General features: G+C 71.9%; 52 protein-coding genes and 1 tRNA gene (1 of these 53 only partly in view). 34 read left to right on the forward strand and 19 right to left on the reverse strand.

Going from position 1 to position 56,112, the window contains the following annotated elements; all coding sequences use genetic code 11:
• Positions 1-1,107, reverse strand: the start of a protein-coding gene (locus KGS77_RS15970) for an AMP-binding protein (RefSeq protein ID WP_242582018.1). 2,139 nt of this gene lie to the left of the window's left edge; only the first 1,107 of its 3,246 coding nucleotides appear in the window; it begins with the start codon at positions 1,105-1,107; the stop codon falls past the left edge of the window.
• Positions 1,108-1,327: 220 nt separating this feature from the next.
• Between KGS77_RS15970 and KGS77_RS15975 the strand changes: the two genes are divergently transcribed.
• Genes KGS77_RS15975 through rfbB form a run of 5 tightly spaced genes read left to right on the forward strand, consistent with a single transcriptional unit; the run spans position 1,328 to position 6,506 of the window.
• A complete protein-coding gene (locus tag KGS77_RS15975) occupies positions 1,328-2,497 on the forward strand; it encodes a nucleotide disphospho-sugar-binding domain-containing protein (RefSeq protein WP_242582020.1) in 1,170 nt (389 codons plus the stop codon).
• Positions 2,494-3,678, forward strand: coding sequence for a glycosyltransferase (locus KGS77_RS15980; RefSeq protein WP_242582022.1), 1,185 nt, complete (start codon positions 2,494-2,496; stop codon positions 3,676-3,678). Before KGS77_RS15975 ends, KGS77_RS15980 begins: the two co-directional genes overlap by 4 nt.
• On the forward strand, positions 3,675-4,424 hold the full coding sequence (locus tag KGS77_RS15985; RefSeq protein ID WP_242582024.1) for a 4'-phosphopantetheinyl transferase superfamily protein: 750 nt from the start codon (positions 3,675-3,677) through the stop codon (positions 4,422-4,424). The genes KGS77_RS15980 and KGS77_RS15985 overlap by 4 nt, the downstream gene beginning before the upstream one ends.
• Positions 4,425-4,479: 55 nt before the next feature.
• Positions 4,480-5,538 carry a glucose-1-phosphate thymidylyltransferase gene (locus KGS77_RS15990; protein ID WP_242582026.1) on the forward strand — a complete coding sequence of 353 codons (1,059 nt, stop codon included), beginning with the start codon at positions 4,480-4,482 and terminating at the stop codon, positions 5,536-5,538.
• Positions 5,535-6,506, forward strand: a complete 972-nt coding sequence (gene rfbB / locus KGS77_RS15995) for a dTDP-glucose 4,6-dehydratase (RefSeq protein WP_242582028.1) — start codon at positions 5,535-5,537, stop codon at positions 6,504-6,506. Before KGS77_RS15990 ends, rfbB begins: the two co-directional genes overlap by 4 nt.
• A 15-nt stretch (positions 6,507-6,521) precedes the next feature.
• Here the strand turns inward: rfbB and KGS77_RS16000 are convergent, their stop codons facing one another.
• The 4 genes from KGS77_RS16000 to KGS77_RS16015 form a co-directional block, all read right to left on the reverse strand.
• Entirely contained in the window at positions 6,522-7,178 is a 657-nt protein-coding gene (locus tag KGS77_RS16000) for a response regulator transcription factor (RefSeq protein ID WP_242582030.1), read from the reverse strand.
• Entirely contained in the window at positions 7,175-8,320 is a 1,146-nt protein-coding gene (locus KGS77_RS16005) for an ATP-binding protein (protein ID WP_242582032.1), read from the reverse strand. The genes KGS77_RS16000 and KGS77_RS16005 overlap by 4 nt, the downstream gene beginning before the upstream one ends.
• A 139-nt stretch (positions 8,321-8,459) precedes the next feature.
• Positions 8,460-9,401, reverse strand: coding sequence for an IS630 family transposase (locus KGS77_RS16010; protein WP_242582034.1), 942 nt, complete (start codon positions 9,399-9,401; stop codon positions 8,460-8,462).
• Positions 9,398-10,366, reverse strand: a complete 969-nt coding sequence (locus tag KGS77_RS16015; protein WP_242582035.1) for a UbiA family prenyltransferase — start codon at positions 10,364-10,366, stop codon at positions 9,398-9,400. Before KGS77_RS16015 ends, KGS77_RS16010 begins: the two co-directional genes overlap by 4 nt.
• A gap of 349 nt (positions 10,367-10,715) precedes the next feature.
• Here KGS77_RS16015 and KGS77_RS16020 point away from each other — a divergent pair, with 349 nt between their 5' ends.
• From KGS77_RS16020 to KGS77_RS16055, 8 genes are all read left to right on the forward strand, one after another.
• Positions 10,716-11,483, forward strand: a complete 768-nt coding sequence (locus tag KGS77_RS16020) for an AfsR/SARP family transcriptional regulator (protein ID WP_242582037.1) — start codon at positions 10,716-10,718, stop codon at positions 11,481-11,483.
• Between the two features lie 188 nt (positions 11,484-11,671).
• Positions 11,672-14,062 carry a PEP/pyruvate-binding domain-containing protein gene (locus tag KGS77_RS16025; protein WP_242582040.1) on the forward strand — a complete coding sequence of 797 codons (2,391 nt, stop codon included), beginning with the start codon at positions 11,672-11,674 and terminating at the stop codon, positions 14,060-14,062.
• A 67-nt stretch (positions 14,063-14,129) separates the two neighbouring features.
• A complete protein-coding gene (locus KGS77_RS16030; RefSeq protein WP_242582042.1) occupies positions 14,130-15,425 on the forward strand; it encodes an FAD-dependent monooxygenase in 1,296 nt (431 codons plus the stop codon).
• A gap of 23 nt (positions 15,426-15,448) precedes the next feature.
• Entirely contained in the window at positions 15,449-16,150 is a 702-nt protein-coding gene (locus KGS77_RS16035) for a VC0807 family protein (RefSeq protein ID WP_242582045.1), read from the forward strand.
• Between the two features lie 78 nt (positions 16,151-16,228).
• On the forward strand, positions 16,229-16,846 hold the full coding sequence (locus KGS77_RS16040; RefSeq protein WP_242582048.1) for a malonic semialdehyde reductase: 618 nt from the start codon (positions 16,229-16,231) through the stop codon (positions 16,844-16,846).
• A gap of 70 nt (positions 16,847-16,916) precedes the next feature.
• Positions 16,917-17,927: a zinc-binding dehydrogenase gene (locus KGS77_RS16045; RefSeq protein WP_242582051.1), complete on the forward strand. Its 1,011-nt coding sequence runs from the start codon at positions 16,917-16,919 to the stop codon at positions 17,925-17,927.
• 107 nt (positions 17,928-18,034) lie between these two features.
• Positions 18,035-18,259, forward strand: a complete 225-nt coding sequence (locus KGS77_RS16050; RefSeq protein WP_242582054.1) for a hypothetical protein — start codon at positions 18,035-18,037, stop codon at positions 18,257-18,259.
• A gap of 37 nt (positions 18,260-18,296) precedes the next feature.
• The gene (locus KGS77_RS16055; RefSeq protein ID WP_242582056.1) at positions 18,297-19,535 is read left to right on the forward strand and encodes a flotillin family protein; all 1,239 of its coding nucleotides are present in this window, start codon (positions 18,297-18,299) and stop codon (positions 19,533-19,535) included.
• A gap of 18 nt (positions 19,536-19,553) precedes the next feature.
• On the opposite strand, the gene guaD is transcribed toward KGS77_RS16055, so the two are convergent.
• A complete protein-coding gene (guaD, locus tag KGS77_RS16060) occupies positions 19,554-21,008 on the reverse strand; it encodes a guanine deaminase (RefSeq protein ID WP_242582058.1) in 1,455 nt (484 codons plus the stop codon).
• Positions 21,009-21,120: 112 nt separating this feature from the next.
• Here guaD and KGS77_RS16065 point away from each other — a divergent pair, with 112 nt between their 5' ends.
• On the forward strand, positions 21,121-22,020 hold the full coding sequence (locus tag KGS77_RS16065) for an AraC family transcriptional regulator (protein ID WP_242582060.1): 900 nt from the start codon (positions 21,121-21,123) through the stop codon (positions 22,018-22,020).
• A gap of 174 nt (positions 22,021-22,194) precedes the next feature.
• Positions 22,195-23,619, forward strand: coding sequence for an L-lactate permease (locus KGS77_RS16070; RefSeq protein ID WP_242582062.1), 1,425 nt, complete (start codon positions 22,195-22,197; stop codon positions 23,617-23,619).
• A gap of 138 nt (positions 23,620-23,757) precedes the next feature.
• Here the strand turns inward: KGS77_RS16070 and KGS77_RS16075 are convergent, their stop codons facing one another.
• Positions 23,758-24,144 (reverse strand): hypothetical protein, encoded by a 387-nt coding sequence (locus KGS77_RS16075; RefSeq protein WP_242582064.1) that lies wholly within the window; start codon positions 24,142-24,144, stop codon positions 23,758-23,760.
• Between the two features lie 260 nt (positions 24,145-24,404).
• Between KGS77_RS16075 and KGS77_RS16080 the strand changes: the two genes are divergently transcribed.
• Positions 24,405-25,370 (forward strand): TetR/AcrR family transcriptional regulator, encoded by a 966-nt coding sequence (locus KGS77_RS16080; protein WP_242582066.1) that lies wholly within the window; start codon positions 24,405-24,407, stop codon positions 25,368-25,370.
• Here KGS77_RS16080 and KGS77_RS16085 read toward each other — a convergent pair.
• Both KGS77_RS16085 and ctaD read right to left on the reverse strand, forming a co-directional pair.
• Positions 25,264-25,974 (reverse strand): hypothetical protein, encoded by a 711-nt coding sequence (locus KGS77_RS16085; RefSeq protein ID WP_242582069.1) that lies wholly within the window; start codon positions 25,972-25,974, stop codon positions 25,264-25,266. The genes KGS77_RS16080 and KGS77_RS16085 overlap by 107 nt on opposite strands.
• A gap of 60 nt (positions 25,975-26,034) precedes the next feature.
• Entirely contained in the window at positions 26,035-27,720 is a 1,686-nt protein-coding gene (ctaD, locus tag KGS77_RS16090; protein ID WP_242587494.1) for a cytochrome c oxidase subunit I, read from the reverse strand.
• A gap of 692 nt (positions 27,721-28,412) precedes the next feature.
• Here ctaD and KGS77_RS16095 point away from each other — a divergent pair.
• On the forward strand, positions 28,413-28,931 hold the full coding sequence (locus KGS77_RS16095; protein WP_242582072.1) for a GNAT family N-acetyltransferase: 519 nt from the start codon (positions 28,413-28,415) through the stop codon (positions 28,929-28,931).
• A 560-nt stretch (positions 28,932-29,491) separates the two neighbouring features.
• Here KGS77_RS16095 and KGS77_RS16100 read toward each other — a convergent pair.
• Positions 29,492-30,226: a response regulator transcription factor gene (locus tag KGS77_RS16100; protein ID WP_242582075.1), complete on the reverse strand. Its 735-nt coding sequence runs from the start codon at positions 30,224-30,226 to the stop codon at positions 29,492-29,494.
• 721 nt (positions 30,227-30,947) lie between these two features.
• On the opposite strand from KGS77_RS16100, the gene KGS77_RS16105 reads away from it, so the two are divergent.
• Together KGS77_RS16105 and KGS77_RS16110 are read left to right on the forward strand one after the other, a co-directional pair.
• Positions 30,948-32,324, forward strand: coding sequence for a globin domain-containing protein (locus KGS77_RS16105; protein WP_242582078.1), 1,377 nt, complete (start codon positions 30,948-30,950; stop codon positions 32,322-32,324).
• Positions 32,325-32,429: 105 nt separating this feature from the next.
• Positions 32,430-33,191, forward strand: a complete 762-nt coding sequence (locus KGS77_RS16110) for a class I SAM-dependent methyltransferase (protein ID WP_242582083.1) — start codon at positions 32,430-32,432, stop codon at positions 33,189-33,191.
• 93 nt (positions 33,192-33,284) lie between these two features.
• On the opposite strand, the gene KGS77_RS16115 is transcribed toward KGS77_RS16110, so the two are convergent.
• The 3 genes from KGS77_RS16115 to KGS77_RS16125 all read right to left on the reverse strand — a co-directional run bounded on the left by KGS77_RS16115 (position 33,285) and on the right by KGS77_RS16125 (position 38,913).
• Positions 33,285-33,803, reverse strand: a complete 519-nt coding sequence (locus KGS77_RS16115; RefSeq protein ID WP_242582086.1) for a nitroreductase family deazaflavin-dependent oxidoreductase — start codon at positions 33,801-33,803, stop codon at positions 33,285-33,287.
• Between the two features lie 68 nt (positions 33,804-33,871).
• Entirely contained in the window at positions 33,872-36,394 is a 2,523-nt protein-coding gene (locus tag KGS77_RS16120; RefSeq protein ID WP_242582089.1) for a terpene synthase family protein, read from the reverse strand.
• A gap of 110 nt (positions 36,395-36,504) precedes the next feature.
• Entirely contained in the window at positions 36,505-38,913 is a 2,409-nt protein-coding gene (locus KGS77_RS16125; RefSeq protein WP_242582093.1) for an MMPL family transporter, read from the reverse strand.
• 268 nt (positions 38,914-39,181) lie between these two features.
• On the opposite strand from KGS77_RS16125, the gene KGS77_RS16130 reads away from it, so the two are divergent.
• From KGS77_RS16130 to KGS77_RS16155, 6 genes are all read left to right on the forward strand, one after another.
• On the forward strand, positions 39,182-39,676 hold the full coding sequence (locus tag KGS77_RS16130; protein WP_242582096.1) for a winged helix-turn-helix domain-containing protein: 495 nt from the start codon (positions 39,182-39,184) through the stop codon (positions 39,674-39,676).
• A complete protein-coding gene (locus KGS77_RS16135; protein WP_242582098.1) occupies positions 39,676-39,912 on the forward strand; it encodes a hypothetical protein in 237 nt (78 codons plus the stop codon). The genes KGS77_RS16130 and KGS77_RS16135 overlap by 1 nt, the downstream gene beginning before the upstream one ends.
• Before the next feature lie 962 nt (positions 39,913-40,874).
• Positions 40,875-41,600 (forward strand): sigma-70 family RNA polymerase sigma factor, encoded by a 726-nt coding sequence (locus KGS77_RS16140; RefSeq protein ID WP_242582100.1) that lies wholly within the window; start codon positions 40,875-40,877, stop codon positions 41,598-41,600.
• On the forward strand, positions 41,597-42,217 hold the full coding sequence (locus KGS77_RS16145) for a hypothetical protein (protein WP_242582103.1): 621 nt from the start codon (positions 41,597-41,599) through the stop codon (positions 42,215-42,217). Before KGS77_RS16140 ends, KGS77_RS16145 begins: the two co-directional genes overlap by 4 nt.
• 325 nt (positions 42,218-42,542) lie before the next feature.
• Entirely contained in the window at positions 42,543-42,839 is a 297-nt protein-coding gene (locus tag KGS77_RS16150) for a type II toxin-antitoxin system VapB family antitoxin (RefSeq protein ID WP_003986294.1), read from the forward strand.
• 235 nt (positions 42,840-43,074) lie between these two features.
• A complete protein-coding gene (locus tag KGS77_RS16155) occupies positions 43,075-43,737 on the forward strand; it encodes a LytR C-terminal domain-containing protein (protein ID WP_242582105.1) in 663 nt (220 codons plus the stop codon).
• A 131-nt stretch (positions 43,738-43,868) separates the two neighbouring features.
• Here KGS77_RS16155 and upp read toward each other — a convergent pair whose 3' ends face one another.
• The gene (upp, locus tag KGS77_RS16160; protein WP_242582109.1) at positions 43,869-44,507 is read right to left on the reverse strand and encodes a uracil phosphoribosyltransferase; all 639 of its coding nucleotides are present in this window, start codon (positions 44,505-44,507) and stop codon (positions 43,869-43,871) included.
• A gap of 753 nt (positions 44,508-45,260) precedes the next feature.
• Here upp and KGS77_RS16165 point away from each other — a divergent pair.
• From KGS77_RS16165 to KGS77_RS16175, 3 genes are all read left to right on the forward strand, one after another.
• Positions 45,261-45,800, forward strand: a complete 540-nt coding sequence (locus tag KGS77_RS16165; protein ID WP_242587495.1) for a hypothetical protein — start codon at positions 45,261-45,263, stop codon at positions 45,798-45,800.
• 25 nt (positions 45,801-45,825) lie between these two features.
• Positions 45,826-46,380, forward strand: coding sequence for a nucleoside deaminase (locus KGS77_RS16170; protein WP_347404497.1), 555 nt, complete (start codon positions 45,826-45,828; stop codon positions 46,378-46,380).
• Between the two features lie 81 nt (positions 46,381-46,461).
• Positions 46,462-46,548 (forward strand) — tRNA-Ser (locus KGS77_RS16175).
• Between the two features lie 319 nt (positions 46,549-46,867).
• Here the strand turns inward: KGS77_RS16175 and KGS77_RS16180 are convergent.
• Positions 46,868-47,674 (reverse strand): SDR family oxidoreductase, encoded by an 807-nt coding sequence (locus KGS77_RS16180; protein WP_242582112.1) that lies wholly within the window; start codon positions 47,672-47,674, stop codon positions 46,868-46,870.
• A gap of 63 nt (positions 47,675-47,737) precedes the next feature.
• Here KGS77_RS16180 and KGS77_RS16185 point away from each other — a divergent pair, with 63 nt between their 5' ends.
• Positions 47,738-48,523 carry a helix-turn-helix transcriptional regulator gene (locus KGS77_RS16185; protein ID WP_242582115.1) on the forward strand — a complete coding sequence of 262 codons (786 nt, stop codon included), beginning with the start codon at positions 47,738-47,740 and terminating at the stop codon, positions 48,521-48,523.
• A 165-nt stretch (positions 48,524-48,688) separates the two neighbouring features.
• On the opposite strand, the gene KGS77_RS16190 is transcribed toward KGS77_RS16185, so the two are convergent.
• Positions 48,689-49,276 (reverse strand): TetR/AcrR family transcriptional regulator, encoded by a 588-nt coding sequence (locus tag KGS77_RS16190; protein ID WP_242582118.1) that lies wholly within the window; start codon positions 49,274-49,276, stop codon positions 48,689-48,691.
• A gap of 82 nt (positions 49,277-49,358) precedes the next feature.
• Here KGS77_RS16190 and KGS77_RS16195 point away from each other — a divergent pair, with 82 nt between their 5' ends.
• A complete protein-coding gene (locus KGS77_RS16195) occupies positions 49,359-50,279 on the forward strand; it encodes an NADP-dependent oxidoreductase (protein WP_242582120.1) in 921 nt (306 codons plus the stop codon).
• Between the two features lie 254 nt (positions 50,280-50,533).
• Here KGS77_RS16195 and KGS77_RS16200 read toward each other — a convergent pair whose 3' ends face one another.
• Positions 50,534-50,959, reverse strand: a complete 426-nt coding sequence (locus KGS77_RS16200; protein WP_242582122.1) for a hypothetical protein — start codon at positions 50,957-50,959, stop codon at positions 50,534-50,536.
• Between the two features lie 86 nt (positions 50,960-51,045).
• Positions 51,046-51,834, reverse strand: a complete 789-nt coding sequence (locus tag KGS77_RS16205; protein WP_242582124.1) for a DUF4232 domain-containing protein — start codon at positions 51,832-51,834, stop codon at positions 51,046-51,048.
• Between the two features lie 169 nt (positions 51,835-52,003).
• On the opposite strand from KGS77_RS16205, the gene KGS77_RS16210 reads away from it, so the two are divergent.
• The 4 genes from KGS77_RS16210 to KGS77_RS16225 all read left to right on the forward strand — a co-directional run bounded on the left by KGS77_RS16210 (position 52,004) and on the right by KGS77_RS16225 (position 55,658).
• Positions 52,004-52,180 carry a hypothetical protein gene (locus tag KGS77_RS16210; RefSeq protein WP_242582126.1) on the forward strand — a complete coding sequence of 59 codons (177 nt, stop codon included), beginning with the start codon at positions 52,004-52,006 and terminating at the stop codon, positions 52,178-52,180.
• A complete protein-coding gene (locus KGS77_RS16215) occupies positions 52,161-52,925 on the forward strand; it encodes a YoaK family protein (RefSeq protein WP_242582128.1) in 765 nt (254 codons plus the stop codon). Before KGS77_RS16210 ends, KGS77_RS16215 begins: the two co-directional genes overlap by 20 nt.
• 157 nt (positions 52,926-53,082) lie before the next feature.
• Positions 53,083-54,066: a pirin family protein gene (locus tag KGS77_RS16220; RefSeq protein WP_242582130.1), complete on the forward strand. Its 984-nt coding sequence runs from the start codon at positions 53,083-53,085 to the stop codon at positions 54,064-54,066.
• A 422-nt stretch (positions 54,067-54,488) separates the two neighbouring features.
• Positions 54,489-55,658, forward strand: coding sequence for a GDSL-type esterase/lipase family protein (locus KGS77_RS16225; protein ID WP_242582131.1), 1,170 nt, complete (start codon positions 54,489-54,491; stop codon positions 55,656-55,658).
• Between the two features lie 86 nt (positions 55,659-55,744).
• Here KGS77_RS16225 and KGS77_RS16230 read toward each other — a convergent pair whose 3' ends face one another.
• Positions 55,745-56,086: a hypothetical protein gene (locus tag KGS77_RS16230; RefSeq protein WP_242582132.1), complete on the reverse strand. Its 342-nt coding sequence runs from the start codon at positions 56,084-56,086 to the stop codon at positions 55,745-55,747.
• Positions 56,087-56,112: the final 26 nt, after the last annotated feature.

A 56,112-nucleotide genomic window follows, 5' to 3' on the forward strand; every position in this document is an offset into this window, starting at 1 on the left:
CCGCCGGGCGATGTGCACGCCGACCAGGAACCGGTTCAGCGCGGCCCGCCGCGCGATGACCACCTGCCAGGCGGCCAGCAGGACGGAATGCGGGGTGATGCAGGCCCGCGCGGCGAGGCGCTCGGCCGCCTCGCGGGCGCGCGGTGTGAGCCCGAAGGGGATACGGGCGCCCTGGAAGTCGAACCGGGCCGGGCGGGGCACGTCGGAGGGCAGCTCCACGACCGTGGGGCAGTCGCCCAGTTCGGCGATCCGCCGCCGTCCCAGCTCCTCCAGCCGCCCGGCGTCCCGGTCGTGCCGCTCCTGGAGCACGTCGGGGGTGGGCGCGGGCGGCAGGCCGGCCGCGGTCCCGGCGCGCTCGGCGGCGTAGCAGGCGGCCAGTTCCTCCCAGAGCACGCCCGCCGAGCGCAGGTCGGCGACCGCGGAGTGGCAGATCAGCGTCAGCAGGTGGTGCGTGGCGCCGAAGCGGGTCAGTACGAAGGCGTGGGCGGGGCGGCCGAGGGCGGACACCAGGTGGGCGGCGTCCTTGACCAGCGCGCTCTGTACGGTACGGACCGGGTCGGCGCCGGGGGCGGGGCGCAGCTCCTGGCGGACCAGGCCGGGCCGCCAGGTGGGCAGCACCCGGCGGCGGTACCCCTCGGGGGTCTCCTCGAATACCGTACGCAGCGCCTCGTGCCGGTCGGTCAGCCGCTCCACGGCCGCCGTGAGCGCCTGCTCGTCCAGGGGGCCGTGCAGCTCGCCGCCGACGATCTGGTGCTGGGCGGTGCCGCCGGTCAGCCGGGCCGCGTTGAGGTAGCCGTCCTGTTCGGGGACCACCGGGCGGCTCGGCTCCAGCAGCGGCCCGTCGCCCGCCGGGGCGGGGTCCGCGGCGCCGGGGAGGGCGTCGGCCAGCACGTTGGCCAGCGGCGCCAGGCCGATGAGCCGGCCCACGTCGATGATCTGCCCGAACTCCTCCTCCATGGTGGCGGAGAAGTCCATGGCGGACACCGAGTCACCGCCCAGGCCCAGGAACGATTCCTCGGCGGCCCGCTCGGCGATCTCCTCCGGCGGGAGACCGAGTACGGACGCCAGCACCTCCCAGACCGGCCCGGTGGTGGTGTCAACGTTCATCGTTTGCCTCCCCATCCCTGGTCACCCCCGCAGGGTGCGGGCCGTGCTTCGAATGCGGCTCAAGGCGCCGTCGGCGGGCGGCGGGCCCGGGACGGGGCGCGGCACGGGGGCTTGGCGGGGCGCGGTACGGGGACTTGGCGGGGTCCTGTCCGGGCGAACCGTTCTGGATCGCGGCTCGATGGGGCGGCCCGACGGTGACGCAGAAGATTGGGAGGTCGCGATGCGTGTCTTGTTCGTCACGTGGGCCTGGCCGTCGCACTTCTTCCCGTGCGTTCAGCTCGGCTGGGCGCTGCGGGCAGGCGGGCACGAGGTCCTGGTCGCCAGTCAGCCGTCGCTCACCGACGGCATCACCCGGGCGGGGCTGCCCGCCGCCGCCGTGGGCGAGGACGTGGACGTGGGCGCCCTGGCCGGCCGGTACTTCTCCTGGCTGGTACGGCAGGAGCGGCCGGTGGAGTGGGAGGAGATGCGGGCCTGGGGCGCCGGCAACGTCATCACCTACAAGCGGATCGCCGAGGCGATGTTGGAGGACACCCTGTCCCTGGCCCGGGACTGGCGGCCCGACCTGGTCGTCTTCGACCCGACGACGTACGCGGGTCCGCTGGTCGCGGCCCGGCTGGGGGTACCGGCGGTCCGCCACATCTGGGGCATGGACTACACCCTGCGCACCCGCGAGTTCGAGCCGGAGGCACTGGCCGACCTGTGCGGGCGTCTGGGGATACCCGGGGTGGAGACCCTCGGTGACCTCACCGTGGACCCCTGCCCGCCGTCCTTGCAGGTCCAGGCGCCCGTCGACCGGCTCACCATGCGCTTCGTGCCGTACAACGGCCCGGCGGTGGTGCCGGACTGGCTGGTACGGCCCCCCGAGCGGCCCCGGATCTGTGTGGTGGAGAGCAGTGCGGTCACGCAGTGGGGCGGGCCCGAGGCCGCCCTGTCGCCCGTCGCGCTGGAGGCGCTCGCCGGCACCGACGCCGAGGTCGTCGTGGTGGGCGCCACGGCTCTGCCGGACGGGCCGCTGCCGCCCCGTACCCGCGTGGCCGGCCGGATCGCGCTGCACCTGCTGCTGCCCACCTGTGACCTGCTCGTCCACCAGGGCGGGGGCGGCGCGGTGATGACGGCGTTGGCGGCCGGGGTGCCGCAGCTCGTCCTGCCGCGCTTCGCCGACCACCTCTTCAACGGGCGCCGGATAGCGCAGGCGGGCGCCGGCCGCGAGGTGTTCGCGGGCCGGGCCACCGCCGAGCTGGTCCGCGCCGAGGCCGAGCTGCTCCGGAAGGACGACAAGTACCGCGTGCGCGCACAGGAGTTGAGGGACGAGATGGCGCAGCAGCCGTCGGCGGCCGAGGTGACCGGCCGACTGGCCGGGCTCGTGGCGGAGCGGGGGCGGCGGTCATGAGCCGGATCCTGTTCACCACCCAGCCCGCCGGCGGGCATCTGCGCCCGCTGGTGCCGATCGCGCAGGCAGCCCTGCTGCGCGGCCACACCGTGGCCGTCTCGGCCCCCGCCTGCATGGCCGAGGAGCTGGCCGGGTACCGGCTGCCGCACCTGGTCGGCGGCTACGACTGGCGCTACGACGTCTACCGCATGCTGCCCAAGGGGTACGACCGGCAGGACTTCGCGGCGGCGGCCGACACCTTCCGCGCGCTGGGCGAGCCCCTGACCCGGGCCTTCGCCGGCCATGTCGCCCGGCGCACCGCCGCCGACATCCTGGGCCACGACTGGCGGCCCGACCTGGTCGTACGGGAACTGGACGAGTTCGGCGGCTACCTGGCCGCCGAGGCGCTCGGTGTCCCGCACGCGGCGGTCATCTCCTTCGGCGGGCTCGACGGCGTCACCGGCCCCGTACTGGGCCCGGTCCTGGACGAGGGCCGCCGGGAGCTGGGCCTGCCCGCCGACCCCCGGGGCGAACGGCTCTACCGGCATCTGACGGCCGGGTTCCTGCCGCCCGAGCTGGGCGCCTCGGAGCTGATGCTGCCCGCCACCCGCTGCTACCGGCACATCAACGCCGAGCGGGCCGCCGACCGGCTGCCGTCCTGGCTGGCCGGCCTGGACCTGTCCCGGCCGCTGGTCTTCGCCGCCTTCGGCACGGTGGTCTACGGGCTGCCCGGCTCGTCCCGGTTCGTCGAGGAGGCCATCGCCGCGCTCGGGGACGTGGACTGCACCGCCGTACTGGCCCTGGGCGCCGGCGCCGACACCCACGACGCCGCCCGGAAGGTCCCCGGCAACGTCCGCCTCGTCGACTTCGTCGACCAGGCGCTGATGCTGGAGGGCTGCGATCTCTTCGTCACCCATGGAGGACTCAACAGCATGAAGGAAGCCCTGCGCCTGGGGGTGCCCATGGTGACGGTCCCGGTGCTGGACGACCACCGGCACAACGCCGGCCTGTTCGCCGCGGCCGGCCTCTCCCGTACGGTCCCGCTCGCCACCGCCAACCGGCGGACGATGGCGCACGAGATCGGGCGGGCGCTCGCGGACCCGGCCTTGCGGACCGCCGCCCGCCGGGCGCAGCGGCACCTCCACGCGCTGCCCGCCCTGGACACGCTCGTCGATGACCTGGAAGCGCTGATCACACGATGACCACCTCGGCCGTGCCGGCCCCGGCCCCCGTGCGCTGTGAGGTGTGGTGGGCGCGCCTGGACCACCAGCACGAACGGCTGCTGTCCCTGCTGGACGCCGTGGAGCTGTGGCGGCGCGCCAACTACCGGCGCAGCCAGGACCGGGCGCGCTTCACCGTGGGCGCCGCCCTGCTGCGGCTGGCGTCCGCGCGGATGCTGGGCCGGGCCCCGCACCTGCTCACGTTCGGCCGTGAGTGCCCCGACTGCAAGCTCCCGCACGGCCGCCCGCGGCTGCGCGACGGGCACCTGCACGTGTCGGTGTCGCACTCGGGGGACCTGATCGCGGTCGCGGTGTCCACCGGCGCCGAGATGGGCGTGGACGTGGAGACGGTGGACGAGTCCAAGCCCGCGCGGCTGGCCAGGCGGGTGCTGGACCCGGCGGAACTGGCCCGGTTCCAGGAGCTGCCCGAAAGCGAGCGGGCCCAGGACTTCTTCCGCGTGTGGACCCGTAAGGAAGCGGTGCTCAAGGCCACCGGTGAGGGCCTGCGGCTGCCGATGAACGCGGTCGGCTTCGACCGCGGGGGCCGGCTGACCGCCTACCCCGGGCGGCCCGACCTGCCGGGCGCCACCCACATGTTCGACCTCCATCCCCGCCCGTGCCTGGACGACGTCCCGGACGGCGAGTACCGGGCCGCGCTCGCCGTCCTGTCGCCGTCCGAGGTACGGGTCGAGCAGTTCAACGCCCGCGGGCTCCTGCACACCTGGTAGGCCCCCGGAGCACCCCGGGCCCAAGGACACATCCGACGACATGGAAGGTAGGACCATGAAAGCTCTGGTTCTGGCAGGCGGTTCCGGAACGCGCCTGCGCCCGCTGAGCCACACCATGGCCAAGCAGCTCATCCCGGTGGCCGGGCGCCCGGTGCTCATGCACTGCCTGGCCGACCTCGCGGAGATCGGCGTCACCGAGGTCGGCATGATCATCGGTGCCCGGGGCGAGGAGACGAAGAAGGCGGTCGGCGACGGCGCCGACTTCGGCCTGAAGGTCACCTACATACCGCAGCCCGCCCCGCTCGGCCTGGCCCACTGCGTGAAGCTGGCCCGCGGCTTCCTGGGCGAGGACGACTTCGTGATGTACCTCGGCGACAACATCCTCGCCGACGGCATCGCCGACGCCGCCGCCGAGTTCGCCCGGAACCGGCCCGACGCGCAGATCGTGCTCACCCGGGTCGCCAACCCGCGCGAGTTCGGCGTCGCCGAACTCGACGCCGACGGCAGGATCGTCGCACTGGCCGAGAAGCCCGACCGGCCGCGCAGCGACCTGGCCATGACCGGCGTCTACTTCTTCACCCCGGCCGTCCACGAGGCGGTCGAGGCCATCCGGCCCAGCGCCCGCGGCGAGCTGGAGATCACCGACGCGCTGTCGTGGATGCTCGACCACGGCCGGGACGTGCGGGCCACGGAGTTCCTGGGCTACTGGAAGGACACCGGGCGCGTCGATGACGTACTGGAGGTCAACCGGGTCCTGATGGAACGGCTCAAGGGCAGCGTCCGGGGCGAGGTCGACGCGGCCAGCACCCTGCGCGGCGAGGTGGTGGTGGAACCCGGCGCGCGCATCACCGCCTCCACCGTGGTCGGCCCGGCGGTGATCGGCGCGGGCACCCAGGTCAGCGGCAGCCACATCGGCCCGTACACCACGCTCGGCCGCGACTGCACCCTGCTCGGCGCCGGCATCGAGTACTCGATCGTGCTGGACGGGGTGTCGGTACGGCACGTCGAGGGCCTGCACGGATCGATGATCGGCCGGGAGGCGGACATCACCGCCGCCACGGCCCGTACCCGCCGGCTCGTCATCGGCGACCACGCCAAGGTGGAGGTGCTGTGAAACTCCTGGTGACCGGGGGAGCCGGCTTCATCGGATCGCACTACGTACGGACCCTGCTGGAGGACGGGTACCCCGGCTGGGAGGGCGCCCACGTCACCGTGCTGGACGCCCTCACCTACGCGGGCAACCGCGCCAACCTGCCGGCGAGCCATCCGAGGCTGGAGTTCGTCCACGGTGACATCCGCGACCGGGCGCTGCTGGCGGAGCTGCTGCCGGGGCACGACGCCGTGGTGCACTTCGCCGCCGAGTCGCACGTGGACCGCTCGGTGTGCGGCGGTCCGGAGTTCGTGGAGACCAACGTGGTCGGCACCCACGCCCTGCTGGAGGCCGTACGGCAGGCGAAGGTGGAGCGGATCGTGTGCGTGTCGACCGACGAGGTGTACGGCACCATCGACGAGGGCTCGTGGACCGAGGACTTCCCGCTGCTGCCCAACTCGCCCTACGCCGCCGCCAAGGCCGGCTCCGACCTGATCGCCCGGGCGTACTGGCGCACCCACGGTCTGGACGTCGTCATCACCCGCTGCTGCAACAACTACGGGCCCTACCAGCACACGGAGAAGCTCATCCCGCGCTTCGTGACCACGTTGCTGTCGGGCGGCAGGGTCCCGCTCTACGGTGACGGCGGCAACGTACGCGAATGGCTGCACGTCGAGGACCACTGCCGGGCCGTGCACAGCGCCCTGGCGCACGGGCGCTCCGGGGAGATCTACAACATCGGCAGCACGGAGGAGCTGACCAACCTCGAACTGACCCGCCGCCTGCTGGAGTTGTGCGGCGCGGACGAGCGCAGCGTGGAGCGGGTCGCCGACCGGCCCGGCCACGACCGCCGCTACTCCCTGGACGCCGGCAAGATCCGTACGGAACTGGGCTGGCAGCCCCGCGTCTCCCTGGAACAGGGGCTGGCCGACACCGTCGACTGGTACCGGAAGGAGACCTGGTGGTGGCAGCGGCCGACGAACCGGGACTAGGACCCCGCACCGCCGTCAGTGGCGCGGTACGGACGGGCCGGACGGGATCAGCCGCAGCTCCTTGGCCCGGTTGACGGCGTCGAGCCGGGAGGAGGCGCCGAGCTTGCCGAAGACGTTGTGCAGATGGCGCTTGACCGTCGCCTCCGTCAGCCCCAGCTTGTTGCCGATCTGGATGTTGCTCAGCCCGACCGCCGTCAGCATGAGGATCTCGGTCTCCCGCTTGGAGAGCGCGCCGCTCTTCGGGGCGGCGGCCAGCTCGGCGTACTCCATCAGGCTGCGGCGGGAGATGGACAGCATCAGCCGGTCGTCGTGGCCGCGCGGCATCCGTACGGCGGTCAGCAGCTCCTCCCAGCTCGCGCTCTTCAGCAGATAGCCGGAGATGCCCAGCGCGATCAGCTCGGTGACCAGCCGGGCGTCGTCCTGCATGCTCAGCACCACGATCCGGGTCTGCGGCGAGATCCTGCGGACCGCCGCCACGGTCTCGGTGACCGGCGCGCCGACGATGGAGACGTCCAGCAGCAGGACGTTGGGCCGGGTCTCGCCCACGATAGCCAGCGCCGACGTGCTGTCCCCGGCGGTGCCGACGACCTCGATGTCCTTCTGGGCCTCGAACATGCCCCGCAGGCCGTCCAGCAGCAGGACGTGGTCGTCGACGAGCACCAGGCGGATCACCGCTGTGCCCCCGCGGCCAGCGGGAGACGCAGCGTCACCCGCGTGCCTTCGCCGGGGCGGGAGACGAGGGACAGGCTGCCGCCCAGCAGGGCCGCGCGCTCGTGCATCCCGGTGATCCCGTAACCGCCGGGCCCGGCCCGGCCGTTGTGCGGACCGCGCCGGTCCTGGCGGCCGATCCGGCCCCGCCGGCGGGACGCACCGATGCCGCGCCCGTCGTCGTCGACCGTCGCGGTGAGCCAGTGCGGACCCACGTCGACCAGCACGTCGATCGAGGTGGCCGCGGCGTGCCGTACGGCGTTGAGCACGGCCTCGCGCAGGATCAGGAACACCTCGGTGCGCTCCTCTTCCGGCAGCAGGCTCTGGTCGCCGCCGACCTCGACGCCGACCGCGATCTCCTCCGGCACCCAGTCGGCGGCCAGCGCGTGCAGCGCCTGGCGCAGGTCGGGCACCTGCGACCGCAGGTCCGCGATCAGGTCCCGGATCACCGCGAGCGAGGTGTCCAGCATCTCCCCGACCCGGGCGATCTCGCCTTCCGCCCGGCCGGGGTCGCTCTCGCGCAGCGCCAGGTAGGAGCCGAGCCGCAGCTTGCTTTCGAGCACGCCGTGGCTGACCCGGTCGTGCAGGTCACCGGCCAGCCGCGCCCGTTCGTTGCGCTGGGCGTGGGTGATCTCGTTGCGCAGATAGCCCGCGTACCAGGTCTGCGCCTCGGTCACCCGGGTGATGACCGAGGTGTTCAGTTCGGTGAAGAACCCGCTCAGGGAGTGGCCGTGCAGCCGCTCGTCCTCGGCGGCCTGCCGCATCGCCCAGTCGGTCACGGTACGGAACAGCAGCCGGGCGGCGGCCAGCGACTCGGCCTGCGGGATCTGCTGCCGGGCCCGGTCCAGGCCGATCTCCCAGCTCAGCTCGATCCCGGGCGGCTGCGTGCGAAGCCGTCCCTCCAGTACGTCGGCGGTGTCGCCGACGGCCTGTATGAGCTGTCCCTGTGCCTGTCGCCGGGCTTCTTCGGAGGAGGCGAACACGCCTCCCAGGCCATGGATCGCCCGCCCGAACTCCTCGGACAGTTCCCCGGTCGCCTCGCGCAGCAGGGAAGCGAGCAGCGCGTCCCGGTGATCCGGCCCCGGGCCGAAGTGCTCTAACGTCATACGTCCGGTCGCCACCGATTAGCCCCCCGTTTCGGCTAAGGCGTCAAATGCTACTCCCGTTCGGATCGTAGATCACCAGTTGGCGGCTGTCGAAAGGTCATGCTTTTCCCAAGCGGAAACCAAGGGTTTTCCTGCCGGGTCATCCATCGGCGCCCCCGGACCCGGAAATAACGGCGGGAGCCGCGGAATTGGCACCACCCGGCGAATCGGCCCGGCCCCGGCCGCTGCCGGGCACCCCGTGCACCTCGGCCCGGTCCTCGTTACCGGCGAGCCAGGTACGCACCGCCTGGGAACGGTGGACGGGGTGCCGGCCGGTGATCACATGCACCTTCCGCCCGGCCTGACGGGCGAGCCGGTCCAGGAAGGTGGTGAACACCTCCGCGGTGAGACGGCCTTCGTAGACCATGAACCACAGGGCTCCGCGCGGGGCGACGGCGCAAAGGACGTTCAGACGTGCCGGCCTGCCCTCCTGCCCCGCCTTCAAGGCGCGGTCTCCCGGCTCCCCGGTGCGTACGTACGCGGACCGGTCCGCGCGCAGCCCGTACCGGTCCGTCCACACCACCACGGCCCGCTCCGCCTTCGCCCGGGCGGCCAGGGCCGGGTACTCCCGCCGGAACCACACGGCCGCCTCGCCGCCCTCCCGCTCATGCGTCCGGCGGTCGGCACGCGGCGTGATCACCCCGTGCCGGTGCAGCCACTTGCCCACCCCCTGCTCGGTCATGACCACCCCGAGGACCACCCGGAACAGCTCGGCGACCTGGCCCCGGGTCCACAGCGGAGTGCCGTTGAGCAGTTCCTCGGGGGTGTGGTCGGCCATGATCCGGCACAGCAGCGCCCGGTCCGCCGCGCCGATCGCCTCCCGGGCACCGGTCCGGGAACCGGCCGGCGCCGCCAGGGCCGCGCGCCCCAGCGCCCGGTGTTTGCGCCACCAGGTGCCCACCGACCGCTCCGATACCCCGAACATCCCGGCCGCCTGCCGGTAGGTCCGGGCCCGCCCCGACTCCAGCGCGGCCACCACCCGCAGCCGCACCGCCTCTTGGGCCGCGGGCGGCAGCCGCCGCGCGTCCGCCGGCCGGTTCACCCGGCCTCGATGACGGTCGCGGGCACCCAGACCACAAGGAGCAGACAGAGGTGTACGGCGTACTGGGTCACCATGAAGACCCGGTACGGAAGGCGGCGCAGCGTACGCGGGTCCAGGTGCGGCAGCCGCCCGGCGGTCCAGCGGGTCAGGCCGGGCACCAGGCAGTACAGGGCGACCACCACGCCCCCGGCGCAGGCCAGGGCGGCGGCCGGCCACACCTCGGGGGCCAGGGCGAGGGCGGCGGCCAGGAAGCCGGCGCCCACCGCCGTCGCGCCCACCGCGCCGGCCCGGCGGGCCGAACGTCCCGAACCGCGCGCGTACATGGTGCGGCGCCCGTCGGCCAGGTCGCCGGCCAGGTCACCGAAGTCCTTGACCACCGCTCCGACCAGACCCATCCACAGCGACATCGACACCGCCACGATCACCAGCGGCCACGACACGTGCCCGTCCGCGACGCAGAAGCAGCCGTCGGTGTAGGCCAGCAGGCCCATGAGGAAGACGCAGGTTCCGGCGCCGCGGGTGGTGTTCTTCCACGCGATGCCCCGGGCCGAGTAGAGCCAGCCGAGCAGCAGCATCCCGGCGGTCGCCAACGTGCAGACCGGCCCGTCGAACGCCGCCAGGACGAGCGCCGCGCCACCGTAGGCGGCGACGAGCCGGCGGGCGGTACCCACCGCCAGAAGCCCCCGGGCGATGGGCCGGGGCGAGCCGTTGACCCGGTCGCCGTCGACGTCGCAGACGCCGTTGTAGACGTAGGCGCTGACCGTCGCCAGGTGCCAGGACAGGGCACCGGCCATGATCCGGAGCACTCCGCCCGCCCCGCCCGCCAGGAGCACGCCCGTCGAGAAGCGCAGCATGAAGATCAGTTGGACCAGGGGCCGCGACTCGGTGTGGGCCAGCAGGACCGGACGCAGACCGGCACCGAAGGCGGAACGGGCACGTATGGCGGTGGGCTGAGCTGTGGACATGTCCGAGAACCCAAGCAGTCGGGCGGACCCCTGGGAACAGAACTACATCTAAAGTGCGCCTCGGCTACATCCAACGGCCGGTCCGTTGATCCATCAACCGTGACATCCCACGGGTACGACGGCCCGCCGCGCGCCGCGCCCGGTACCCGCCAACACCGCGGCTCGCAGGGGCCGCTGCTCAACGGCGTACGGGAGTACGCGGCGCCCTACAACCTTCGGTGCACCCGGCATATCGATGGAATTATTCATCTGGAAACAGCCGGAGTTCCGCGCATAGTTTTATGGCCGGTTCCCGACCCAGGAACAACCGGCCGGGAGGGAAAAGCCGGAAATAAAACTTGGAGAGACAATGCCGGAATACAAGGTGCTCGGGACCACTCAGGTCCGCTCTGCTGGCCGCGACCGCACCCCGACGCCCGCCAAGGTGCGCCAGGTACTCGCCCTGCTCCTGCTCCGCGGCAATCAGGTCGTGCACATCGACGCGTTCATCGACGAGCTGTGGGGGGACGACTCGCCGCGCACCGCGGTCACCACCGCTCAGACGTACATCTACCAACTGCGCAAGTCCTTCGCCCGGGACGGGGTGATGAAGCCGGGACAGCGCTGGCTGCTCACCCGCCCGCCGGGCTACATGCTCCTGCTGGAGCCCGGCGAACTGGACGCCGAGGTCTTCGAGTCGACCGTCCACAGCGCCCGGAAGCTGATGGACGACGGCCGGGCGGCCCAGGCCGAGCCGATGCTCCGCCGGGCGCTGGAGATGTGGACCGGCCCGGCCCTGGCCGATGTCACCAAGGGCCGGCAGCTCAGCGCCCACGCCGTCCACCTGGAGGAACAGCGGATGCGCGCGCTGGAGCTGTGCGTCCAGGCCGGCTTCGCGCTCGGCCGTACCAGGGAACTGGTCGGCGAGCTGCGGTCGCTGACGGTCCGCTACCCGCTCAACGAGTGGTTCCACGGACAGCTCATGGCGGCGCTGGCCGACTGTGGACGGCGCAGCGAGGCCCTGGGCGTCTACCACAACCTGCGCATGATGCTGGACGAGGAACTCGGCCTGACCCCCTCGGAAGAGATCAAGCGCATGCAGCACCGCATCCTCAACGAGCAGCCAGTGCTGGCCTGAGCGGCCCCGCGCGGACACGGGCGAGCCGGAACGGCCCGATCAGGCCGGCCGGGCTTGAACGAGACTCCAAGTGGAACCCAACGTACGGATGTGGGCTGAATCCCCACACAAGACACACGACACACAGCACACGACACACAGCACACGACACACAGCACACGTCACCGCTGCGGAGGAGCGAGCGATCCATGGGTGTTCCGGATCTGTCACAGATCGGCCTGGCGGACGCACCGGCCGCCGGACGCAAGGCCGCCGTACTGGGCGAGCTGGCCCGGGCCGGGTTCGACGTCCCGGCCGGCTGGGTCCTGAGCACGGACCTGATGGCCGGGGCGTTCGGCCCGGGCGGTGACCTCACCAGGCTGCGGGAGAGCGTCGCCGCGATCCTCGCCGAGGCGGGCGACGTCCCGCTCGCGGTGCGCTCCTCCGGCGTCGCCGAGGACCTGGAGGGCATGTCCTACGCGGGCCAGTACGAGTCGGTGCTCAACTGCCGCGGCGCGCAGGAGGTGCTCGACGCGGTCCGTACGTGCTGGGAGTCCGGGTCCAGCGAACGGCTGGCCGCCTACCAGGGCGACGCCCCGGCCGGCGGGGTGGCGGTCCTGGTCCAGGAGATGGTGGACGCCGATGTCGCCGGGGTCGCCTTCAGCGTCAACGCGCTGACCGCCGACCCCGACGAGGTCGTGGTCAGCGCCGTGCGCGGGCTCGGCGATCGGCTGATGTCCGGTGAGGCGACGGCCGAGGAATGGGCCGTACGCGACGGTGCCGCGCGCCGCACCTCCGGCGAGGAGCAGGTGGCCGACGAGGCGCTGGTCCTGCGGGTGGCCGAGCTGGCCCGCGCGGTCGCCGACCGGTTCGGCGCGCCCCAGGACGTCGAGTGGGCCGTGTCCGGCGGCCGGCTGCGGCTGCTCCAGGCCCGTCCGGTCACCGGGCTCCCGGACGAGCTGGTGCCGCATGTACCCGTCCCGGTGGATGTGCCGCCGGGCACCTCGATGCGCGACCCGAACTTCGACCGGCCTTGGACCCCGTTCGTACGGTCGGTGTTCCTGCCGGTCTTCACCCGGGCCGCACCGCACGTGTTCGCCTTCACCACCGGCGCCACCCCGCGCCCCACGGTCATCGGCGGCTGGCCGTACGTCAACGTCCTGCCCGACACCATGCCCGAGCTGGTCGCCAGGCTGGAGAAGATCGCCGAGCGGTTCGCCGCGGGCGACCCCCTGGAGCTGGTGCGCCGCTGGGAGGGCGGCTGGAAGGCCGAGACCGCCGCGGCCGTCGCCGAGCTGCGCGCGGTCGACCCGGCGGCCCTGGACGACTCCGCGCTGACCGCCCACCTCGAACGTCTCCTGGACGCCTTCGCCACCCTGCACGACCGCTATTTCCAGCTCAGCGGCGCCTCGGCGGGCCTGCTGGGGCGGCTCGGCGCGACCTGCGCCGAACTCCTCGGCTGGGACGCCGCCAAGACGCTGCTGCTGCGCGGCGGCCTGGTCGGCGACCACGTACCGGCCACCGCCGGGGTCGGGGACATGGCGCGCTACGCCGCCGGCCGCCCGGAGGTACGGGCCGCGCTGGAGGCGGGCGAGCGCCCCGCCGACCCGGGCTTCACGGCCCTGCTGACCGCCTATCTCGCCGACTACGGCCACCGCACCGCCGGGTTCACCCTGACCGAACCGACCCTGGCCGAGCAGCCCGAGGTGGTGCTCGGGATGGTCCGCGCCCAGCTCGACGCGCCCTACGACCTGGACGCCGAACGGGCCAGGCTGGAGGAGCGCCGCGCCGCCACGGCCGCCGAGGCCCGCGCCGCGCTCGCCGACCGCCCCGAGGCCGACCGGGAGCGCTTCGAGCGCGCCCTGCTCGGCTCCGACCTCAGCGCACCGATCCGCGACGAGAAGTCCTTCTACGCCGTGTCGCTGTGGGCACTGCTGCGCTACGCCGCGCTGGAGGCCGGGGCCCGGCTGGCCGCCGCCGGAACGCTCACCGCCCGCGAGGACGTGCTGTTCCTGGAGTACGAGGAGGTGACCGCCGCCCTCGCCGGACGGACCCCCGCCGAGGGCCTGGTGCGCCACCGCCGTGGCGAGCACGCCTGGGCGCTGGCCCACCCCGGCCCGCCGGTGCTCGGCGAGCCGCCCGCACCGCCGCGGCCCGTACCGGACATGACACCGCCGTCCCCGGCCGCCCAGGAGGTCATGCGGGGCGCCGAGTGGTCGATGGGCGTCTTCGGCGCGGGCGCCGCCGCGGCCCGCCAGGAGGAGGACACCCTGCACGGCGTCGCCGCCTCCCCCGGCCGCCGCACCGGCACCGTACGCGTCATCAACGGCGTCGCCGAGTTCGGGCGGCTGCGCGCCGGCGAGGTGCTGGTCTGCCCGGAGACGACCGCGCAGTGGGCGATCCTCTTCCCGGCGGTCGGCGCCCTGGTCACCGACCGCGGCAGCCTGCTCTCGCACCCGGCGATCATCGCCCGCGAGTACGGCGTCCCGGCGGTCGTCGCCACCCGTACCGCCACCGCGTTCCTGCGCGACGGCGACCTGGTCACCGTGGACGGCAGCACCGGCACCGTACGCCGTGAACGCGCGGGCGGCCCGACGTGACCAGCCGTCCCGGCGCGGCACTCCTCCAGCCTGGCCCGTTCGGCGTCCAGGTCGTAGGGAGCGGCGCATGAGCGCGCTGCGTGTCGCGGTGTCCGGCGCCGGCATCGGCGGTCTGGCCCTGGCCCAGGGCCTGCGCCGGCGCGGCGTGGAGGTGACGGTCTATGAGAGCGACGGCTCCGCCCTCTCCCGGGATCAGGGGTTCCGGCTGCGGATCGACGCGCAGGGCCGCGCCGCCCTGGCCGACTGCCTGCCCGCCCGGCTCCACCGGCTGGCCGAGGACACCGCCGGCCGGCCCTACACCTCGCGCGGCCTGTGCTTCGACCACCGGCTGACCCGGCTCGGCGCGCACCGGCCGGCCGCGGCGCCGGATGGCACCGACGGCCGGGACAACCGGGACAACCTGGACGACCGGAAGGGCCGGACCGACCCGAACGACCCGAACGACCGGGCCGGCCTGGACGATCCGGGCGCCGCCAGCATGGTCGCCGACCGCCGGGTCCTGCGGCAGATCCTGCTGACCGGGCTCGGCGACGCGGTGCGGTTCGGCCACCGGGTCACCGGCTACCGGCCCGCCGGCGAGGGCGTGTTCCTCGACTTCGCCGACGGCACCGCCGCCGCGGCGGACGTCCTGGTCCTCGCCGACGGCATCAACTCCCGGGCCCGGCGCCACCTCCTGCCCCGCGCCCAGGTCCTGGACACCGGCCTGCGCGCCGTCCAAGGGCACATGCCGCTGGACGCCGAGGCTTTGGACTGGGTACCGCCGGAGCTGCTCGGCGGGTCACGCCCGGTGCTCGGCCCCCACCGGACGACCCTGGTGGTCGGGGCGTACCAGCCGCGCCGGCCGGTGGCCGAGGCCGTCGCCGAGCACGCTCCCGGCGCGGACATCGAGGCGGTCCGCGCCTACTTCAAGTGGACCCTGGTCGCCCCGGCCGGCCAATTCCCGTACGCCGGAGCAGGCTTGAGCGCTGCCGGTCCGCTCGGCCTGCATGCCGCCGCCACGCGTATGACGAAGGGCTGGCACCCGCTGCTGCGCCGCGTACTCGCACGCTCCGACCGCGCCGCCACCTTCGCGCTGTCCATCAGGGCCGTACCCGTGCCGGACGCCTGGCCGCCCGGCCGGGTCACGGCGCTGGGCGACTGCGTGCACGCCCCCACCCCGGTCGGCGGCCTCGGCGCCAACACGGCGCTGCGCGACGCAGCCCTGCTGTCCGGGCGGCTGGCCGACGCCCGCGCCGGACGCCTGGACGTGACCGGGGCCATCGGCCTCTACGAGGAGGAGATGCGCGGGTACGCCCGCGCGGCGGTGGACGGCTCGTTACGGGGTGCCGAGACCGTCTTCCGCGCCGACCCCCTCCCCGTCTGATCCCCCCATACAAAGGAGTGACCATGCAGAAGACCGGCCCCCTCACCCGTGTGCGGCCGTTTGTTCCCATCCTGCTCGACATCGTCGTCCCGGCGGTGCTGTACCTGGGCCTCAAACGGCTGGGGGTGTCGGACTTCTGGGCGCTGACCGTCGCCGGTGTCTCCACCGGCGTCACCACCCTGATCAACACGATCCGCCGGCGCCGGATGGACTTCGTCGGCATCCTGGTCGTGCTGGAGATCGCCCTGACGGTGGCCCTGCTGTTCGTCACCGACGACCCGCGGGTGGTGGCGGTCAAGCCGTCCTTCTACACCGCCTTCACCGGTGTCTTCCTGTGGGTCACCTGCTTCGTCGGCCGGCCCGTCGTCTACCAGGCCGCCGCCCCGATGGCGACCAAGGGCGACCCGGCTCGCGAGATCGCATACGACCGCGCGTGGGTGGAGTCCAGGGAATTCCGCTCCCGGGAACGGGTGATGACCGCCGCGTTCGGCGCGATGCTGATCGCCGAGGCCGCGCTGCGCGTGTTCGTGGTCTACCGCTACTCGGTGCAGGACCTGGAGAAGTCCTTCCTGCTGTCCCAGCTCCCCGGCATCGTGCTGCTCGTGGCGGTGCTCGGCTTCTTCCGTATGAACGTGCCCGCCCTGACCCGCATCGTCGACGGCATCCAGGAGCGGGTCACCGCCTCGGAGCTGAGCGAGTACCGGACCGCGGGGAAGGGCCGGTGACGCGGTGCCGTCCGGCGGGCCGCACCCCGCGGCCCGCCGTACCGCCGTCCCCGCGCCCCGCGCCATAAGGGGCGGCCGATGGCCCACCTGACCACCACCGGCACGGGCCGGCCGCGGCTGTCCTCCCAGGCGCTGGACCTGCTGTTCCGGCAGGCCCGTACCCCCGGCGGATTCACCGACGAGCCCGTCGGCCCCGAGGACCTGCGCGCCCTGTACGAGCTGATCCGCCACGGCCCGACGTCCTTCAACCAGCAGCCGCTGCGCGTCCTGGAGATCCGCAGCACCGGGGCCCGGCAGCGGCTGCTGCGCCATCTGACCGACCGCAACCGCGACAAGGCCCGCGGCGCGCCGCTGACCCTGCTGCTGGCGGTGGACCTGAACTACCACGAGCATCTGCCCGTGGTCTTCCCGCACGCCCCGCACCTGTACGAGTGGCTGGCAAACGCCCCGGAGGTACGCCGGGAGCGGGGCCGCTTCGACGCCCTGCTCCAGACCGGCTACCTCATCGTGGCGGCCCGCGCCCTGGGCCTGGCCGCCCTGCCCATGCTCGGCTTCGACGAGGCGGGCCTGAACGCCGAGTTCTTCCCCGCCGGGGACCGGGAGGCGCTGCTGGTGCTGAACCTGGGGCGGCCGGCGCCCGTACGGCGGGAACGGCTGCCCCGCCTGACGTACGACCAGGTCGTCACCACCCTGTGAGTCGGCGACTCCCCGATCCACCCCCTGTCCTGGCCCCCCTTGATGAGTCACCACCCTCCGAGGAGCACCCGTGTTCGCCGTCTACGCCGCCGCCCCCGACTTCGACGATCCGCTGTCGGGGCTGGTGACCGGGGAGCGGCCCGAGCCGCAGGTACCGCCCGGGTGGGCGGCGGTCTCGGTGCGCGCCGCCAGCCTGAACATGCACGACATCTCCACCCTGCGCGGCTGGGGCATGCCACCCGAGCGCTATCCGATGATCCTGGGCTGTGACGGGGCGGGCGTGCTGGCCGACGGCACGGAGGTGGTGGTGCACGCCCTGATCGGCTCGCCCGGCTGGACCGGCCCCGAGACCCTCGATCCGGGCCGCACCGTGCTCAGCGAGCAGCACCAGGGCAGCTTCGCCGACACCGTCGTGGTGCCGGCGCGCAACCTGGTGCCCAAACCGGCCGGGATCTCCTTCAGTGAGGCCGCCTGTCTGCCGACCGCCTGGCTGACCGCCTACCGCATGCTGTTCAACGGTGCGGGGGTGCGGCCCGGCCAGACCGTACTGGTGCAGGGCCGCGAGCGGATCGGCAGCATCGCGACCGCCGCGATCGCGCTGGCGGTGACCGCCGGGCTGGAGGTGTGGGTCACCGCCGAGGGCCGTGGCCGCGACCTGGCCGCCGAACTCGGCGCACACCGGGTCCTGGGCCCCGGGGAGAAGGCGCCCGGCCTGGTCGACGCGGTCCTGGACGGCGGCGTGGATGAGACCGGCTGGGCCCGCTCGCTGGAACTGCTGCGGCCGGGCGGCGCGGTCGTGTGCGCCGGCTACCGGGCGGGCCGCCCCGCAGAACCGGCCCCGGCGCACGCCCTGCACCGACTGATCTTCGGCGAGCGGCGACTGGTCGGCTCGGCCATGGGCACCGCCGGGGAGCTGGCCGATCTGCTGGCCTTCCTCGACCGCACCGGTCTGCGCCCGCGTATCGCCCGCGAACTGCCGCTGCGCGAGGCGGCGGAGGGCTTCCGGGCGATGCTCACCGGCGAGACCGACGGCAAGATCGTCTTCAGCCATGGTCCGGCGGCCGGTGACGGCTGCGGGTAACGGGTCGGGATACGGCCGTTCGGGTTTCGTATCCAGGGTGGTGAGGGACAGAAGGGGTGAGGTTAAAGTCAGGGGCAACGGGTGGAGTCGCGAGGGGAGCGGGGCCGGTGGTGCCGGATGAAGCGGTGATCGGCTGTGTGGGAGAGCTGGTCATCGGCACCCGCGGTACCGGCGGTCCCGGGGAGGTACTGGTCCGGGTCCGAGGGGGTTCGGAGACCTTCCTCGCCTGGTCGGAGGAGCCCTTGCCGCACCGGGCGACCGTGCTCGTAGTGGAATCCCGGGGCCCGCGCGAGGTCGAGGTCATCGACTGGACCGGGCCGTCGGACCGTTGACCGGCGAGGCCGGCGACGCAGCTTGAGGAGACTGGAAATGTTCGGTTACCGCGTTCCCGCCCCCGACGAGGCGATGCTGATCTCCGGTGGCAGACGGGGGCTGGGTGGTGCGCCGTTCCGCGTCGTGACCGGGCACGGCAAGTTCGTCCTGCCGGTCTTCCGCAAGACCCGCTTCCTGACGCTGGCGATGTGTGAGGCGGAGGTCGTCGAGACCTGCGTGACCCGGCAGGGCATCGCGCTGACGGTGCGTGCCGTCATCGCCTTCAAGGTCGGCAACGACACCGAGAGCATCATCAACGCCGGTCAGCGCTTCCTCTCCGACCAGGACCAGATGTCGGTACTGACCGGCCGGATATTCGCCGGCCATCTGCGGTCCATCATCGGCTCCATGACGGTCGAGGAGATCGTCACCGAGCGGCAGAAGCTCGCCACCGAGGTACTGGACACCTCCAAGACCGAGATGGCGAAGATCGGTCTGCATGTGGACTCGCTCCAGATCCAGTCCATAGACGACGGGGACACCGGCTACATCGAGGCGATGTCCGCGCCCCACAAGGCGGCCATCCAGCGGCAGGCCCAGATCGCCCAGGCGCAGGCCACCCAGGCCGCGGCCGAGGCCGAGCAGGAGGCGGAGCGCAAGAAGGCCGAGTACGCCCGGCAGACCGCCGTGGTGCAGGCGCAGTACACCGCCGAGGTCGACCGCGCCCAGGCCCAGGCCGCGCAGGCGGGTCCGCTGGCGGAGGCGCACGCCCAGCAGGAGGTCCTCGCCGCCCAGACCGAGCTGGCCGAACGCGCGGCCCGGCTGCGGCAGCAGCAGTTGGTGGCCGAGGTCGTCAAGCCCGCCGAGGCCGACGCCGAGCGCATCCGGGTCCTGGCGACGGCCGAGGCCGAGCGGATGAAGATCCAGGCCGAGGCCGCCGCCTCGTACGACCGGGTGGCGCTGGACCGGATGCTCATCGACCAGCTCCCGCTGATCGTCAAGGAGGCCGCGTCCGGCCTGTCGGGCGCCAACGTCAATGTGCTCAACGGTGCGGACGGGCTGGGCGAGATCGCCGCGGGTCTCGTCGGCCAGGGCCTGACGATCCTGGACTCGGTACGGCGCAACCTCGGTACGCCGGAGGGCGGGAGCGAGAACGGGAGCGCAAACGGGAGCGCGGGCAAGGGCTCCGGGAGCAAGGACTCCGGGAACGCGGACAACAGCGGCGCGGTGGGCGAGTTCCAGCGGCTGCTGGGCGTGCCGTCGGGCCGTACAGGCAGCCCGGTCGAGATCGAGTAGGTGCCGCGCACGCGCCGTTCAGAGGGCCGGTGCCGAGGTGTCACGGTTGCCGCTGCGGTCGCAGTCGCGGTCACCGTCCCGGTACCGGTCGTGGGCGAGCCTGCCCGCCACGTACGTGGCCCGGACGGCGCGGTCGTCCCCCAGCAGGGCCAGGGCGAAGAGCAGGTCCTCGACGCCCTGCGCACGTGACGCGCGCCGGGACAGGAGCGGGGTGGCCTTCGGGTCCAGGACGACGAAGTCCGCCTCGTGTCCCGGCTCCAGAGAGCCGATCCTGTCCTGGAGGCCCATCGCCTGCGCGCCGCCACGGGTCGCGAGGTGGAAGGCCCGCACGCCGTCGAGCGGGTAGCCGGTCAGCCGTGCGACCTTGTGCGCCTCGTTCATGGTGCGCAGCAGGGAGAAGCTGGTGCCCGCGCCGATGTCGGTGCCCAGCCCCACCTTCAGCGGGTCCGTACGTTCCTTGGCGTCGGCCAGGCGGAACAGGCCGCTGCCGAGGAAGAGGTTCGAGGACGGGCAGTGGGCGAGCGCCGTACCCGTACGCGCACAGCGGTCCCGCTCGTCCGGTGTCAGATGCACGCCGTGCGCCAGGACGGCGCCGGGGCCCAGCAGACCGTAATGGCCGTAGACGTCGAGGTAGCCCCGCCGGCCGGGGAAGAGGGAGCGGACCCAGGGGATCTCGTCGGCCTGCTCCGAGACATGGGTGTGCAGGAGCGTCCCGGGGTGCTCGCGCCACAACGCGCCCGCCGCCTCGAGCTGTTCGGGCGTGCTGCTGGGGGCGAACCGCGGGGTGACGGCGTACAGATTGCGCCCCTTTCCGTGCCAGCGCTCGATGAGCGCCTTGGACTCCTCGTACCCGCGCTGCGCGGTGTCCAGGAGGTCGTCGGGCGCGTTGCGGTCCATCAGCACCTTCCCCGCCGCGATCCGCAGGTTCCGCGCCGACGCCTCCTCGAACAGCGCGTCGGCCGAGCCCGGGAACACGGCGGCGAAGGTCAGCGCGGTCGTGGTGCCGTTGCGCAGCAGCTCCTCGCAGAAGGAGGCGGCGACCCGGCGCGCGTACGGGGTGTCGCCAAAACGCCGCTCCTCGGCGAAGGTGTGGTGGCCGAGCCAGTCGGACATCTCCGACGCGAAGGTGGCGACCATGCCGCTTTGCACGTAGTGGGTGTGGGTGTCCACGAATCCGGCGCTGATGAGGTGGTCCGGGTAGTGCACCGGCTCGGTCCCGGCGGGCAGCCGGCCACGCAGGGACGTGTGGTCGCCCACCGCGGTGATCCGCCCGTCCTCACAGATCAGCAGGCCGTCGCTCTCGTACGCGAGGGCTTCTTCCGGGCCGGTGCGGAACGGGTCGTCCCGGAAGCGGAGGAGGGGCCCGCGCACCGCGGAGACGGCGTGCGGCCGGTGTCCGCGGGGGCGTTCGGAGGGGGGTTCAGGGGAGCGTTCGGAGGGGGGTTCGGGGGAGCGTTCGCGGGGGTGCGTCATGGCGGGGTGGCTCTCCTCCCGGGGCTATGTGCTGTGCGTCCTTCTCCCGGCGCCTTCCTCCCCGGTGAACGACAAAACCGCCCCTGTGTGACGGATGGGTAGGGTGCGCAGGATGACGGAGCACGCACGGCTGTGGACGGCACCGGGCAGCCCGCAGGTGGAGCTGTTCAAGGCGCGCTTCGAGCACTTCTCCTTCGACCGGCACAGCCACGAGCAGCTCTCCGTCGGCGTGATCGAGAGCGGTGCCGAGGGGCTGCACCTGGGCGGGGGCCGGGTGGTGATCCCGGCGGGGCACCTGGTGGTCCTCAATCCCGGTGAGGTGCACACCGGTTTCGCCGCCGACGAGGCAGGCTGGCGCTACCGGATGTTCTATTTCGACACCGCGCTGGTCGACGAGATCGTCCGTGATCAGCTCGGTGCGTCCGGCGCCTGGTTCACCGAGCACTCCGTACGCGATCCGGCGCTCTTCAGGCTGCTGCGCCACGTCCACCGTACGCAGGAGCAGGCGCAGGGACTGGGGCAGGCGCCCGAGCAGGTGCAGAGGCAGCCGCCGCAGGGACCGGAGCGGAAACGGTTCACCGATCCGCTCACCGCCGAGTCCGCCCTGCTGACGGGCCTCGGCGCGGTCGTACGGCGCCATGCCCGTACCCACGGCGTACGCGGCGTACGCGGTGTGCCCGGTATACCGGGAAGCACCGGGACGCGCCGGACCGCACCGGAGCTGGCCCGTCAGATGCTCCACGACCGCTGGGACGAGCCGGTGACCCTCGCGGACCTCACCACGGCCACCGGCTGGAACCGCTCCACACTCATCAGCGCGTTCCGCCGCGCCTATGGGCTGCCGCCGCACGCCTATCTGATGCGGCTGCGCGCCAACCGGGCCCGTCGGCTGCTGCTGTCCGGTCAGGCGCCCGCCGAGGTCGCCGCCGCCACCGGCTTCGCCGACCAGGCCCACCTCACCCGCGTCTGCAAGCGCTATTTCGGGGTCACACCCGCCGCCATGCGGCCCTGACCGGCCACGACGCGACTTTTGTTCAAGACCGGCAGCCCGGCCCACGGCCACGCTGCCCATGTCCGTACGCAGAACGCGACACGCAACGCGCGGCACACAACGCACGGCACGCGACAAGCCACGCGCAGCACGCGACAAGCAACGCGCAACGCATGACATGGGAGGCGGCCCCGAATGGTGTGGGCAGTGGCGGTGTCACCGCTGGTCATGGTGCTGGGTCTGATCACGGGCCTGCGGCGCCCCGCGCACTGGGCGGCGGCGGCCGGCACACTGACGGCCGCCCTCCTGGTCTGGTGGCTCCCCGACTTCTCGCTGAGCGGCGCCGAGGTGGCCGCGGGCGCCGGCGCCGGCGGGCTGCTCGTACTGAACGCCGCCGCGGTGATGCTCCCCGGCGTCTATCTGAGTCAGGTCCTCACCCGCCGCGAAGTGCACCGCTCGCTCCAGGAGTGGGTACGTCAACTCCCGCTCTCCCGGCCGGTGAAGACCGCCCTGGTGGTCGTAGGAATCGGTCCCACGGTCGAGTCGCTGACCGGTTTCGGGGTCTCGCTGCTGGTCACCGTGCCGGTGCTGCTCGCTTTGGCGCCGCCGGCCACCGCCCTGCGGCAGTCCCTGCTCGGCATGAACATCATGCCGTGGGGCACCCTCGGCCTGGCCACCGTGGTCGGCGGCTCGCTCGCGGGGGCCGGCACCGCCGCGCTCGGCGCGACCACCGCCGTCACCAGCGCCCTGGTCTTCCCCGTACTGGCGGTGGGCGCGGCGCTGCTGTGCCGGCCCGCGCGGCGGCTGCGGGCGGCCGGTGCCGCCGCGGCGCTGGGCGCGGTGCTCTCCCTGGCCCTGATCGCCCTGAACCGGCTGGGTGTGGTGGAGGTGGCCGGCGTCGTGGCCGGGCTGTGCACCGCGCTCCTGGGCGTGCTCGCCTTCGCCGCCCGGCGCGACCGGGCCCTGCTGCCGCCCCGGCCCGTACTCCTCGCGTACGGAACGGTCCTCGGCCTCGTCGCCCTCATCCGCGTCGCCTGCGCCCTCGGCCTGCCCGACTTCACCTGGCAGGCGGGCGGCGCGAGTTTCCACCCGCTGACCTCCCCCGGCCTCCCGCTGCTGCTCACCGCGCTGATCCTGGACCGCGGACGGGTGCACGGCACCGACGCGCGGGCGGCCCTGCGGCGGGTGGCCCGTCCGCTGCTCGCCCTGACGGGCTTTGTCGCCCTGGGCCAGGTGATGGCGCGCGGCGGCATGATCGACGCCCTCGGTACGGCCGTGTCCGGGGCCCACCCGCTGCTGCTCGCACCGGCCGTCGCCGCGCTCGGGATGCTGGGCGGCTTCATCACCGGCTCGAACGTCGGCGGCAACGCCCTGCTGATGCAACTCCAGGCCGGATCGGCGCCGGACGCACATCTGGAGCTGTGGTTCGCCGCGCTCCAGAACAGCGCCGCCGGGCACGCCGTCTTCACCTCCCTGCCCATGATCATGCTGACCCTGGCGGTGGCCGGCCCCGCCGCCAAGGTCTCCGAACACGGGCTGCTGCGCTTCGGCCTGCGCATGGCCTCACTGGTCTACGCGGCACTCGCCGTGGTGGCCGTGGCGGGCGTACTGATCCTGTGAGCACCGCGGCCGGGCGGGACGGGGACGCCTGTCGCCACGGCCGGCGACGGATCGGACGAACCAACCGGACGAACCAACCGGACGAGCCGACCGGAGGACCCAACCGGACGAACCAACCGGTTGAACTAATCAGCCGAACTAGACGACGGCCTTTGCTGTGGTGAAGTGGGCGGCGGACCCACGTGTCCACAGCAGTGCCACCGCAGCCAGGCCGGCAAGGCTCGGCAGCATACCGGCCAGGCTCATCGGGAGGGGGTGCGGCTGAGTGAAGTTGTAGCCGCAGATCAGGGTTGCGACGGCGAAGACGCCCGTGGCCACGGTGCGGGCCCATCGCTTCCCCGCCTTGACCGCCCGCGACACCCCCAGCCACAAGACGAGGCCGGTCGCGGCCAGCGTGAAGAGGTACGTGAGGATGCCGGCCTGAGCCATCTCGGCCCTGCCGGGGGCGGAGGCGTACAGCACCCGGAGCCGGCTGCCGAGATCCGCGCGGGTGGCGATGGTGACGACCACGGTGACGAGGGTCAACGCCGCCCCCGCGTACATCGCCCGGACCGCGTGACGGACCGGGGCCGGCGGCGCCGCTCGCCACCCCCTCCGACGGCCTCCCAGGCCCTCATCGGTTCCCTGAATTCCCCGGTCCCCCTGAGCCGCCGGGTGACCGTACTGCCGCTGTGCTGACACGGATGTCTCCCTAGGTGTGCGCTGCGCCGCCTTCGCACCTGTGACGGCCACCGGTTCCGTACCGGGCCGTACAGGCGGAGTAATCTGACGCCACGGTAACAGACATGAAACTTGAAACATCATGTCCCATAGTTTTCGTCCAAGGACGACGCCGCGCCCCAGGAAAGCGAGAGAACAAGGTGAAGGACACCCCGCAGGCCCCCACCGGGCTCGCCAGACGCCGCCGTCGGCTGTCCGACGAGGAGACCGGGCAGCGGATGCTGGCAGCCGCCCTGGCCATGGTCAACGCGACCGGACTGACGGTGAGCCTGGATCACATCAGCTTCGAGGACGTCATCCGGGACGCCGGAGTCTCCCGTAGCGCGGTCTACCGCCGCTGGCCGTACAAGGACCTGTTCTTCAGCGATCTGCTGCGCGAGCTGGCCGGGGCCGCCGCCCCCGCCGCCATCGCGGACGAGGCCGCGACCGAGCAGCTCAGGCGCTTCGCGCTGGAGCACCTGGACGGGTTCGAAACACCCGAGGCACGGCACGACCTCTTCGTCGAACTGCTGCGCCGGGGCGCACAGCAGGACTTCGAGACGATCTACCGCTCCAAGGAATGGCGTACCTACCTGGCGCTGCACGCCACCTTCCTCGGACTGCCGGACGGCGAGCTGCGTACCGACGTACAGCACGGCCTCGCCGCGTCCGAGCGCGCCTTCATCCACCGGATCGCCAGGTCGTACGAGGAGCTGGCGGCCCTTCTGGGCTACCGGCTGCGCCCCGGGGCGGGCGCCACATTCGAGACCCTTGCCGGGCTGGTCAGCGCCACCATGCGCGGACTGGTGCTCACGGCGCTGTCCACACCCGACGTCGCGACCCGGACCACACCGGCCGGCCCCTTCGGCGCCCGGCACACGGACCGGTGGTCACAGCCCGCGCTGGGCATCGCCGGCCTCGCCTGCGCGTTCCTGGAGCCCGATCTCACGATCGAGTGGAACCAGGAGCGGTTCGCGAAGGTCCGCGCCGCGCTGGAGGGCGGAAGCCGGCCGGCGACCGGGGCGGGACGCAGGCGCGCAGCCGACGGCTGACGGCGGCGGCGTGGACGCTCGCCACGACCAGGCACACGACGGTGACGGCCACGGCCGCGCCGATCGCCACGGCGGTCCGCGCGGGGCTCGCCGGGCCCCCGGCCAGCAGCACAGTCACCGCCGTACCGCCTGCCAGGGCGACCCCGCACAGCACCCAGAGGAGGAAGACGTACTGCGCACGGCGGGGGCCCGGACCCGCGCCCGGTACGTGTCCTTGTACGGGACCGGCTCCCCGTACCACCGGGCCGCGGGCGGGGGCGCGGGCGGGGTCAGGGGCCGGCGCCTTGCCGTACAGCGCCGCCCAGCGCCGCTCCTCCTCCCGCTGTTCGCGCACGCGGCGGTCCAGGGCCAGTACGAGCAGTACCCCGGCCGCCACCGCGCCCGCCCCCGCCACGGCGCCGACGGCACTCCAGGGCACCGGCAGGAGCAGCACCACGGCGACCAGCGCGAGCGTTCCCCAGCCGGTCAGACAGGCAAGGGCCGTCAGCCGCCGGGAGAGGGGCCGGTCGGCCCCGGCGCGTACGTCCAGTGCCGCGGGCAGGTACCAGACACAGCCGGACGCGCACAGCACCCCGGCCCCCAGGGCGAAGACCGCGTGGGACATGGCTTCCTCCTCGTACTTCTCGTGCTTCTCGTACTCCCCGTGCTTCCCGTGCTCCTGGTCTCAGCGGTCCGTCGCCGCCGCGAGCTCCCGGTCGGCCGGGCCCGCCGGCGCCGCCTCGATGGCGGCGATCTCCGGGTAGTGCAGGTCGAAGGCCGGGGATTCGCTGCGTATACGGGGCAGCGAGACGAAGTTGTGCCGGGGCGGCGGGCAGGAGGTAGCCCACTCCAGCGATCGCCCGTACCCCCACGGGTCGTCGGCCTGGACGGTCTCGCCGTACTTGGCGGTCTTCCAGACGTTGTAGAAGAACGGCAGGAAGGACATGCCCAGGAGGAATGAGCCCATGGTGGAGAGGGTGTTGAGCGTGGTGAAGCCGTCGGCGGCCAGATAGTCGGGGATGCGCCGGACCATGCCCTGCGCACCCAGCCAGTGCTGTACGAGGAAGGTCAGGTGGAAACCGACTGTCAGCGTCCAGAACGTGATCTTGCCGAGCCGTTCGTCCAGCATCTTGCCGGTGAACTTCGGCCACCAGAAGTGGAAGCCGGCGAACATCGCGTAAACGACCGTACCGAAGAGCGTGTAGTGGAAGTGCGCGACGACGAAGTAGGAATCGGAGGTGTGGAAGTCCATCGGCGGCGAGGCCAGGATCACGCCGGTCAGACCGCCGAAGACGAAGGTGACCAGGAAGCCGGTGGCCCACAGCATCGGCGTCTCGAAGGACAGCGAGCCCTTCCACATCGTGCCGATCCAGTTGAAGAACTTCACGCCCGTCGGCACCGCGATCAGGAAGGTCATGAAGGAGAAGAACGGCAGCAGGACGCCGCCCGTGACGTACATGTGGTGCGCCCACACCGTCACCGACAGACCCGCGATGGAGATCGTCGCGGCGATCAGTCCCCAGTAACCGAACAGCGGCTTGCGGGAGAAGACCGGGATGACCTCGGAGACGATCCCGAAGAACGGCAGCGCCAGGACGTACACCTCGGGGTGGCCGAAGAACCAGAACAGGTGCTGCCACAGCAGCGCGCCGCCGTTGGCCGGATCGAAGATCTGCGAGCCGAATTTGCGGTCGCACTCCAGCGCCAGCAGCGCGGCGGCCAGCACCGGGAAGACCAGCAGGATGAGCAGCGCGGTCAGCAGCACGTTCCAGGTGAAGATCGGCATCCGGAACATCGTCATGCCGGGCGCGCGCATGCAGATGATGGTGGTGATGAAGTTGACGGCACCCAGGATGGAGCCGAAACCGGAGAGCGCCACACCCATGATCCACATGTCGGCGCCGACGCCGGGTGAATGCACGGCGTCCGACAGCGGCGCGTACGCGAACCAGCCGAAGTCGGCCGCCCCTTGGGGCGTGAGGAAGCCCGCCGCGGCGATCAGCGAGCCGAACAGGAACAGCCAGTAGGACAGCATGTTCAGCCGCGGGAAGGCCACGTCCGGCGCGCCGATCTGCAACGGCATCAGCCAGTTCGCGAAGCCGGTGAACAGCGGCATGGCGAACAGCAGCAGCATCACCGAGCCATGCATGGTGAACGCCTGGTTGAACTGCTCGTTCGACATGATCTGCAGTCCCGGGCGGGCCAGTTCGGCGCGCATCAGGAGCGCCATCAGGCCGCCGACGAGGAAGAAGACGAACGCGGTGACGAGATAGAGCGTCCCGATCTTCTTGTGGTCGGTGGTCGTCAGCCAGTCCACGGGGAGACGGCGGCTGGTGGGGCGGGGGGCCGCGTCCTCGCCGTTCCGATCGATCCGACCGACGCGATCGGCGGTGCCGTCAGCCCCACCGGACCCACCGACCTTACCGACCCCACTGGTCCCGCCGACTCCACCAACCTCACCGGTTCCACGATCTCCCGACACCGCGCTCGACCGTTCGGGTTCCGGGCCCGCTCCCGGGCCTTCGGCCCGCCTGCCTTCCGTGTTCGTACCCAATCCGTCCACCGGGCCGCGCCCTCCACCTCTGTACGTGTTCCGCAGGGCCGGGAAGAGCCTTGAGACCACGGGGGAGGTGTACCGGCTCTTCCCGGCGGCCCCAGCATCAGCGGTGGACCACACCGGAAACAGGGCCGAACAGTCCCTGCCCTGGACCCCGTCCTGGCCCCTGCCCGGGACCAGAGGTCCCGGCGGGGACGGCAGGGGCTTGTGCCCCCCGTCGTACCCTCCTGACCAGCTATCAGGCCCGGGAGCAGGAGCAGTCAGCCATCCATGTCCAGCACAGCCAATGACCGAAGTTCGGCCCACCGGCCGCCGTTACAGGTCCCCGACCCGGACCGGACGCACAGCGCCCTCGACGCCGTCACGGCCCCCGGCCACGGCCTCGAATCCCCACAACCCCCACGACCTCCACAACCACCACGACCTGACAACCAACGACTCTCCTCCCTCGACATGACGCTGCAGAGCGCGGCACAGCTCATCGACCGCACCGAGGCGGTGACGGCGTGATCCCCCTTACGGCCCGGACCATCGGCACCAGACGGCTGGACCTGCTGCCGCTGCACGTCGAGCACGCCGAGGAGATGGCTGCCGTGCTGTCCGACCCGGCTCTGCACACCTTCATCGGCGGTACTCCGGACACCCCGCAAGCCCTGCGCTCGCGCTACCGGCGCATCTCCGCGGGCTCTCCCGATCCGGCCGTCTCCTGGCTGAACTGGGTGATCAGCCTTCGTAACGAGTCCTGCCTGACAGGTACCGTGCAGGCGACGATCAGCCCCTCCGGCCATGGCCCCGTGGCCGAGGTCGCCTGGGTGGTGGGTTCCCCGTGGCAGGGGAGAGGCAACGCCACCGAAGCGGCCCGAGGACTCGTCGACTGGCTCAGCCGACAGCCGGTGCACACCGTCATCGCCCACATCCACCCCGAACACCGGGCATCCGCCGCCGTCGCCACCGCCGCCGGACTCACACCCACCGCCGAATGCCACGACGGCGAACTCCGATGGCACCGACACATCAGCCGATAGCCCCAACGACCCCCAGCCCTTGACCACCACTCCCCACGCCGCGAGCACCGCTCCACACCGCGAGCACCGCCCCATGCCGTGAGCACCGCTCTCATCCCGAACTCCGGGTCTCATGGAGGAACGGCGCTCCGCACGGTGAGCACTGCTCCGAACGGTGAGCACCACAACGGCGCGTGGCGCGTGGTGCTTCGTACGGTGAGCACCGCCCCGTATGGAGAGCAGTGCTCGCCATCGAGAGCACTGCTCACAACCGAGAGCAGCGCACAGAACAGGAAGCGGTGCTCAGAACAGCGAACGGTGCTCATCTCGGAGAGCGGCGCTCAGCACGGAGAGCAGTCATAAGGTTGGCGTTCAGCGCTCCGTATTGTGAGCACTGCTCCATATCGTGAGCGTCGCTCTGTAACGCGAACCCCGCTCCGCGCGGAGAGCACTGCTCCAGTCCGCGAACGCCGCTCCGTACCGCGAGCCCCGCTCCGCCCGGAGAGCGCTGCTCCGTGCCGCGAACACCGCTCCATACCGTGAACGCCGCTCCGCGCGGAGAGCACTGCTCTGCGGCGGCGTCAGGCCAGGCCGCGGCGGGGCTTTTGGTCTCGTACTCGGCCGGCGATTACTGCGGCCTGGACGCGGCGGCCTACGCCCAGTTTGGAGAGGATCGAGGAGATACGATTTTTCACCGTCTTCTCCGCCAGGAACAGTCGGTCGGCGATCTGACGGTTAGTCAGGCCTTCGCCGATCAGGTCCAGGATCTGCCGTTCGCGGGGTGAGAGGCGTTCGAGTTGCGATTCCTCGGAGTCCGGTGCGGCGTCCGGACGCTGCGCGTCCTGGGGGCCGCGCAGGCGGGCCATGACCCGTGCGGCCGTACGCGGGTCCAGGGTCGACTTGCCGGTGGCGACCGTGCGGACGGCGGTCACCAGGTCCGAGCCGTTGATCTGCTTGAGCACATAGCCCGCCGCGCCCGCCATGATGGCGTCGAAGAGTGCTTCGTCGTCGTCGAAGGACGTCAGCATCAGACAGGCCAGTTCCGGCATGCGGGCCCGCAGTTCGCGGCATACCCCGATGCCCTCGTGGTCGCCGCCGCCTCCATGGTCCCCGAGGCGTACGTCGAGGACCGCCACGTGCGGCCGGGTGGCCGGCACCCGCGACAGGGCTTCCCGCGCCGTCGACGCCTCACCCACCACTTCGATGTCCTCTTCCGCTTCGAGGAGGTCGCGTATCCCACGGCGTACCACTTCGTGGTCGTCGAGGATGAAGACCCGTAGCGGTGCGTCCGGCCCGGCGGCGGGCGACGCGGGCACGGTGTGCACGGCGGTGGCGGGTCCCGTACGGACGGGGTCGGAGCCTGGACGGACGCCGGACCCCGTACCGATCCCGGATCCCGTACGGATGCCGGGCCCCCCGCAAGCGCCTGGCCCCGTACGAGCGCCGGGTCCCGTCTGTGATCCGGGCCGCGCCGCGCGGACGGCCGGGCCGGCAGGCGCCGGGGGCACTGGGGGTACCCCCGGGCCCGCGGGCACGCCCCGCGCCGGCGGGCCGGCGGGTACGCGGGCCCCGGTGGACGCGGAGGCGCGGAAGGGTGGGGACGGGACGCGGTTGTCCATTCGGTGCTCGCTCTGTCTGGGCGGTACTCACTTCGCCGGGCCGGGTGTGCGCGGTACCGGTCCGCCGGAGGAAGCCGCCGGCGGCGGAACCCTTCAGCGGCGAATGCCGCCGGCCCTCCGGCGGAGGGAGTGTGTCCGGGAAACGTACGCGCCGTGACGCGTTGGTGCGGCCCGGACCGGGCCGTTTCGTGGGCCCTGCCACGTGTCGCCGATCGTCGCAGGGCCGGGCTTTCGCCGGGCCGCGAACCTAACCAACACCCGTCGGCCGACGCCCCGGAAGGGCCGAACGGCCCTGCTGGACAGGGCCGGACGGGCAACGGCACCGAGTGCCATACTCGCCCTCCCTGCCGTTGTCGGGGCGGCGGTACCGGCTCACGAGGCCGTTGCCGCCACCTCCCCGTATGAGGAGCCGCTGACCATGAATGTTGTGGACGGGAAGTACCACGCGCTACTGGCTCGGCACGACGCGATGCGGCTGCGCCGGCAACTCCTGAACCCGAGCCAGGGGCCCGCACAGAACCCCGCACAGAACTCCGTGCAGAGCTCCGGACAGGGCCCGGTGCAGAGTCCGGGGGAGGATACGAACGGCCCCGGCGCACCGGCCGGTTACCGCGCCGCGCCCAACACCCTCGCCACAGGTGCGGCCACGGCCTTCTACAAGGGGGCCGCGACCGACCAGCTCCTGATCACCCAGTCCCTCGATCTGGTCACCCCCTTCGAGGACTTGATCAGCCACCTCTACGACGCCATGTTCGAGCAGTGGCCCTACCTGCGGTCACTGTTCCCGGAGTCGATGGAGTTCCAGCGCAAGCACCTCGCCGCCATCTTCTGGTACCTGATCGAAAACCTGCACCGCCCGGACGAGATCGCCACGGTCTTCTCCCGGCTCGGCCGGGACCACCGCAAGCTCGGTGTGCGGCCGGTGCACTACGAGGCGTTCGAGATGTCGCTGTGCCAGGCGCTGCGCCGCACCGCCGGCCCGCGCTGGCAGGACGCCACCGAGCAGGCATGGCTGCGGATGCTGCGGTTCGCCGTGGCCGCCATGGTCCAGGGCGCGGAAGCCTCCCTCGGCGAGCCCGCCGACTGGCAGGCCACGGTCACCTCGCACGAGCTGCGCCGCCCCGACCTGGCCGTGCTGCGCGTACAGCCTCACGAGCCCTACCCCTACCGGGCCGGGCAGTACACCTCGGTCGCCTCCCCGCTCCTCCCCCAGACCTGGCGGCAGTACTCGCTGGCCTGCGCGCCACGGCCGGACGGCGAGCTGGAGCTCCACGTACGGCGGGCCGGCCGGGGCGGGCTGAGCGAGGCCCTGGTGACCCGTACGCAGCCCGGCGACACGCTGCGCCTGGGCCCGGCCGGCGGCACGATGACACTCGACGAGGACGTCACGCGCGACCTGCTGCTGGTGGCGGGCGACACCGGCTGGGCCGCCGCCAAGGCCCTGCTGGAAGAGCTGTTCACCCATGGGGCGTACGGCCGCAGCGTGCACCTCTTCCTCGGTACGCGGGACACCTCCGGCCCGTACGACGCCGAGGTGCTGGCCGAACTGGAGCGCCGCCGCCCCTGGTTGCGGGTGGTGCCGGTGATCGGTACGGGCCCCGGGGCGGCCGGCTACCGGGCGCTGGCCGAGGCCGTGTCCCAGCACGGCGACTGGTCCGAACACCTGGCGTACGTCAGCGGGCCGCCCGCACTGGTCGGCCCCACCGTGGCTCGTCTGGCCGCCACCCAGTTGCCCGCCGAGCGCATCCGTCACGACCCGCTGCCGGACGACCTCGCACCGGCGGTCCCGGTGTGAGGCCCCCGACCCGGCCCCGGCCCGTACACGGGACAGGCGCGCCGGAACAAGGGCATGCAGGGATAATCAGTGGCAAAACCACCGGGCCACTGAGACCATCGCCGCATGTCACGCAGTTTCGAGGACCTGGTGGAAGAGGCCGAGACCGTCTCCGTGGAGGGCTGGGACTTCTCCTGGCTCGACGGCCGCGCCACCGAGCAGCGCCCTTCCTGGGGCTACCAGCGTCTTATGAGCGACCGCCTGGCGCAGGCGTCCGCCGCGCTGGACATCCAGACGGGCGGTGGTGAGGTTCTCGCCGGCGCGCCGAAGCTGCCCCCGGTGATGGTGGCCACGGAATCCTGGCCACCCAATGTGGCCAAGGCCACCCGGCTGCTGCACCCGCGCGGCGCGGCCGTTGTCGCGGACGCCGACGAACCGCCGCTGCCGTTCGCCGACGGGGCCTTCGACCTGGTGACCAGCCGGCACCCGGCGACCGTCTGGTGGCAGGAGATCACCCGGGTGCTCCAGGGCGGCGGAACGTATCTCTCCCAGCAGGTCGGGCACTCCAGCGTCTTCGAGCTGGTCGAGTACTTCCTCGGGCCGCAGCCCGAACACGTACGGCGTTCACGTCACCCCGACGACGCCCGCGCACAGGCCGAGGCCGCCGGGCTGGAGGTCCTTGACCTGCGTTTCGAGTCCCTGCGTACGGAGTTCTTCGACATCGGCGCGGTGATCTACTTCCTGCGGAAGGTGATCTGGATGGTGCCCGGCTTCACCGTCGAGGAGTACCGGGGCCCACTGCGGGAGCTGCATGAACGGATCCAGGACGAGGGCCCCTTCGTCGCCCACGCGACGCGCTACCTGATCGAGGCCCGCAAACCCGCCTGACTCTGTGCCCCGGCCGTTCCCCCGCGCCACCTCCGGCCGTTTCCGGCGCCGTCCGCGGCCGTTCCCGACGCCGCCCCCGGCCCCGTTCCCGGCCTACGCAGACGTGCCGGGCGCAACGGGCGCGTCCGGCGCGACCGGCGTGATCTCCACGAACGGGATGTGATCGCGTCCGACGAGGTAGTAGTCCTCCGCGGTCCCGTCCGTCTCGATGCCGCAGACACCCATGAGCCGACGGGCCGTACGCGGATGGCGCGGCGCGTACTCGGCCATCGCCCGGCCCGATTCCTCGGGCGTCATGGGGCGGGCGACGGCGGCGGTACGGCGCCCGCCGACCTGGATGGTGACCTCGGGGGTGTGGAGGATGTTGCGGTACCACTGGGAGGTGGGGCCGAGGCCGGAGGCGAGGCGGTAGGCGCCGGTGCCCGGGGTGCGCCCGGTCACTTCCAGTACGACCTGCCGGGGGCGCCCGCTCTTGCGCCCGGTGTGGGTGAGCAGCAGGACCCGGCCGCCCATCAGCCGCCCCAGGTGCCAGCGGTAGAGATGGATCGGCGCGCGGGCGAGCAGCCGACGCCACCCCGTAGGCGACGGAGTGGCTCTGACCTTACGGGGCATGTCCGACCAACCCTCCTCACCTTCCAGCCTGCCGGCCTACCGACCAGCCGACCTACCGATCAACCGGCCTACCGATCAGCCAGGCTACCGACCAGCCGGGCTGCTGACGTTCCCAGCCCCGTCGGCCCACCGGACCACCGCGTCGCCGCCGCCCCGCCGCGCGGACCCGTACCCGCCCCGCCCCGCGGGTACGGACGCGCCCAGTGCCGCAGGTCGGCGTCTCCGTAGCGGTGGCACTGCCGGTGCCACAGCAGGATCCCCGACATCCAGTTCTCCAGCTCCCGAACGTACCCGTCCAGGACCGTACGCGTCTCCTCCGGGAGATCGAAGTCATCGTACAGAACCGGTAGTTCGTGCCCGGCGACGTGTTGGAACTCCCGCATACGGGAGGTCATCAGGTCCTGGACGATGCGCACGGCGGCCGGGTAGTCACAGCCGAAGAAGTTCTGGATGACGAGTACGGCGTTGTGCACCTCGCCCTCGTACTCGATCTCCTTCTGGTAGGAGAAGACGTCGTTTGTCAGGCACGCGTAGTCGGCGGCGGCGTGTTCGAGCGACTGCACGGGCCCGCTCCGGTAGATCTCCGGCGGCACCCGCCGCCCGTGTCCCAGCCGGCACAGGCTCATCGTGAGATCCGATCCGAACGTCCTGCGGCGCATCTCGATGTAGTCGACCGGGTCGGGAATCCGGTTCTGCGCCTGGTTGTCCAGTTCCCACAGCCAGCTCGTCGTCATGGACTCGATGGCGGTACGGAACGCCCGGCGCGCCTCGGGTGTCATCGGCCCGGCCGTACGGGCCCACAGGTCGGCAAGCCCCCGCTCCATGGCGTTCGCGGGCACGGGTACGTGTACGGACGCGGGCTCGGGTACGGGTACGGACACGGGCTCGGCAGCGGCTCCCGTGTCGCCGTCGCCGTAGCCGTCGCCGTCCCCCAGGGGCATGAAGGCCGACAGCCGGTCGGTGCACACCTTGGCGCCCGCGAGGTCCCGGGTACGGCCGAACACCTTCGGGTAGTAGTCGTCCCCGTACGTGCCCCAGGTCAGCCAGGCCGCCGACAGGTCCAGTTCCTCGGGTGTCGCGTCCGGGTGCAGCCCCGCTGAGCACAGAGGGAAGTCGAATCCGGCGACCATCTCCTCATCCCAGATGTCCGAGTGCGGGACGCCGGGCTGCGGCCCGAAGAAGCCCACGTGGCGCGCCCATTGGACCGTGTTCCGCCGGGAGGTCTCCAGGTGCGGACTGAGCGTGACCTCGAAGGGCATGAAGAATTCGGGGAGCCGGGAGGGGCCGACCTTCTCGTACGGGACATGGGTGTAGCGACGCAGCCCTTTGGCGCCGGCCGCCACCGTATCCGCGCCGGCCGCCACCGTGGCCGCCGCCTCGGCCAGTGCCTTGGGGAGATCCACCGCCGAAGTTCCCAGCCTGTTCAGGAAGAAGGGCGACCACCCGACAAGAGCCCCGGAATTCCCAGGCCCCAGGCCCCCCACACCACCCCCGGTCCTCCCTCCGGCCCCGGCCCCGCCCCCGGATACGGCCCCCGCCCCCGGCAGAGGCGCGGACCGTACGCCTTCCCCTCCCCCGCCCCCACCGTTCATATAGCGGCTGGAGCGCATATGCCATTCATGCCCGCCGGACTGCCAGTCCTGAAGGCCCTTGGCGTACGCGAGCACATCGGCGCAGGAGCGCGCGTCCAGGCCCTTCTCGGCGAAGAGCGCGGGCAGTTCGGTCAGGGTCGTGTGCTCGAACTGCTGAAGGCGTGAGGTCAGCAGGTCATTGACGGCGTCCGCGGCCTCCTGGGTCGTACAGTCCAAGAACGTCTCCAGGACCAGTACGCCATTGCTCAACTCCCCCTCGTCCCGCGTCTCACGCTCATAGGAGAACAGGTCGTTACGCAGGTGGACGGCGTCGGCGAAGGTGTCCCTGAGGACCCGCAGCGGGCGCGCATCCGCGACGGCGGCCGGAACCTCGGCGCCCGCCGCGTACTCCACCAGCCCGGCGGACCAGGGGGCGCCGCCCACCTTGCGGCGCATTTCGATGTACTCGACCGGATTGGGGACCCGGCCCGCGTTGATGTTGGACAGCTCCCACAGGGACTCGTTCAACAGGTTCTCGGTGCTCTCGGCGAACCGGGCGCGCCACTCGGGGGACATGGCGGGCACCGTACGGGCCCACAGGTCCGCGAGCCCCGCCTCTACCGGATTGCGCGGCTCGGGAACGGGGGTGTCCAGGTCCATGGGCATGAAGGCCGGCAGGCGGTCCAGGTATTCCTTACCGCCCTTCCGGTCCTGTGTGCGTTTGAAGGTCTCCAGGAAGTGGTCGTCGAAGAAGAAGACCCAGACGTACCAGTCCGTGACCAGCGACAGCGCGGGGCCGTCGCAGTCGGGGTGGGTGTAGGAGCAGAGCAGGGCGTAGTCATGGGCGTCCAGGTCCCGCTCGTCCCAGATGCCGGAGCCTTCCAGCATGCCCATCCCCCGCGCCCACTCCTTGGCGTGGGCGCGGGCCTCCTCCAAATGCGGGTTCAGCCGCGCCGGGTAGGGCATGTAGAAGCGGGGCAGTTGGAAGGGCTGTGTCGTCGTTCGCGCCTGCTGCGTCATGGGTCCCGGCCTTTCCCCGCGAGCGTCGAGACGTACGGAGTACGCCGGTCAGCACTACCCCGTACGGCGGTCCCCCACTCGGCTCCCGAAACAGTCATACAAACGCACCATCAGCGACTCCCCGGTGTCCCCTGGACCACCGCATCATGGCCCGGCGGCTGACCGTTCTCCGCCCAACTGTTCTCCGCCCGACCGTTCTCCGCCCGACCGCTCTCCGGTCGGTGGCCGAACAGCCGGCCCGCCCCACGCGACGGCCACCAGCTCCGCTCGCCCAGCAGCGTCAGCACCGACGGCAGGATCATGACGCGGACGACGAAGGCGTCCAGCAGAACGGCGACCGCCAGGCTGAACCCGATCTGTTTCATCTCGGTCAGGTGCAGGAAGACGAAGGCGGCGAACACCGACACCATCACGATCGCCGCGCTGGTCACGACCTTGGCCGAGTTGCCGATCCCGGCCGGCACCGCCTTCCGGGTGGGCACGCCGCGCAGTACGGCCTCCCTGATCCGGCTGACCACGAACACCTGGTAGTCCATCGACAGCCCGAAGAGGATCACCAGGAGGAACAGCGGGACACGTGCGGCGATCCCGCCGAGGGACCGGAAGCCGAGCAGGTCCTCGGCCCACGTCCCCTGGAAGACCAGGACCAGCAGGCCGAGGGCGGAGGCGGCGGACAGCAGGTTGAGCACCGCCCCGAGCAGCCCGATGACCACCGACCGGAACGCGAGGACCGTCATCACGAAGGTCAGCAGCAGCAGGAACCCGACGACCAGCGGCAACTTCCGGTTCTGGTGGTCCACGTAGTCCACGGAACGCGGTACGTCACCGGTGACCCCGGCCTGCACGCCGGGCACCTTGCCGACCGTGGCGGGCAGGTAGTCCTCCCGCAGGTGTGCCAGCGACCGCAGCGCCTCCTCGGAGCTCGCCCGGTACGGAACCGACAGCTCCAGCGCGCTGATCCGGCCGTCGTCCGAGGTCCGTATCGAGGTCCGTATCGAGGTCCGTATCGAAGGCCGTACCGCGTTCCGCTCCGCGGGCTTGATGTGCCCTGTGTTCCCGGTGAACAGCGGGTCGGCCTGCGCACGGGCCGCCAGCTCCCGCAGCGCGTCGCCCACCTGGGACGTACGGGAGGGGTCGGCGCGTACGACGACCTGATGCCGTACGCGCAGTTCGGGGAAGGCGGCGTGCAGCCGGTCGTACGTCCGCAGGGCCGCGATGTCACGCGAGAAGCTGTCCTTGCCGGGGTCGACCAGCTTCAGGCCGGCGACCGGCAGGGCAAGGACGATCATGACGAGCACCGAGACGCACAGGGTGATCCGGGGGTGTTCGCTCGCGGGCCGGAGCATGGCGCGCCATACGCGCCCGGTTCCGGCTTGCGCACCGTTGCGTACGCGGGGCGCGCGGCCCTTGGCGATCCGGCGCGCGGCCCGGCGCTCGGCGCGGCGTCCGAGCGTGACCAGCAGGGCGGGCAACGCGGTCAGCGAGCTGACGACGGAGACCGAGACGACCAGGACGGTACCGGTGGCCAGCGAGGAGAAGATGACGTCCGAGGCGAGGTAGAGGGTGGCGGTGGAGACGATCACCGCGAGCCCGGAGACCGCGATCGCCCGGCCGGCCGTGGCCGCGGCCAGCTCCACCAGGGCCTCCGGCGCGAGCCGGCCGCCGTGCCGGGCCCGTTCCTCCCGCTCGCGCTTGAGGTAGAAGAGCGCGTAGTCGACGCCGACGGCCAGGCCGATCAGCAGGATGACGTTGGTGCCGACGCCCGCGTCCGGCAGGAGGTGCGAGGCCACCATCGACAGCCCGACCGTGGCGGTGATCGAGGACAGCGCCAGCAGCAGCGGCACCCCGGCCATCAGCACCGAGCCGAAGACGAGCAGCAGGGTGATCAGCGTGACCGGCAGCGTGATCACTTCGGAGAGCAGGAGGTCGTCGCCGCGCTGCTGGTCCAGGCCCTTGCCGATCGAAGGGGTACCGGTCTGCTCCACCCGCAGACCGGGGTGACTCTTGCGCACCGCCGCTGTCTGGGCGAGCAGCGGATCGACGTGCTTCTTGGCGTCCAGCTCCGCGCCCTTCATGGTCACCGTGACCAGGACGGTACGGCCGTCGGCGGAGCGGACCGGCGCGTCCACGTGCGCCACCTCCGGCAACCGCGCCATCCGGGCCCGTACGTCCCGGGCCGCGGCGTCCATCCGTACGTCCATCCGTACATCTGCCCGCGCGTCTTTCGTCGCGCCGGACCGCGCGCCCGTCTCCGCGCCGGCGCGGGCCGCCGACGTTCCTGAATCGGCGGAGATGACGACCTGCTCCACCGGTCTGCGCTGGAGGCCGCCCTCGGCTGCCATCACCTCGGCACGGCCGGCCTCCCCGACGCGGTAGTCCTCGGTGGTGGCGCTGTGGGTGCCGACCGCCGAGCCGATGCCGACACAGAGCACGACGAAGACCAGCCACCCCACGATCGCGCGCCAGGGGTGGCGGGCGCTCCAGGTCGCCACCGGCACGGTGATCGGCCGCTCTTTCACTGACCCCAGCTCCTCACGTATTCAGCTCCTCGCACACCCACTGGTGCACATGTCAGTGAAGAGTTACAGGTGTCGCATCAGGCCGTCAACCGTCGAAATCGGGGGTGGCGGGCCGGGGAACCGCCGTCGAAGTGGCCACCACGCAGGTGCGACACGGGTTCGAGCCGCCTTGACAGCCCGTCCCGTCATGCGAAAACCTCCGCTGACAGGTGACGTCGGTGCCGGTGGGACGCCGGGCAGGAACGAGCGGGAAACGAGAAGGTGGGCCATGAACAGCGAGGAGCTGCTGGCCCTGCTCGCCGCCGTGGGCCATGCGCAGCGCCTGCGGATCATCGCCGAACTCGCCGACGGCCGGCTGTACGTCAGCGAGCTGGCCCGCCGCCTGGGCATGTCCCGGCCGCTGCTCTACATGCACTTGGACCGCCTGGAGAAGGCCGGCCTTCTGGTCGGACGGCTGGAACTGTCCGCGGACGGCAAGGCACTGAAGTACTTCGAACTCGCCCCGTTCGAGCTGCGCCTGAACGTGGAAACAGTCCTCGCCGCCGTCCGGGAGGACCGGTCGGACAGCGAGGAAGGCATGGATTCCTCCGGGAGCACGGACAAGGGTGCGTCCGGAGGTACGGAGGAATCCCGGCGTACGGAGGAATCTCGCCGTACGAGCGAATCCGGACGTACGGGCAAATCCAGGCATTCGGGCGAGCCCGCAAACACCGGTGGACCGGTGGGCGCAGCAGGACCGAACGACCTTAAGGGGGACGCGTAATGAGCGGTGGCATCATCATCCCGATAGCCATCTTCTTGATCGTCGGTGGTGCGATCACGGTGATCGTGGCTTCGTATTTCAAGCTCCAGCGGCACCGCGCCGACGCCGCGGCACTGGCCGAGTACCGCAAGCTCGCCGAGCGTGTCGTCGCCGGTCAGGAGGCGATGCGCGGGCGGCTGGACGACCTCGACGACCGGCTGAAGGCGATCGAAAAACTGCTGCACAGCGTGGGCTGAGCCTTCTCCGCGGCACTCTCACGCTTCTTCCGTCCCAGGCCCTCGGCCCCTGACCCGGCACCTGGTCCCGGCCACGGCCCCCTGCGATCGCTACGGATCCCCTCCGCGCGCGAAGTCGCTTCCGACCGCCGTCTTTTTCCCGGACGGCGGCAACCCCGGTCGTCGCCGCACGTCGTCACGGGTGAAGGCGCCATCAGGCGTCGCCCGCCGACCGTGGAGCAGCCACCGTGAATACGTGCCACACCTCCTCTGCCTCTCCCGCTACTCCTGCCTCCCCTGCCCCTGCCCCTGTCGCCTCCGACTCCGCCGTCCCCTCCATGCCCGGCGTCTCCCGCGCCGGCGCGAACCGGGGCGCGCGGGTCCTTGCACGCGCGGTGGCGACCGCCGGTCTGGTGGCGGCGCTCGCCGTGCCCGCCCTGGCACTGACGACGGCCGGCCCGGCACACGCCGACGACGCCCCGGCGAAGGCCCCGGCGCGCTCCGCGACACCGGTCCCGTCCGTGCCCCCGAAGCCGCAGCCGACCAGGTCCACCCCCGGCACCCCCGGCCACCGGCCCACAGCCCGCCCGAGCCTCCCGGGCCAGGAGCCCACCGCCGTGCCCAGCACCCCGGGTCGTAAGCCCACCGCGAGCACCAGCGCCCCGGGGCACAAGGCCACCCCGAGCCCCGGCCCGCCCGGCCGTCGGAGAGCGAGAAGGAACTGGCGCGCACCGGCGCTTCCACCGCCACCATCGCGTCACTGGCGGCCGGTGCCGTCGTACTGATCGCCGGCGGGGCCGGTGCCCGGTACGCCGTACGGCGGCGGAACCAGCCCTGATGCCCGACGTGTCCCCGTAGAGGCACCGCACATCACCACACACCACCCCACACTTCCCGGGCCCCGCCTCTCACATCTCCTTCACAGCGCCCACCCCACGCCCCGGAAGCCGGCACCGCGCGGACGCGCCCTCCCCCAGGAACCGATGGAGTACACCGCTGCCCCGCCCAGCGCCCCGGTACGGATCGCCGTGCCGGGGCCGTGGCGTGCTCTGTGGCGACGCCTGTCGCGCAGCGCCCGCCCGGCGTCCCACGACATGTACGAGCCGGCGTACGCGCCGGGGTCCACGATCCCGGACCCGCCCGCGCCCGCCGTTCCGTACGCCGCCACCACGCCCCCACGCGCCTCCGGACCTCACACCGCCCCCGCTCCTAGTCCCGGACCGCAGCCGACGATCAGCGAGCTGTACCACGCGCAACGCCTGAACATGGTGCGGCTGGCGGTCCTGCTCGTGGACGACCGCGCCACGGCCGAGGACGTCGTCCAGGACGCCTTCGCCGCCCTCTACAGACGCCACGGCGAGCGGCTCGGCGAGGTCGACAACGCGCCGGCCTATCTGCGGACCGCCGTTGTCAACGCCGCGCGTTCGGTACTGCGGCGTCGGCGCACGGCTCGCGCGTACACGCCCCCGTACGAGGTCGACGCGCCGTCCGCCGAGGAGCACATCGTCCTCGACGAGGAGCACCGCGAGGTGCTGGCCGCGCTGGGGCAGTTGACCGCCCGCCGCCGCGAGGTGCTCGTCCTGCGGTACTGGAGCGATCTGACCGAGGCACAGATCGCGGCGACACTCGGCATCAGCCGCGGTTCGGTGAAGTCGATCGCCAGCCGGGCACTGGACTCCCTGGAAAAGATCTTGGAGGCCCGGTCATGACCATGACTCCTCCCAAAGGCCCCGGCCACCACCTCGGGCCCGACGGTGAACGGCCCGTCGAGACCCGGCTGCGGCGGGCCTTCGAAGCACGCGCGGCACTGATCGACGTCCGCGACCTGCGGCCCGCCGACCCGCCCGGCCCGCATCCGCGCCGTGGCGGAATCCTGCGCCTGCTGCGCTCACGCCCCTACGGGCTGCCGCTGGCCGCGGCGGCCACCGTGGCGGCCGTGGTCGCCGGCTGCCTCACCCTCGCGCCCGACCGCACGCCGTCGCGCCCCTCCCCCGCCTCGTCCCCCAGTACGCCGGCCCCGTCCCTCTCCTCCCACCCGTCCAGCCCGCCCAGTACGCCCGATACGACCGGTACACCCGGTACATCCCGCACGCCCGGCACCCCGAGTGCCTCCCGTCCCGGCACGGTCCGGCCCTCACCCAGCGCCCCCTCCGCGCCACCGGCCGTCGGCACCCCCCGCCCCGGGAGGTCCGGCGGCTCCCCCGGAACACCCGGCGGCACGCCGACCGGCAGCCCGGTCCCGCCGACCGGTGCGCCCCGGAAGGCTCCGACCCGCAGCGCCCCGCCCCCCTCTATGCCACCCGGCGCCGCCACCGCCCACCCATAACCCACCCCCGTGACTCGCCCCCGTGACCTGCCCACCATGACCCGCTCCTCCACCTGCCCACCATCCACTTCCCCCCTCCCCTCCCGCCTCATCCCTCTCCGCCGTGCCCCCTTCGAGGGAATCAGCCGTACGATCCGGTGATCGCCCTCCCCGAGCCGGCCCCGTACTGATCCAGCACCGGCCCCGCACCGGCCCCGCACGCCCCCGATCCCGCCCCGCCGGCGCCGTTCACTCGGGCCTTCGCTCCCGATATGCAGCCATTTGCCACCTTCGCACTCCTGTGGCATGGCTGCGCCCGGAGCCGCTCGCCCGGTAGGCTTTCCGTGTGATCTTCAAGCGCATCGGAAATGGGCGGCCGTACCCTGACCACGGCCGGGAGAGCACCCGCCAGTGGGCGGATGTCGCCCCTCGCCCGGTACGCCTTGACCAGTTGGTGACCACCAAGCAGCAGCTCGACCTGGAGACGCTGCTCGCGGAGGACTCGACGTTCTACGGCGACCTGTTCGCCCACGTCGTGAAATGGCAGGGCGATCTCTACCTGGAGGACGGGCTGCACCGCGCCGTGCGTGCCGCGCTCCAGCAGCGCCAGGTCCTGCACGCCCGCGTGCTGGAACTCGGCTGACCCGGCGTCCCGGCGCTCCGTGCCCCCGAGGACCCATGCCCCCTACATGCCCGGGTGCCCGGCGCCACGGCACGCCCGGGACGTCGCGGCGCCGCAATCCGGCCCCTGTAACCCCGTAACCCCTGCGACTCCTGTAACCCCGTAACAGGGCTTGATTGCGCCTTTTGGGTTGGGTCTCGCGCCACGCGTTGATCATTTAGTAGGCACGGGCCCGGCCCAGCACTACGCTGCGCCCATGAGCATGCTGACGCCCCCTGGCATGGGCGGTAAGAAGTACCGCATCACGGGCGACAGGTATCCGCGGATGCGCCGTCCCCGACACCGCCGGCGGATCGTTCTCACGATCGTCGCCGCCGTCTGCGCCCTCGGCCTGGCCGGCTGGGGCACCCTGCAGCTCATCGATGTCTTCGGCGGCAAAGAGGACACCGCCCAGGCGGCCCATGCCAAGAAATGCCGGGAGGAGAAGGGGCGGGCCCAGGCCGCCCACGGCGGCGCCGGGCACGCCGCGGCCGGCGGAAAACCGCTCCCCCGGCCCGCCACCATCACCGTCAACGTCTTCAACGCCACCGCGCGCGGCGGTCTGGCCAAATCGACGGCGGACGAGCTGAAGAAGCGCGGGTTCAAGGTCGGCAAGGTGGGCAACGCGCCGCCCGCGTACGACAAGAAGGTCAAGGGCACCGGACTGCTGCTCGGGCCGCAGACCGCCGCCGAGGGCTCGCTGCGCGTCCTGGGCACCCAACTGGCCGGGGCCGAGCACAAGACCGACGGCCGTAAGACCGGCGATGTCGACCTGATCATCGGCGACACGTTCAAGCAACTGGCCAAGCGGCCGGACGCCGACGCGGCACTGGCCGCCCTGAGCCGCCCGTCACCCGCGCCGTCGGCCTCCGCCTGTTGAGAGGCCGGGTCGGCCGGGCCGCGGGCCCCCTCGCCGGCCAACCCGACGAGAAGACCCGCACACTCCTGGGACAGGCGTGAACTCTCGGGACGGACGTGAAATCCCGGGCCGGACGGTGCCCGTCAGCCTCGTCAGCCTCCCGCCGTGCCGTACATACGGTCGCCGGCGTCACCCAGACCCGGGACGATGTAGCGGTCCGCGTTGAGACGCTCGTCCACGGCCGCGGTGACGACCGTCACCGGCGCCCCGGCCAGCTCCCGCTCCATGACCTCGACGCCTTCCGGCGCGGCCAGCAGGCAGATCGCCGTGACGTCGTCCGCGCCGCGCCCGATCAGTTCGCGGATGGCCGCGACCAGCGTGCCGCCGGTGGCCAGCATCGGATCCACCACGTACACCTGGCGCCCGGAGAGGTCGTCGGGCATCCGCGTGGCGTACGTGTGCGCCTCGTACGTCTCCTCGTTGCGGACCATGCCCATGAAGCCGACCTCGGCGGTGGGCAGCAGCCGCACCATGCCGTCCAGCATGCCCAGACCCGCCCGCAGAATCGGTACGACCAGGGGGCGCGGGTGGGACAGCCGCACTCCGGTGGTCGCCGTCACCGGGGTCTCGATGTCGACCTGTTCGGTGCGCACATCACGGGTGGCCTCGTACGCGAGCAGGGTCACCAGCTCGTCGGCGAGACGCCGGAAGGTCGGGGAGTCGGTGCGCTTGTCGCGCAGTGTGGTGAGTTTGTGCGCCACCAGCGGGTGGTCGACGACATGGATCCGCATGACATCGACAGTAGCCGAGCCCAGGGGCCCCGGCTTCCGCCCACCGTCCGGCACCGACCACCGTCGCGTTGGCATCAAACCACCGGTTCGGGGGAAAGTGAGCACATACGCCCGGTCTGTCGCATGGGCTCCGGGCGAAGACCTCGGCCCGAGGTGGTGTGTGCAGCGTGCCCGACCGGAACGACCGGAACGACCGGAGCAACCGAAACAACCGGAGCGACCGGAACACCAGGACCGCCCGCAGTTCTCGTACCACTCACAACAAAAGCAGCAACCAGCCCACTGACCCCGCACAACCCGCCCAGCCGGCCCAACTCGCCCAATCCGCTCGGCGGAACCAGTCCGCCCGGCCGAACCAGCCCGCCCAGTCCGACCACCCCGGGCATGCCGCCGCCTCCGCCTCCACCCCGGAGCCCGAGAGCGATGCGGCACGCCGAAGGCGCCGCGCCCAGTTTCTCCGCGAGCTGAACGAGGCCAAGGAGTTGCGCGAGCGCGTACAGCCGCGCCGGGCGAGGGCCGCACGGATGCGTCAGGCCATGAGGATGCGTACGTTCCGCTGGTAGCCGGAGACCCCACCCGCACCCCCTGTCACACCAGACGTGACCGACATCTCTCGCAACGGTCGCACGACGCAACGCCGAAGACCCCGCGCAATCGCGTTGTTTCTGCCACGATTCCGATGGGCGGGGACCTTCGGCGCCACAACGCCGCCCCGCCCGACCCGGCACGCCTATGACCAGTGGGAGAGTCACGGTGTACTTCGCCGCACTGCTCGCGCGCACCGAAGACGGGTGGGAAGCGAGCGACACAGAGCTCGACGATGTGGAGACCCTGACCGATCTGGCCGACCTGGCCCGAGAGGCGGCGGTCGATGACGACACGGTGGTGGCGCTCATCGAGCAGGAGGGCACGTGGTTCGGAGTCGTCCGGGTGGACGGCGAGGACGATCCGCGGATCTTCATCTCGAATGCCGCCGCCGCCGCCCGCAGCTCGTACGGCGCGATGCTGACCGACGAACTGCTCGGCCGCGACGAGCCGGTCGCGGACGACCTGGACAGCCTCGACCTGGACGGTACGGAGGACGGCGAACCCGAGTCGGCGGGAGAGGAGGCGGAGGAGACGGATCCGGCCGGTGCCGACGATCCCGTCGTCCCGCACGGCCCGCTCGGTGACCCCGGACTCCTGGCCGACCTCGGAGTCGGCAGGAGCGCACTGCTGGCTCTGGACACCGACGCGCTGTCCGAGATCGCCGACGCCCTCGGCTGTACGGATGTCCTGGAGGCCGTGAGGTAAGCGCGCGTCACCCAGACTGGGAGGCATGAGAGCTCCCCTGCCCGACCCCCACCCGCCCATGGCGCCCGACCCGCTGCGCGACCCCTGGATCGCACCCATGCGACGGGCGCTGGACGAGGCTGCCCTCGCTCCCGGGACCGGCGACGTCCCGGTGGGCGCCGTCGTGCTGTCCGCGGACGGTACGGTGATCGGCACCGGCCGCAACGAACGCGAGGCCACCGGCGACCCGACCGCCCACGCCGAGGTCCTCGCCATCCGCGCCGCCGCCCGCACCCTGGGAGAACAGGCATCGCACGGCGTTTCCGCCGCAGACGGCGGCGGAAGGCGGCCGGGGGAGTGGCGCCTCACCGGCTGCACCCTCGTCGTGACGCTGGAACCCTGCACGATGTGCGCGGGTGCCATCGTCCTCTCCCGCCTGGACCGCCTCGTCTACGGCGCCCGCGACGAAAAAGCCGGCGCGGTCGGCTCCCTGTGGGACGTGGCCCGCGACCGCCGCCTCAACCACCGCCCCGAGGTCATCACCGACGTCCTCGCCCACGACTGCGCCCACCTCCTCACCACCTTCTTCCGCACCCCCTGACCCACCCCGTCCCCCAAGCCCGCGACCCCCCACCCGAAACCGATTTCGGCGCACAGCCCCCAGTGGGCTAAGCTCTCTCTCGGTAGCGTGTCCGAGCGGCCGAAGGAGCACGCCTCGAAAGCGTGTGAGGGGGCAACTCCTCCGTGGGTTCAAATCCCACCGCTACCGCTCGAAGAGAACCGCCCCTGACCTGCGAAAACAGGTCGGGGGCGGTTTTTCGTTGCCATCCCGTGCAGCACATTTGCAGCACGAGCCCCTCGCATGGTGGCGCATATGGCATCAATACGGGCGCGACAGAGCGCCAACGGTCGGCAGACGGAACTACCACGTGTTGCTCTGCGGCATCTTCCCGGCGGCCGTAGACGCCGATAAGCCGCTCCGGGTGTCGAACCCCTGCATCCACACAGGATGACCGCGCGGCGGATGCGTCCCGCATGCAGCAGGTGACGTGCGGAGGTCCTGGGCGCTGTGGGGTGCTCCGTGCCGGTCACGCACGGGAGGCGAGGGGCCGCCATTCGTTCCATGTGTCCAGCCGCTTGCGGTAGGCCGCCTCGACAATCGGATAGGGGTAGGTGCCGAGGAAGAGCCGCAGGGGTGGTGTGTCGGTGTCGACGAGTTCGAGGACGACGGCGGCGGTGGCTCGCGCGTCCTGAGGTGTACGGGCGGACGCGCCGGCCCGGCGCGCGGCGCGGACGGGTTCGTAGGCGGGGAGCGGTTCGGTGTGCACCGCGGAGGCGCCCGACCAGTCGGTGCCGTAGGGGCCGGGTTCGACCAGGGTCACGTTGATCCCGAACGGGGCGACCTCCTGGGCCAGGGCCTCGCTCATCCCTTCCAGGGCCCACTTGGAGGCGTTGTACAGCCCGAGCGTGGGGAAGGCGGCGAGGCCGCCGAGGCTGGAGACCTGCAGGATGTGGCCGCTGCCCTGGGCCCGCAGGTAGGGCAGGGCCGCCTGCGTCACCCACAGTGGGCCGAACAGGTTGGTGTCGAGCTGGGTGCGAGCCTGTTCCTCGGTGGTTTCCTCCACCATGCCGAACAGGCCGTAGCCCGCGTTGTTGACGACCACGTCGAGGCGGCCGAAGGTCTCGGCGGCCCGCTGCACCGCGGCAGTCGCGGCGGTGCGGTCGGTCACGTCGAGGCGGAGCGGGAGCACGTTGTTCCCGTGGGCGTCCACGAGGGGCCGCAGGGTCTCCAGATCACGGGCGGTGGCGGCGACGCGGTCGCCGCGGTCGAGAGCGGCCTCGGCCCAGATACGGCCGAAGCCGCGGGACGCGCCGGTGATGAACCAGGTCTTCATGGCATCGAGCCTGCGCCGTCTGCACCTGCGCAGCCAGCACCCCCACGGGGTTACCCTCGCACCATGGCGGCCGACAATCTTCTGGGAGAGTTCCTCAAGGCCCGGCGCGCACAGGTCGATCCGGCGGACGTGGCGGTGTCCGTCGGCGGACGTCGCCGGGTGGCAGGACTGCGCCGGGAGGAACTGGCCCGGCTCGCCGGAATCAGCGAGCCGTACCTGGTCCGGCTCGAACAGGGCGTCGACCGGCACCCCTCGCCCCAGGTGCTGCGCTCCCTCGCGCAGGCGCTGGAGCTGGACGCTGACGCCTCCGCTCACCTGCACGCCCTCGTCGCACCCGCCCCTGTGCCGCCGTCGCGGTCCGAGGTCTCCGCGGACGTGCACCGGCTGCTCGACTCGTGGGCGGACCGCCCTGCGTATGTACGCGACCGGTGCTTCGACGTGCTGGCGGCGAACAAGCGGGCCCGCGCGCTCGCCCCGATGTACGAGCCCGGGCGCAACCTGGTCCGGGCGGTGTTCCTCGATCCGGCGTCCCGCCGGCTCTTCCCCGACTGGGCGGAGGTAGCCGCGCAGACCGCAGCGGCCCTGCGCGCCGAAGCCGACCCACGCGACCCCAGGACCGTCCGCTTGGTCGCCGAGCTGGAGACGGACGAGGAGTTCCATCGTCTGTGGCTACGGCACGAGACACGGCCCGCCCGTGACGAACTCAAGCGCTTCGCGCACCCGGTCGTCGGCCGCCTCGCCCTGCGAAGGCAGGCGCTCACCGTCGGCGGCGCCGAGCAACAGGTGATCATCGTTTACCAGGCGACCGCCGGGAGTCCGTCCGAAGCGGCCCTGTCGCGTCTTCTGTGACGCCCGGACATCTGTGACGCCCAGACGCCTGCCGTCGGCCAGGCAGTCCGCTCGCCTCGGGTCGATGGCCGTGCTCTGCACGAGGAGGGGACAGACGAGGGCGCATGAGTGCTGCCGAAGCCCAAGGTGGCAAACCCGCAGAACGAGCACGACGCGATACGCGCCTCAGCGCACGGCTGCGGCTGCGGCTGCGGCTGCGGCTGCGCGTACTTCGGCGAGCGCTTGCCGCGCCAGCGGGCCGAAGTCCTCGCCGTTGTCGGTGTCGATCCACTGATCAAAGGCGATCTCCCAGGCAAGCGTGCCCAGTTTCGCGGCCACACGCGCAGCCAGGCCCGGGACTCCGCGGCGGTTGAGGGCCTCGATCATCGAGGCGGTGAGGTCGAGCCTTTTCAGGGCTTCGCGTTCCCGCAGTTCCGTATGGGCGTTCAGCACGGCCTGGCGCCGGCGGCTGAACTCGCGGCGGTCGGCGGTGAAGAACGTCCGGCCGAGCGCATCGAGGGCGTCCGCCACCACGTCGAGCGGCCCGGCCGCCGGCGGCGCCGAGGCGATCCCTTCGACGAGCAGACCGGTCACCGTGCCTCTGCCGAAGAGCACCTCGCGCTTGTCCGGGAAGTACCGGAAAAACGTGCTCTTGGTGAGCCCCGCGCGCTCCGCGATCTCGATCACGGTCGTGTTCTCGTAACCGCGCTCCTCGAAGAGGTCGAGGGCGGCGGCGGCGAGTCGTCCTGGTGCGTCGGGTTGCCAGCGAGCCATGCGAGCAGTGTACGGGACTTGGTCCCATCACTGATGTAGTGTCGATGAGACCAAGTCCCATCACTGGCCAGGAGAGGTCACGATGAGCAAAGCTGTCCGTTACCGGCGATTCGGCGGTCCCGAAGTACTCGAACTGCAGGAGATACCCGAGCCGCACGCCGCACCGGACGAGGTCCGCGTCCGGGTCACGGCCGCCGGGCTGAATCCGATGGACTGGCAGATCACCACACAGCCCGACATGGCGGCGCGGTTCGGCATCACCTTGCCGGCCGGGTTCGGCAGCGACTTCGCCGGAGTGGTGGACGAGGTGGGCGCCCAAGCCACGGGATTCGCGGCCGGGGACCGGGTGTACGGGGCTGCGATCGGCCGGTCCGTCGCCGATTTCGTACTGGTCAAGACGCCCGCGACGACGCTATGGCCCACCCCGGAGGGCATCGGCGACCAAGTGGCGGGCGTGCTACCGGTGTCCGGTCTGACGGCCTCCGCCGCGCTCGCCTCCATCGGGCTCCGCGCCGGGGACACCGTCCTGATCGGTGGGGCGGCGGGTGGCGTGGGCATCTTCGCCGTGCAGTTGGCGAAGCTTGCGGGTGCCCGGGTGCTCGGCACCGCCTCCGAGGGCACGTTCGGATTCCTGCGCGGGCTCGGCGCCGAACCCGTGGCGTACGGCCCCGGCCTGGCGGACCGGGTGCGGGCCCTGGCGCCCGAGGGGATCACCGCCGCGACCGACCTGTTCGGAAGGGAGGCGGCCGAGACCGCGCTCAAGCTCGGCGTGGCACCCGAGCGGATCTCCGTCGTGGCCGACGGCCCCGCCCCGCCGCCTGGCGTGCGCAAGGCGGGCGCCCTCGATGCGGGGCCCGGCGCCCTGGAACGGATCACCGACGCGATCCGTTCCGGCGAGATCACGGTGCCGATCGCGGCGACCTTCCCCGTCGAGCAGATCCGCGAAGCCGTGACGACGCAGGCAGAGAGGCATGTCCACGGCAAAATCGTGATCGCCCTGTGAACCGGCACAAGGGGAACTCGGCGACCAGGTTCAGGGCGCGTATCGCGACAGCGCGTACGGGAAGCCGCTGGGACAACGGCGGCCCCTGACCTGGCAGATCAGGTCAGGGGCGAGGTTTCGTTGCTGTCCCGTGCAGCTCGGATGCATGCGAACGGCAGGGAAACGGCAGGGACACGAGGGCACGCCACCGCAAAGGCGTCCCGTGCGAAGGCGTCCCGGTGGCGCCGTGTGCGGCGGTCTGTGTGCCGCCGGGCTCAGCGCACGTGCACCGTTGCCGGGCCGGAGACCCTCTGGCGTACGGGGTGCTTGTCGTTCGGGCTGAGCAGGCCGTAGACCACCGCGCGGTACTGCTGGGTGCCGCGGTGCGTGGCCTTGACGTGTCCGGTGGCCTTGGCCTCGGCTCCCCTCTCGGTGACGGTGCCGCAGGTCAGCCGGTGCCACGCCGACCCGCCACTGCGGTTCTCCAGGCATATCCGCAAAAAGCTGGAGGCGTCGTCGTCCCCGTGTGCCGCGACCGTGAAGGTCTTGCCGACCCGTGCGGTGTGCGGCGCCGTGATCTCCACGCCGCCCTTGGCGAACGCCGGTGCGGTGGCCAGCGCCACCGACGCCAGACCCAGCGCGCCGATCACCGCCATCCGGCCGCCGTGCGCCTTCATCCCGGTCTTTCCGATCCTGGTCATGGTCATGGTTTTCCCTCACACCTACGTGGCTCTTGACGGGGTTTGCACCTTCAAGGCGTGGCGTACGTACGGACTTTGGCCGGGGGTCAGCCGATGGGGTTGACGAAGGTGGCCGGGTGGGTGGCGCTCCTCTGGTCGACGAGCGGGCCCCAGGGCCACTTCAGGGTCAGGGAGGTGGTCTCGTTGGGCGGGGTGACGACCGCGTAGGCGGGCTGGTAGAAGCCCTCCTCGTTCCCCTTGGTCAGGGCGAGGTTGATGGTGAAGTCGGTGGAGTCGCCAGGGTTCAGGGTGATCGAGCCGTGCCGGGCCGAGGAACGGGCCAGCGACCAGCGCTGCCCCCCGTTCTCCGAGGTGAGATCCACACCGGCGAACCCGCCGATCGTGCAGGCACGGCTGCCCTTGTTGGTCAGCACGATGCTGGTGGTCGTCGCCCTGGACGCATGCGGATCCGGAACGGCGTCCCCGCCGGTGGCGAAGACCGCCTTCAGGCCCGAGGTGTGGCAGCGCTGGATGCCCGCGCCCGCCTTGCCGCCGCCCCGGGCAGCGTGCGACCGGGCCGACGGCTGGCCCGCGGCCCCCGCCTTGGCGCCGGAGTCCGCCTTGCCGCCGAGTTCCGCCTTGGCACCGGAACCCGTCTGAGGCTCGGACCCCGGCACGGCCGCGGACGAGTCCGCAGCGCCGGAGTCCGCGGCGGCCACTGCCGTACCGGCCTGGCCCGCGGCCTTCGTCCCGGCGGCGTCCGAACCGGAGCAGGCGGTCAAGGTGAGACCGGCGGCAGCGGTCAGGGCTGCGGCGGCGATGCGCAGGGTGCGGCGGCGAGCGGTACGGGCGGTACGTGCGGTACGTGCGGTACGGACGATGGTGCTGGAGCTCATTTCGGGTCCCCCGGGCAGTCGGTGACGTTGTCTCCTCGGTACGACACCCACTCTGTCCGGGCCCCTTAGCGCTGCACTGCCGTACCGCTAACGTCCGGCTAACGCCTACGCAGCGGGCCAAGGAGGTCATCGTGCCGCTCCGGCGTCAACCGGGGGTGGAGGCGTACTGGTGCTGGCCGGCATGGCGCTGCGGATGTGCTTCGCCTTGGCCGCCGATCACGGTGCCGGTGACGCCATCGCCCACTTCAGCCGTGACCACGGGGGCGGGCGGGCGTTCTCCCGGCTGGTGCCGCACCGCCCGCCCACAGGCGCCAGGAGGACGTCGTATGCGCGAGCTGCTGACTGACGCGGCCCGTACGCTCGTACCGCCCGAAGGGGACCGGCACGGCCCGCTGCCGCCGCTCCTGCTGGCCCTGACCGTGGTCACCGGCCTCGTCGACGCCGTGAGCTATCTGGCGCTCGGACACGTCTTCGTGGCCAACATGACCGGGAACGTGGTCTTCCTGGGCTTCGCCCTGGCAGGCGCCAAGGGCCTCTCGGCGCTCTCCTCCCTCGTCTCGATGGCCGCGTTCCTCGTGGGCGCGCTGGCCGGGGGCCGGCTCGGCACCCGGTTCGCGGCGCATCGCGGGCGGCTGCTCGCCACCGCGACGGCGCTCCAGGCGATCCTCGTCGCCGTAGCCGTGATCGTCGCCGCCGTCGCGCACGGAGCTCTCACGCCGGGCGTGCGGTACGCGCTGATCGCGCTCCTCGGCCTGGCCATGGGTCTGCAGAACGCGGTCGTACGGCGCCTGGGCGTCCCGGACCTCACCACGACCGTACTGACTCTGACCCTGACGGGGCTGGCCGCCGACTCCGCCCCGGCCGGCGGTACGGCACCGCGGCCCGGCCGCCGCGTCCTGTCCGTACTGGCCATGCTCGCCGGGGCACTCGCCGGAGCCCTGCTCCTGCTGCACACCGGGCTCGCCCCCGCGCCGGGCCTTGCCCTCACCCTGGGGCTCGCCCTGCTGCTGCTCATCGCGGCCTCGGTGACCACCCGCTGCCTGGCGCGCGCCGGGACCTCCGGGGCTCCCTGGACCCGGCCACCGTCCTGATATACGGCCCCGCCGCCACCGACGGCCTGACCCACGCCACCCGTACGCACATACGTACGGGCATACGGGCGGGCGCCCACAACTACCCAACCCCTGCGCCCACCCCACAACGATAATGTTCAATACGCAATCACCCCGTCACCGGAAGGCGCCGTAAATGAGCAACATCGAAGCGAAACCAGCCGAGTTGCGCTGCGCACCGGAGAGCGGGGACGGGGAGCCGGCGCCGGTGGTCGACATTCTCACCGCGCGCGACGTTCCGCTGGGCGGCCCGCGGGCCATGACCGTACGCCGTACGCTGCCCCAGCGCGCCCGTACGCTGATCGGCGCCTGGTGCTTCGCCGACCACTACGGCCCCGACGAGGTCACCGAAACCGGCGGCATGGTCGTCGCGCCCCATCCGCACACCGGCCTGCAGACGGTCAGTTGGCTGTTCAGCGGAGAGATCGAGCACCGCGACAGCCTGGGCAGCCACGCGTTCGTACGGCCGGGCGAACTGAACCTCATGACGGGCGGATACGGCATCAGCCACTCGGAGGTCTCCACCGCGCGCACCACCGTTCTGCACGGGGTGCAGTTGTGGGTGGCGCTGCCCGAGGAACACCGTTACACGGAACGGGACTTCCAGCACCACGTGCCCCGTCCCGTACGGGTCGACGGGGCGGAAATCAGGGTGTTCCTGGGGGCGCTCGCCGGTGACGTCTCTCCGGTACGTACGTTCACGCCGCTGCTCGGCGCCGAAATCACCCTCGAACCGGGCGCCACGACCACCCTCACCGTTGACCCCGCTTTCGAACACGGCCTCCTCGTCGACCACGGAAGCGTCCGCATGGCCGGCACCCTCCTGCGCCCCGCCGAACTGGGCTACCTCCCCACCGGCCCGGACACCCTGACCCTGACCAACGAATCGACGGACACCGCCCGTACGATCCTGCTCGGCGGCACCCCCTTCGAGGAGGAAATCCTCATGTGGTGGAACTTCATCGGCCGTACCCACGAGGACATCGTCCAGGCCCGGGAAGACTGGCAGAACGCCTCCACCCGCTTCGGCACGGTCCCCGGCTACAACGGCGACCGCCTGCCCGCCCCCACCCTCCCGAACATCACCATCAAGCCGCGCAGGAACCCGCCACGACAGTGACGCGCCGCGATATGTGGGTGGGGGACAACAGCGGCTACCGCCCGATGAGCATGGCCTGCGCGGGACCGCCCCCGCGCGTGCGGGGACCACCAGGAATTGACCTGCGGTTCTGTTCGTCGGGCAGGCTGTTTTTGCTTACTTTCGCGGAGGCCGGCATCGCGGTCAATCAGCGCGCATCACGCCCCTGGCCGGTCCGAGGCCGACGCTCGTGCTCGCCGCCGGGTGGCAGGAAGCAGCGGACGGCGGCTGGTGGTGGTAAAACGGGTGCGTTTCGGAAGTTTGGTTGTAAAGGTGGGGGCATGAGTACTTCGCAAGGTGCCGCTTTTGATCACGGGCCGGATTCCGTATCCGGGGCAGATTCCGATTTCGGCGCAGGGGCCGGCTCTCCAGGGGAGTGGGTAAGTACGCCCGTCACCGCGGACTTGGTCCGTGGGGCGTTGGAGTTGGAGCGTACGGAGCGCGGCGTGCTGCCGCACCGGTTGCCCGGGTGGGCGCGGGCGCAGTGTTCCGATGGTCAGTTGGCGATGGTGGAGTCGCAGCCGTCGGGCGTACGGCTGGTGTTCCGTACCCGGGCCACCGCCGTCGAACTGGACACGCTGCCCACCAAGCGGGTCTACGTGGGCGCCCCGCCCCTTCCGGACGGCGTGTACGACCTGCTCGTCGACGGCCGCCCGGCCGGGCAGGCGACTGTGCCGGGCGGGAACACCCTGGTCATCGACATGACCGCCGGGACCGCCGAGCACCGGGCCGGCCCGTCCGGTACCGTCCGCTTCGCCGGCCTGGCCGACGGCGTCAAGGACGTCGAGATCTGGCTGCCGCACAACGAGACGACCGAAATCCTCGCCCTGCGCACGGACGCTCCCATCGAGCCGGTGCCGCCCGGGGACCGCAGGGTGTGGCTGCACCACGGCAGTTCGATCAGCCACGGATCGGACGCCGCGAGCCCCACCACCACCTGGCCCGCACTGGCCGCCGGGCTCGGCGGCGTGGAGCTGATCAATCTGGGCCTGGGCGGCAGCGCCCTGCTCGACCCGTTCACCGCCCGTACGCTGCGGGACACCCCTGCCGACCTGATCAGTGTCAAGATCGGCATCAATCTCGTCAACGCCGACGTGATGCGGCTGCGCGCCTTCACCCCGGCGGTGCACGGTTTCCTCGACACCATCCGCGAGGGGCACCCGACCACCCCACTGCTGGTCGTCTCGCCCATCTACTGCGCCATCCACGAGGACACTCCGGGCCCCAGCGCTCCGGACTTCAGCACCATCGGTGAGGGAAGGCTCCAGTTCCGGGCGGCGGGCGACCCGGCGGAACGGGCCGCCGGGAAGCTGACGCTCAACGTCATCCGGGACGAGCTGAGCCGCCTGGTGAAGCAGCGGGCGACCGACGATCCGAACCTGCATCTCCTCGACGGCCGCGACCTCTACGGCGAGGCGGACTTCGCCGAGTTGCCGCTGCCCGATCAGCTCCACCCGGACGCCGCGACCCACCGCCGCATCGGCGAGCGCTTCGCCGCCCTGGCCTTTGGGCCGAGCGGGCCGTTCACCGACGGCCCGTTCACCGACGGCCCGTCCACCGACGAGCCTGCCTGATCGCTTCGAAAAAAAGCCGAAGCCCCAAATCCGGTTGGGGCTTCGGCTTTTTTCGAAGGCGGTCAGGCACTCAAACCGTCGGGCCGTCAGTGGTTGCGGCGGCGGAACGCTTTTCGAATGAAGTGGACGATCAGCCAGATGACCAGGATCACCAGGACCAGGACGACCACGAGCACGATGATCAGGAAGATGCCGAGCTTCTGGAAGAAGCCGCGCTTCTTCTTCTCCTTCTTCTTCGGCTTGGATTCCTCGGACTTCGACTTCGACTTCGAGTCGGCGCTCGTCCCGTAGTTCAGCGCCGAGGTGACGTGGGAGGCGGAGGCGGAGAGCCGCGATCCGGAGTGGTCGGACGCGGTAGTGGCAGCCGCGACGGCCTTTGAGGAGCTCTGGAGCGTCGCCGGGGCGGCCGTGGCCGGGGCCGCTGCCATGAGGCCCAGGACAAAGGCCAGGAGTA

Source organism: Streptomyces sp. MST-110588 (assembly GCF_022695595.1).
GTDB lineage: Bacteria > Actinomycetota > Actinomycetes > Streptomycetales > Streptomycetaceae > Streptomyces.

What these genes read in the sequence shown, in the direction of transcription:
- KGS77_RS15990 (WP_242582026.1), top strand. Translation starts at nt 4,480, where the DNA reads ATGAAAGCTCTGGTTCTGGCAGGCGGTTCCGGAACGCGCCTGCGCCCG.
- KGS77_RS16200 (WP_242582122.1), bottom strand. Translation starts at nt 50,959, where the DNA reads ATGACCAGGATCGGAAAGACCGGGATGAAGGCGCACGGCGGCCGGATG.
- KGS77_RS15975 (WP_242582020.1), top strand. Translation starts at nt 1,328, where the DNA reads ATGCGTGTCTTGTTCGTCACGTGGGCCTGGCCGTCGCACTTCTTCCCG.
- KGS77_RS16080 (WP_242582066.1), top strand. Translation starts at nt 24,405, where the DNA reads ATGAAACTTGAAACATCATGTCCCATAGTTTTCGTCCAAGGACGACGC.
- KGS77_RS16135 (WP_242582098.1), top strand. Translation starts at nt 39,676, where the DNA reads ATGAGCGGTGGCATCATCATCCCGATAGCCATCTTCTTGATCGTCGGT.
- KGS77_RS16145 (WP_242582103.1), top strand. Translation starts at nt 41,597, where the DNA reads ATGACCATGACTCCTCCCAAAGGCCCCGGCCACCACCTCGGGCCCGAC.
- KGS77_RS16040 (WP_242582048.1), top strand. Translation starts at nt 16,229, where the DNA reads ATGGCCCACCTGACCACCACCGGCACGGGCCGGCCGCGGCTGTCCTCC.
- KGS77_RS16130 (WP_242582096.1), top strand. Translation starts at nt 39,182, where the DNA reads ATGAACAGCGAGGAGCTGCTGGCCCTGCTCGCCGCCGTGGGCCATGCG.
- KGS77_RS16025 (WP_242582040.1), top strand. Translation starts at nt 11,672, where the DNA reads ATGGGTGTTCCGGATCTGTCACAGATCGGCCTGGCGGACGCACCGGCC.
- KGS77_RS16205 (WP_242582124.1), bottom strand. Translation starts at nt 51,834, where the DNA reads ATGAGCTCCAGCACCATCGTCCGTACCGCACGTACCGCACGTACCGCC.
- KGS77_RS16070 (WP_242582062.1), top strand. Translation starts at nt 22,195, where the DNA reads ATGGTGTGGGCAGTGGCGGTGTCACCGCTGGTCATGGTGCTGGGTCTG.
- KGS77_RS16105 (WP_242582078.1), top strand. Translation starts at nt 30,948, where the DNA reads ATGAATGTTGTGGACGGGAAGTACCACGCGCTACTGGCTCGGCACGAC.
- KGS77_RS16215 (WP_242582128.1), top strand. Translation starts at nt 52,161, where the DNA reads ATGCGCGAGCTGCTGACTGACGCGGCCCGTACGCTCGTACCGCCCGAA.
- upp (WP_242582109.1), bottom strand. Translation starts at nt 44,507, where the DNA reads ATGCGGATCCATGTCGTCGACCACCCGCTGGTGGCGCACAAACTCACC.
- KGS77_RS16005 (WP_242582032.1), bottom strand. Translation starts at nt 8,320, where the DNA reads ATGACGTTAGAGCACTTCGGCCCGGGGCCGGATCACCGGGACGCGCTG.
- KGS77_RS16190 (WP_242582118.1), bottom strand. Translation starts at nt 49,276, where the DNA reads ATGGCTCGCTGGCAACCCGACGCACCAGGACGACTCGCCGCCGCCGCC.
- KGS77_RS16195 (WP_242582120.1), top strand. Translation starts at nt 49,359, where the DNA reads ATGAGCAAAGCTGTCCGTTACCGGCGATTCGGCGGTCCCGAAGTACTC.
- KGS77_RS16155 (WP_242582105.1), top strand. Translation starts at nt 43,075, where the DNA reads ATGAGCATGCTGACGCCCCCTGGCATGGGCGGTAAGAAGTACCGCATC.
- KGS77_RS16030 (WP_242582042.1), top strand. Translation starts at nt 14,130, where the DNA reads ATGAGCGCGCTGCGTGTCGCGGTGTCCGGCGCCGGCATCGGCGGTCTG.
- KGS77_RS16085 (WP_242582069.1), bottom strand. Translation starts at nt 25,974, where the DNA reads ATGTCCCACGCGGTCTTCGCCCTGGGGGCCGGGGTGCTGTGCGCGTCC.
- KGS77_RS16140 (WP_242582100.1), top strand. Translation starts at nt 40,875, where the DNA reads ATGGAGTACACCGCTGCCCCGCCCAGCGCCCCGGTACGGATCGCCGTG.
- KGS77_RS16170 (WP_347404497.1), top strand. Translation starts at nt 45,826, where the DNA reads ATGAGAGCTCCCCTGCCCGACCCCCACCCGCCCATGGCGCCCGACCCG.
- KGS77_RS16180 (WP_242582112.1), bottom strand. Translation starts at nt 47,674, where the DNA reads ATGAAGACCTGGTTCATCACCGGCGCGTCCCGCGGCTTCGGCCGTATC.
- KGS77_RS16035 (WP_242582045.1), top strand. Translation starts at nt 15,449, where the DNA reads ATGCAGAAGACCGGCCCCCTCACCCGTGTGCGGCCGTTTGTTCCCATC.
- KGS77_RS16015 (WP_242582035.1), bottom strand. Translation starts at nt 10,366, where the DNA reads ATGTCCACAGCTCAGCCCACCGCCATACGTGCCCGTTCCGCCTTCGGT.
- KGS77_RS16120 (WP_242582089.1), bottom strand. Translation starts at nt 36,394, where the DNA reads ATGACGCAGCAGGCGCGAACGACGACACAGCCCTTCCAACTGCCCCGC.
- KGS77_RS16110 (WP_242582083.1), top strand. Translation starts at nt 32,430, where the DNA reads ATGTCACGCAGTTTCGAGGACCTGGTGGAAGAGGCCGAGACCGTCTCC.
- KGS77_RS15980 (WP_242582022.1), top strand. Translation starts at nt 2,494, where the DNA reads ATGAGCCGGATCCTGTTCACCACCCAGCCCGCCGGCGGGCATCTGCGC.
- KGS77_RS16055 (WP_242582056.1), top strand. Translation starts at nt 18,297, where the DNA reads ATGTTCGGTTACCGCGTTCCCGCCCCCGACGAGGCGATGCTGATCTCC.
- KGS77_RS16115 (WP_242582086.1), bottom strand. Translation starts at nt 33,803, where the DNA reads ATGCCCCGTAAGGTCAGAGCCACTCCGTCGCCTACGGGGTGGCGTCGG.
- KGS77_RS16185 (WP_242582115.1), top strand. Translation starts at nt 47,738, where the DNA reads ATGGCGGCCGACAATCTTCTGGGAGAGTTCCTCAAGGCCCGGCGCGCA.
- guaD (WP_242582058.1), bottom strand. Translation starts at nt 21,008, where the DNA reads ATGACGCACCCCCGCGAACGCTCCCCCGAACCCCCCTCCGAACGCTCC.
- KGS77_RS15985 (WP_242582024.1), top strand. Translation starts at nt 3,675, where the DNA reads ATGACCACCTCGGCCGTGCCGGCCCCGGCCCCCGTGCGCTGTGAGGTG.
- KGS77_RS16230 (WP_242582132.1), bottom strand. Translation starts at nt 56,086, where the DNA reads ATGGCAGCGGCCCCGGCCACGGCCGCCCCGGCGACGCTCCAGAGCTCC.
- KGS77_RS16220 (WP_242582130.1), top strand. Translation starts at nt 53,083, where the DNA reads ATGAGCAACATCGAAGCGAAACCAGCCGAGTTGCGCTGCGCACCGGAG.
- KGS77_RS16020 (WP_242582037.1), top strand. Translation starts at nt 10,716, where the DNA reads ATGCCGGAATACAAGGTGCTCGGGACCACTCAGGTCCGCTCTGCTGGC.
- KGS77_RS16065 (WP_242582060.1), top strand. Translation starts at nt 21,121, where the DNA reads ATGACGGAGCACGCACGGCTGTGGACGGCACCGGGCAGCCCGCAGGTG.